General features: G+C 65.1%; 52 protein-coding genes and 1 tRNA gene (2 of these 53 cut by a window edge). 27 read left to right on the top strand and 26 right to left on the bottom strand.

Features of this window, described 5'->3' with window-relative positions:
• A protein-coding gene (pncA, locus tag NLR35_RS16440; RefSeq protein WP_257167576.1) for a bifunctional nicotinamidase/pyrazinamidase crosses the window boundary here: on the bottom strand, nucleotides 1–94 show its 5' portion. Its footprint begins 620 nt before the window's first position; 94 of the gene's 714 nt are visible here — the first part of the coding sequence; the start codon lies at nucleotides 92–94; the stop codon falls past the left edge of the window.
• 177 nt (nucleotides 95–271) lie between these two features.
• On the opposite strand from pncA, the gene NLR35_RS16435 reads away from it, so the two are divergent.
• Nucleotides 272–1,798, top strand: a complete 1,527-nt coding sequence (locus NLR35_RS16435) for a hypothetical protein (protein WP_257167575.1) — start codon at nucleotides 272–274, stop codon at nucleotides 1,796–1,798.
• Nucleotides 1,799–1,816: 18 nt separating this feature from the next.
• Here the strand turns inward: NLR35_RS16435 and NLR35_RS16430 are convergent, their stop codons facing one another.
• Complete coding sequence (locus NLR35_RS16430; protein WP_257167574.1) at nucleotides 1,817–2,752, bottom strand: hypothetical protein; 936 nt, start codon at nucleotides 2,750–2,752, stop codon at nucleotides 1,817–1,819.
• Nucleotides 2,753–3,263: 511 nt separating this feature from the next.
• Here NLR35_RS16430 and dnaK point away from each other — a divergent pair.
• The 9 genes from dnaK (at nucleotide 3,264) to NLR35_RS16385 (ending at nucleotide 12,508) form a co-directional block, all read left to right on the top strand.
• Nucleotides 3,264–5,159 (top strand): molecular chaperone DnaK, encoded by a 1,896-nt coding sequence (gene dnaK, locus NLR35_RS16425; protein WP_257167573.1) that lies wholly within the window; start codon nucleotides 3,264–3,266, stop codon nucleotides 5,157–5,159.
• A gap of 143 nt (nucleotides 5,160–5,302) precedes the next feature.
• The gene (gene dnaJ, locus NLR35_RS16420) at nucleotides 5,303–6,433 is read left to right on the top strand and encodes a molecular chaperone DnaJ (protein WP_257167572.1); all 1,131 of its coding nucleotides are present in this window, start codon (nucleotides 5,303–5,305) and stop codon (nucleotides 6,431–6,433) included.
• Nucleotides 6,434–6,664: 231 nt separating this feature from the next.
• The gene (locus NLR35_RS16415; protein WP_257167571.1) at nucleotides 6,665–7,267 is read left to right on the top strand and encodes a class I SAM-dependent methyltransferase; all 603 of its coding nucleotides are present in this window, start codon (nucleotides 6,665–6,667) and stop codon (nucleotides 7,265–7,267) included.
• A 45-nt stretch (nucleotides 7,268–7,312) separates the two neighbouring features.
• The gene (locus NLR35_RS16410) at nucleotides 7,313–7,894 is read left to right on the top strand and encodes an NADPH-dependent FMN reductase (protein WP_257167570.1); all 582 of its coding nucleotides are present in this window, start codon (nucleotides 7,313–7,315) and stop codon (nucleotides 7,892–7,894) included.
• 158 nt (nucleotides 7,895–8,052) lie between these two features.
• On the top strand, nucleotides 8,053–8,832 hold the full coding sequence (gene pyrF / locus NLR35_RS16405; RefSeq protein WP_257167569.1) for an orotidine-5'-phosphate decarboxylase: 780 nt from the start codon (nucleotides 8,053–8,055) through the stop codon (nucleotides 8,830–8,832).
• 3 nt (nucleotides 8,833–8,835) lie between these two features.
• Entirely contained in the window at nucleotides 8,836–9,138 is a 303-nt protein-coding gene (locus NLR35_RS16400) for a DUF1330 domain-containing protein (RefSeq protein WP_257167568.1), read from the top strand.
• Between the two features lie 80 nt (nucleotides 9,139–9,218).
• Complete coding sequence (dapB, locus tag NLR35_RS16395) at nucleotides 9,219–10,037, top strand: 4-hydroxy-tetrahydrodipicolinate reductase (protein ID WP_257167567.1); 819 nt, start codon at nucleotides 9,219–9,221, stop codon at nucleotides 10,035–10,037.
• Nucleotides 10,038–10,060: 23 nt separating this feature from the next.
• Nucleotides 10,061–10,684 (top strand): 2,3-bisphosphoglycerate-dependent phosphoglycerate mutase, encoded by a 624-nt coding sequence (locus NLR35_RS16390; RefSeq protein ID WP_257167566.1) that lies wholly within the window; start codon nucleotides 10,061–10,063, stop codon nucleotides 10,682–10,684.
• Nucleotides 10,685–11,965: 1,281 nt separating this feature from the next.
• Nucleotides 11,966–12,508, top strand: a complete 543-nt coding sequence (locus NLR35_RS16385) for a hypothetical protein (protein WP_257167565.1) — start codon at nucleotides 11,966–11,968, stop codon at nucleotides 12,506–12,508.
• A 499-nt stretch (nucleotides 12,509–13,007) separates the two neighbouring features.
• Here NLR35_RS16385 and NLR35_RS16380 read toward each other — a convergent pair whose 3' ends face one another.
• Nucleotides 13,008–13,907: a bifunctional helix-turn-helix domain-containing protein/methylated-DNA--[protein]-cysteine S-methyltransferase gene (locus NLR35_RS16380; protein WP_257167564.1), complete on the bottom strand. Its 900-nt coding sequence runs from the start codon at nucleotides 13,905–13,907 to the stop codon at nucleotides 13,008–13,010.
• A gap of 484 nt (nucleotides 13,908–14,391) precedes the next feature.
• Nucleotides 14,392–14,925: a DUF2244 domain-containing protein gene (locus NLR35_RS16375; protein WP_257167563.1), complete on the bottom strand. Its 534-nt coding sequence runs from the start codon at nucleotides 14,923–14,925 to the stop codon at nucleotides 14,392–14,394.
• A 22-nt stretch (nucleotides 14,926–14,947) separates the two neighbouring features.
• Between NLR35_RS16375 and nth the strand changes: the two genes are divergently transcribed.
• The 4 genes from nth to NLR35_RS16355 all read left to right on the top strand — a co-directional run bounded on the left by nth (nucleotide 14,948) and on the right by NLR35_RS16355 (nucleotide 19,167).
• Nucleotides 14,948–15,775, top strand: coding sequence for an endonuclease III (gene nth / locus NLR35_RS16370; protein ID WP_257167562.1), 828 nt, complete (start codon nucleotides 14,948–14,950; stop codon nucleotides 15,773–15,775).
• Nucleotides 15,776–15,983: 208 nt separating this feature from the next.
• Nucleotides 15,984–17,036, top strand: a complete 1,053-nt coding sequence (locus tag NLR35_RS16365) for a type III polyketide synthase (RefSeq protein WP_257167561.1) — start codon at nucleotides 15,984–15,986, stop codon at nucleotides 17,034–17,036.
• Nucleotides 17,033–17,554: an isoprenylcysteine carboxyl methyltransferase family protein gene (locus NLR35_RS16360; RefSeq protein ID WP_257167560.1), complete on the top strand. Its 522-nt coding sequence runs from the start codon at nucleotides 17,033–17,035 to the stop codon at nucleotides 17,552–17,554. Before NLR35_RS16365 ends, NLR35_RS16360 begins: the two co-directional genes overlap by 4 nt.
• On the top strand, nucleotides 17,551–19,167 hold the full coding sequence (locus tag NLR35_RS16355) for a DHA2 family efflux MFS transporter permease subunit (protein ID WP_257167559.1): 1,617 nt from the start codon (nucleotides 17,551–17,553) through the stop codon (nucleotides 19,165–19,167). Before NLR35_RS16360 ends, NLR35_RS16355 begins: the two co-directional genes overlap by 4 nt.
• Here the strand turns inward: NLR35_RS16355 and NLR35_RS16350 are convergent.
• Together NLR35_RS16350 and NLR35_RS16345 are read right to left on the bottom strand one after the other, a co-directional pair.
• Nucleotides 19,108–19,860 (bottom strand): sulfate transporter family protein, encoded by a 753-nt coding sequence (locus NLR35_RS16350; protein ID WP_257167558.1) that lies wholly within the window; start codon nucleotides 19,858–19,860, stop codon nucleotides 19,108–19,110. The two genes, NLR35_RS16355 and NLR35_RS16350, sit on opposite strands and share 60 nt — an antisense overlap.
• Before the next feature lie 204 nt (nucleotides 19,861–20,064).
• Entirely contained in the window at nucleotides 20,065–22,755 is a 2,691-nt protein-coding gene (locus tag NLR35_RS16345; RefSeq protein ID WP_257167557.1) for a heavy metal translocating P-type ATPase, read from the bottom strand.
• Nucleotides 22,756–22,805: 50 nt separating this feature from the next.
• Here NLR35_RS16345 and NLR35_RS16340 point away from each other — a divergent pair, with 50 nt between their 5' ends.
• Nucleotides 22,806–23,081 carry a metal-sensitive transcriptional regulator gene (locus tag NLR35_RS16340; protein ID WP_257167556.1) on the top strand — a complete coding sequence of 92 codons (276 nt, stop codon included), beginning with the start codon at nucleotides 22,806–22,808 and terminating at the stop codon, nucleotides 23,079–23,081.
• A gap of 251 nt (nucleotides 23,082–23,332) precedes the next feature.
• On the opposite strand, the gene NLR35_RS16335 is transcribed toward NLR35_RS16340, so the two are convergent.
• Nucleotides 23,333–24,322 (bottom strand): YiiX/YebB-like N1pC/P60 family cysteine hydrolase, encoded by a 990-nt coding sequence (locus tag NLR35_RS16335; RefSeq protein WP_257167555.1) that lies wholly within the window; start codon nucleotides 24,320–24,322, stop codon nucleotides 23,333–23,335.
• A gap of 194 nt (nucleotides 24,323–24,516) precedes the next feature.
• Between NLR35_RS16335 and NLR35_RS16330 the strand changes: the two genes are divergently transcribed.
• On the top strand, nucleotides 24,517–25,920 hold the full coding sequence (locus NLR35_RS16330; RefSeq protein ID WP_257167554.1) for an FAD-dependent oxidoreductase: 1,404 nt from the start codon (nucleotides 24,517–24,519) through the stop codon (nucleotides 25,918–25,920).
• A 421-nt stretch (nucleotides 25,921–26,341) separates the two neighbouring features.
• Here the strand turns inward: NLR35_RS16330 and NLR35_RS16325 are convergent, their stop codons facing one another.
• From NLR35_RS16325 to rpmI, 7 genes are all read right to left on the bottom strand, one after another.
• Complete coding sequence (locus tag NLR35_RS16325; protein WP_257167553.1) at nucleotides 26,342–27,286, bottom strand: MBL fold metallo-hydrolase; 945 nt, start codon at nucleotides 27,284–27,286, stop codon at nucleotides 26,342–26,344.
• Nucleotides 27,287–27,320: 34 nt separating this feature from the next.
• A complete protein-coding gene (locus tag NLR35_RS16320) occupies nucleotides 27,321–28,097 on the bottom strand; it encodes a sulfite exporter TauE/SafE family protein (protein WP_257167552.1) in 777 nt (258 codons plus the stop codon).
• Nucleotides 28,094–30,502, bottom strand: coding sequence for a phenylalanine--tRNA ligase subunit beta (pheT, locus tag NLR35_RS16315; RefSeq protein ID WP_257167551.1), 2,409 nt, complete (start codon nucleotides 30,500–30,502; stop codon nucleotides 28,094–28,096). The genes NLR35_RS16320 and pheT overlap by 4 nt, the downstream gene beginning before the upstream one ends.
• Nucleotides 30,499–30,915 carry an ASCH domain-containing protein gene (locus NLR35_RS16310; RefSeq protein ID WP_257167550.1) on the bottom strand — a complete coding sequence of 139 codons (417 nt, stop codon included), beginning with the start codon at nucleotides 30,913–30,915 and terminating at the stop codon, nucleotides 30,499–30,501. Before NLR35_RS16310 ends, pheT begins: the two co-directional genes overlap by 4 nt.
• Complete coding sequence (gene pheS / locus NLR35_RS16305; protein ID WP_257167549.1) at nucleotides 30,912–31,994, bottom strand: phenylalanine--tRNA ligase subunit alpha; 1,083 nt, start codon at nucleotides 31,992–31,994, stop codon at nucleotides 30,912–30,914. The genes NLR35_RS16310 and pheS overlap by 4 nt, the downstream gene beginning before the upstream one ends.
• 143 nt (nucleotides 31,995–32,137) lie before the next feature.
• Nucleotides 32,138–32,497 (bottom strand): 50S ribosomal protein L20, encoded by a 360-nt coding sequence (rplT, locus tag NLR35_RS16300; protein ID WP_006612326.1) that lies wholly within the window; start codon nucleotides 32,495–32,497, stop codon nucleotides 32,138–32,140.
• A gap of 72 nt (nucleotides 32,498–32,569) precedes the next feature.
• A complete protein-coding gene (gene rpmI / locus NLR35_RS16295) occupies nucleotides 32,570–32,770 on the bottom strand; it encodes a 50S ribosomal protein L35 (RefSeq protein ID WP_006612327.1) in 201 nt (66 codons plus the stop codon).
• A gap of 349 nt (nucleotides 32,771–33,119) precedes the next feature.
• On the opposite strand from rpmI, the gene NLR35_RS16290 reads away from it, so the two are divergent.
• Nucleotides 33,120–33,374 (top strand): hypothetical protein, encoded by a 255-nt coding sequence (locus NLR35_RS16290; protein ID WP_374940824.1) that lies wholly within the window; start codon nucleotides 33,120–33,122, stop codon nucleotides 33,372–33,374.
• Between the two features lie 160 nt (nucleotides 33,375–33,534).
• Here the strand turns inward: NLR35_RS16290 and infC are convergent, their stop codons facing one another.
• A complete protein-coding gene (infC, locus tag NLR35_RS16285) occupies nucleotides 33,535–34,074 on the bottom strand; it encodes a translation initiation factor IF-3 (protein ID WP_085962814.1) in 540 nt (179 codons plus the stop codon).
• Nucleotides 34,075–34,399: 325 nt separating this feature from the next.
• On the opposite strand from infC, the gene NLR35_RS16280 reads away from it, so the two are divergent.
• Nucleotides 34,400–35,185 (top strand): carboxylesterase, encoded by a 786-nt coding sequence (locus tag NLR35_RS16280; protein ID WP_257167547.1) that lies wholly within the window; start codon nucleotides 34,400–34,402, stop codon nucleotides 35,183–35,185.
• An 8-nt stretch (nucleotides 35,186–35,193) separates the two neighbouring features.
• On the opposite strand, the gene queG is transcribed toward NLR35_RS16280, so the two are convergent.
• Nucleotides 35,194–36,372: a tRNA epoxyqueuosine(34) reductase QueG gene (queG, locus tag NLR35_RS16275; RefSeq protein WP_257167764.1), complete on the bottom strand. Its 1,179-nt coding sequence runs from the start codon at nucleotides 36,370–36,372 to the stop codon at nucleotides 35,194–35,196.
• Nucleotides 36,321–37,013, bottom strand: coding sequence for a glutathione S-transferase family protein (locus NLR35_RS16270; RefSeq protein ID WP_257167546.1), 693 nt, complete (start codon nucleotides 37,011–37,013; stop codon nucleotides 36,321–36,323). Before NLR35_RS16270 ends, queG begins: the two co-directional genes overlap by 52 nt.
• Nucleotides 37,014–37,371: 358 nt before the next feature.
• On the opposite strand from NLR35_RS16270, the gene NLR35_RS16265 reads away from it, so the two are divergent.
• Complete coding sequence (locus NLR35_RS16265) at nucleotides 37,372–38,178, top strand: undecaprenyl-diphosphate phosphatase (protein ID WP_257167545.1); 807 nt, start codon at nucleotides 37,372–37,374, stop codon at nucleotides 38,176–38,178.
• A gap of 107 nt (nucleotides 38,179–38,285) precedes the next feature.
• On the opposite strand, the gene NLR35_RS16260 is transcribed toward NLR35_RS16265, so the two are convergent.
• Nucleotides 38,286–39,254 (bottom strand): complex I NDUFA9 subunit family protein, encoded by a 969-nt coding sequence (locus tag NLR35_RS16260; RefSeq protein ID WP_257167544.1) that lies wholly within the window; start codon nucleotides 39,252–39,254, stop codon nucleotides 38,286–38,288.
• A gap of 225 nt (nucleotides 39,255–39,479) precedes the next feature.
• On the opposite strand from NLR35_RS16260, the gene NLR35_RS16255 reads away from it, so the two are divergent.
• A tRNA-Leu gene (locus NLR35_RS16255) sits at nucleotides 39,480–39,566 on the top strand.
• Between the two features lie 86 nt (nucleotides 39,567–39,652).
• A complete protein-coding gene (locus NLR35_RS16250; RefSeq protein WP_257167543.1) occupies nucleotides 39,653–41,284 on the top strand; it encodes a site-specific integrase in 1,632 nt (543 codons plus the stop codon).
• On the opposite strand, the gene NLR35_RS16245 is transcribed toward NLR35_RS16250, so the two are convergent.
• The 3 genes from NLR35_RS16245 to NLR35_RS16235 form a co-directional block, all read right to left on the bottom strand.
• Nucleotides 41,234–41,902 carry a hypothetical protein gene (locus NLR35_RS16245; protein ID WP_257167542.1) on the bottom strand — a complete coding sequence of 223 codons (669 nt, stop codon included), beginning with the start codon at nucleotides 41,900–41,902 and terminating at the stop codon, nucleotides 41,234–41,236. The genes NLR35_RS16250 and NLR35_RS16245 overlap by 51 nt on opposite strands.
• Nucleotides 41,903–41,933: 31 nt before the next feature.
• Nucleotides 41,934–42,446 (bottom strand): DUF488 family protein, encoded by a 513-nt coding sequence (locus NLR35_RS16240; RefSeq protein ID WP_257167541.1) that lies wholly within the window; start codon nucleotides 42,444–42,446, stop codon nucleotides 41,934–41,936.
• Between the two features lie 125 nt (nucleotides 42,447–42,571).
• The gene (locus tag NLR35_RS16235; protein ID WP_257167540.1) at nucleotides 42,572–43,213 is read right to left on the bottom strand and encodes a recombinase family protein; all 642 of its coding nucleotides are present in this window, start codon (nucleotides 43,211–43,213) and stop codon (nucleotides 42,572–42,574) included.
• Nucleotides 43,214–43,411: 198 nt separating this feature from the next.
• Here NLR35_RS16235 and NLR35_RS16230 point away from each other — a divergent pair, with 198 nt between their 5' ends.
• Nucleotides 43,412–43,699 (top strand): hypothetical protein, encoded by a 288-nt coding sequence (locus NLR35_RS16230; RefSeq protein ID WP_257167539.1) that lies wholly within the window; start codon nucleotides 43,412–43,414, stop codon nucleotides 43,697–43,699.
• Between the two features lie 2,816 nt (nucleotides 43,700–46,515).
• On the opposite strand, the gene NLR35_RS16225 is transcribed toward NLR35_RS16230, so the two are convergent.
• The gene (locus NLR35_RS16225) at nucleotides 46,516–46,926 is read right to left on the bottom strand and encodes a hypothetical protein (RefSeq protein WP_257167538.1); all 411 of its coding nucleotides are present in this window, start codon (nucleotides 46,924–46,926) and stop codon (nucleotides 46,516–46,518) included.
• An 84-nt stretch (nucleotides 46,927–47,010) separates the two neighbouring features.
• A complete protein-coding gene (locus tag NLR35_RS16220; RefSeq protein ID WP_257167537.1) occupies nucleotides 47,011–47,895 on the bottom strand; it encodes an NAD(P)-dependent oxidoreductase in 885 nt (294 codons plus the stop codon).
• Between the two features lie 100 nt (nucleotides 47,896–47,995).
• Between NLR35_RS16220 and NLR35_RS16215 the strand changes: the two genes are divergently transcribed.
• Nucleotides 47,996–49,447, top strand: coding sequence for a hypothetical protein (locus NLR35_RS16215; protein WP_257167536.1), 1,452 nt, complete (start codon nucleotides 47,996–47,998; stop codon nucleotides 49,445–49,447).
• Nucleotides 49,448–49,848: 401 nt separating this feature from the next.
• Here NLR35_RS16215 and NLR35_RS16210 read toward each other — a convergent pair whose 3' ends face one another.
• The 3 genes from NLR35_RS16210 to NLR35_RS16200 form a co-directional block, all read right to left on the bottom strand.
• Complete coding sequence (locus NLR35_RS16210; RefSeq protein ID WP_257167535.1) at nucleotides 49,849–51,141, bottom strand: TRAP transporter large permease; 1,293 nt, start codon at nucleotides 51,139–51,141, stop codon at nucleotides 49,849–49,851.
• Entirely contained in the window at nucleotides 51,132–51,677 is a 546-nt protein-coding gene (locus NLR35_RS16205) for a TRAP transporter small permease (RefSeq protein WP_257167534.1), read from the bottom strand. The genes NLR35_RS16210 and NLR35_RS16205 overlap by 10 nt, the downstream gene beginning before the upstream one ends.
• Before the next feature lie 127 nt (nucleotides 51,678–51,804).
• The gene (locus NLR35_RS16200) at nucleotides 51,805–52,776 is read right to left on the bottom strand and encodes a TRAP transporter substrate-binding protein (RefSeq protein ID WP_257167533.1); all 972 of its coding nucleotides are present in this window, start codon (nucleotides 52,774–52,776) and stop codon (nucleotides 51,805–51,807) included.
• Nucleotides 52,777–53,475: 699 nt separating this feature from the next.
• On the opposite strand from NLR35_RS16200, the gene NLR35_RS16195 reads away from it, so the two are divergent.
• The 4 genes from NLR35_RS16195 to lptB all read left to right on the top strand — a co-directional run.
• Nucleotides 53,476–54,090 (top strand): ribonuclease D, encoded by a 615-nt coding sequence (locus tag NLR35_RS16195; protein ID WP_257167532.1) that lies wholly within the window; start codon nucleotides 53,476–53,478, stop codon nucleotides 54,088–54,090.
• Between the two features lie 170 nt (nucleotides 54,091–54,260).
• Entirely contained in the window at nucleotides 54,261–54,962 is a 702-nt protein-coding gene (lptC, locus tag NLR35_RS16190; RefSeq protein ID WP_257167531.1) for an LPS export ABC transporter periplasmic protein LptC, read from the top strand.
• Nucleotides 54,963–54,966: 4 nt separating this feature from the next.
• Complete coding sequence (locus NLR35_RS16185) at nucleotides 54,967–55,668, top strand: LptA/OstA family protein (RefSeq protein ID WP_257167530.1); 702 nt, start codon at nucleotides 54,967–54,969, stop codon at nucleotides 55,666–55,668.
• A 367-nt stretch (nucleotides 55,669–56,035) separates the two neighbouring features.
• Nucleotides 56,036–56,227, top strand: the 5' end (the start) of a protein-coding gene (gene lptB, locus NLR35_RS16180; protein WP_257167529.1) for an LPS export ABC transporter ATP-binding protein. The gene runs 846 nt beyond the window's last position; 192 of the gene's 1,038 nt are visible here — the first part of the coding sequence; it begins with the start codon at nucleotides 56,036–56,038; its stop codon lies off the right edge, out of view.

Raw genomic sequence — 56,227 nt, 5'->3', positions numbered from 1 at the left:
CGGGCTTGATCATGGCCGCCGCCCTGGCTCGGTCGGCCAACGCCGCTGCAAAGGCCGAGCTGCCGAGCAGCCGCAGGATGTGCCGTCGGTTCATGTCATTCCCCCCGAGTGTGACGGCCGCTTTCGACCGTCTCCATGGTCCTGACCGCGGCCGGCTCGTTCATGCCGGCCCCAAGCTCGATCACCGTAGACCAGAGATTGTCGTGGATGAAAGAAGCAATCCATTAAAGGTGCCCAAGTATGGTCCGTAAATCTACGGTGGGGTGGGACCATGACCATGAATGTCGACGCCGATGGCGGCTTGGTGCTGCCTGCGCTGCAGGCCGCGGACCGGCGAACGCGCCTGCCCGTTCTGACGCTCTTTCTCGTCCTGGTAGCAGCCGGCCTGCTGATGCGGCAGTTGGTGGCCGCCAATACCGACGTGAGCTGGCTCCTGATCGCGGCCGAGCGCTGGTTGGATGGCCAGAGGCTGTATTCCGAGATCCTGGAGACTAACCCGCCGATGGCGGTTCTGGTCTATGTCCCGGCAATCATATTCGCGCGCGCGACCGGCGTCCCCGCCGAGGTCATGCTCGATGCTCTGCTGTTCCTGGCCATCGCGCTGTCGCTTGCCCTCAGCTGCGTCATCCTGCGCGAATCCGCGGCGCTGGCGCCGCGCCAGAAATGGCCGCTGGCGTTGGTCACGCTCGCCGTTCTCGCCGTGTTGCCCTGTCAGTGTTTCGGCCAGCGCGAGCATATCGCGGTGATCGAACTCGTGCCGATGCTCGCGGTGCTGGCGCGGCGTATCAACCGCGAGACGGTACCGCTCTGGGCAGCCACCGCCGCCGGCGTCGGCCTTGGACTAGCGCTTTGTTTCAAGCCGCATTTTGCGTTGGCTATGCTGTGCGTGCTCGGCGTCGTGGCTGTGCATCTGCGATCGGCGCGGATACTGCTTGCGCCTGAAAATCTCGTCGGGGCGACGCTGGTCGCTCTCTACAGCCTCTGCACGGCACTGTTTTTTCCGGAATTTTTCACCGACATGTGGCCGCTGCTGCGGGACGTCTATTCGATCGGGATGTCGTTGCCGGTGTTGCTGGCAAAGCCGGCGGTCCTGCTGTATGCGCTCACTCTGGTCGCCACACTGCTGCTGAGGCGTAGCAGCCGCATGACGCCGACCTTGCTTCTGCTGCTGAGCGCGTCGGCCGCGTTCTTTCTCGCTTATCTGCTGCAGCGCAAGGGCTGGCCGTACCACTCGTATCCGGCGCTGGCTTTTGCCGCATTGGGATTTGCCTTCGCCGTCACGACAGTCCCGGCCGTCGACGAGCAGGGGCCTGAGCGATCGGGTCTTGCGACCGCGGCGGTTGCAGCCGCGCTGCTCGTCCCGGCGCTGGTCTGGTTCAATCACGCTTTGGACGCGCGGTTTCTGCAGCCGGCAATCGCCCGTCTCGGCATCGCCCATCCGAGCATCATGGTGGTGTCCGGCGATCCCGGCATTCCGCACCCGCTGACGCGCGCAGTCGGTGGCGTGTGGACCTCGCGCGAGCAGTGCCTGTTGGCGTCGAGCTATGAAGAGTTTGCCCGCGACAGTGGCGCGGACGCGCAGGTTCTGGCGCGGCTTGATCCTTATACGCGGCGCGAGCGCCGCTGGCTGGCCGACGACATCAGGCGCGCCCGACCGTCGATTGTTCTGGTCGACAACCTGACCGGCAATTGGAGCCAGTGGCTGCACGCCAGTCCCGAGCTGGATCGCCTGATGCAGGGCTATCGTCTCGCCGAGACGGTGCAGGACATCGAGATCTATGTCCGGTCGCCAGACTGAGGCGGCGCCCCGGGCCTGTCACCCCTTGGGCTGGATGCCGTCGCGGACGGCGCGGAAGCGCGGGAAGGCCGCGGACCACTGATCACGCGGCGCGCTGCCGATGATTCGCAGCGTGCTCGGCCCGCCGAAGCGCAGCCACTGCACCACCGTGACAGGCGTATTGTCCTTGCCGCTCGTGGCCTCGACACGGGTCTCATAGGCGGGCATCCCGTCGATCCGGATCGGCTCGGACATCGTGATACGGGCCTCGCGGACACCGGGGATGGTGGTGGCGGCCTGCTGGGCCACGCGCCCACGGTCGCCCGCTTCGGGGGCGACTCCGGCGATCAGCCCGATCACCACGAACGGCGCCGCCTCGAAGCCCTTCTCCTCGTCGCCGTCGGCGAGAATCAGCGCGCCCGGCCCCAGCATGCGCGTGGTCTTGAAGCCGGAGAAATCGGTGACCTTGAACGGCATCAACGCCAACTGCTCGTCGACCGGCACCTCCTTGCGGACCACGGCGGAGGCGAACATCTGCCGCACGGCGTCGTCGGTGTAGATCTTGCTCGCCGCTTCCGGGACCTGGACGGCCACATAGCCGGAGAAACCCGTACCGGGCAGGATCATCGAATAGCGTCGCACCGGCATCGTGCCGTCCCGGCCGTTCTCGACCGTGTAGTAGGCCGTCCCGGCTGATGTCTCGATGCTCTCCGGCTTGACGCTGCCGGTCCCCCCGGGATTGGCGGTAAACGCGTTCTTCACCTCGCCATAGGCACCCGCCGGCAGTTCGGTCAGCAGCACCTTGACGCTCTGGTCCTCGGTTTCAAACCCGGTGAAGGTCTTGGCCTTGGTGAGCCCCACCAGCGGCGCGAGTCCGATGCGGACGCCCGGCGGAAAGATGGCATCCGCGGCCAGCGCCGGTCGCAGCAGGGAGATCGACACGAGCGCAGCGGCGAGAAGTCGGGAGAACATCATGAAGAAACAGCCTCGTTCACTGACCAGTTCGACAACCCGGTTTGACGGCCGTCATCGTCCCCGCGGTGGCCGTCCACGGACGAGACGCCTTTTACCGGGTTTGTCGCGCCCGCAACAGGTCGATGGGTGCGACCAGAGGTTCCGCCTGCGGAGTCCGACTCGGTCACCATTATGGTTTCGCTAAGCATGATCCGCTGTCCCCGCGGCGTCCGAATGAGGGCGACTTTACGGCTCGATCGGGGGGCGCTGCTGGGCCGCCCGGGTTCGGAGCCCATGTCCTGCCCGCATCACGGGCAGCGATCCGCACCTGCTTTGCGGGCTTTCACGGAGCGGCGAAAAAACAGCAGTTTTTTCCGCGCGCCCAAGCCTCCTCCGGTCCTTGCGGGTGCCTCCCCCCCTCCTATATGACGCTCATCGTCGCAATATCGCGAGCATTTGATCTGAGGGGGTTTTGGATGGGGGCGCCGTCAGGGCCCCACCCAACCTGCCGCAAAAAGAAGGATATGAGACCATGGGAAAGGTCATCGGGATCGATCTCGGCACCACGAATTCGTGCGTGGCCGTCATGGACGGCAAATCGTCGAAAGTCATCGAGAACGCCGAGGGCATGCGCACCACGCCGTCGATCGTCGCCTTCAGTGACGATGGCGAGCGTCTGGTCGGCCAGCCGGCCAAGCGCCAGGCCGTCACGAACCCCGAGCGCACCTTCTTCGCAGTGAAGCGCCTGATCGGCCGCCGCTACGACGACCCGATGGTCGAGAAGGACAAGAAGCTCGTCCCCTACAAGATCGTCAAGGCCGGCAACGGCGACGCCTGGGTCGAGGCCGACGGCAAGACCTATTCGCCCTCGCAGGTCTCCGCCTTCATCCTGCAGAAGATGAAGGAGACCGCGGAAGCCCATCTCGGCCAGAAGGTCGACCAGGCCGTCATCACCGTCCCCGCTTACTTCAACGACGCCCAGCGCCAGGCCACCAAGGACGCCGGCAAGATCGCAGGCCTCGAGGTGCTGCGCATCATCAACGAGCCGACCGCGGCGGCGCTCGCCTATGGCCTCGACAAGACCAAGGCCGGCACGATCGCCGTGTACGACCTCGGCGGCGGCACCTTCGACGTCTCGATCCTGGAGATCGGCGACGGCGTGTTCGAGGTGAAGTCGACCAATGGCGACACCTTCCTCGGCGGTGAAGACTTCGACATGCGTCTGGTCAGCTACCTCGCCGACGAATTCCAGAAGGAGCAGGGCATCAACCTGCGCAACGACAAGCTCGCTCTGCAGCGCCTCAAGGAAGCTGCCGAGAAGGCCAAGATCGAGCTGTCGTCGACCACCCAGACCGAGATCAACCTGCCCTTCATCACCGCGGACCAGTCCGGTCCGAAGCATCTGACGATGAAGCTGACTCGCGCCAAGTTCGAGGCGCTGGTGGCCGATCTCGTCGAGAAGACCATCGAGCCGTGCCGCAAGGCGCTGAAGGATGCCGGCCTGACCGCCGGCGAGATCGGCGAAGTGGTGCTGGTCGGCGGCATGACCCGCATGCCGAAGATCCAGGAGATGGTGAAGCAGTTCTTCGGCAAGGAGCCGCACAAGGGCGTCAACCCCGACGAGGTGGTGGCGATCGGTGCGGCCATTCAGGCCGGCGTGCTGCAGGGCGACGTCAAGGACGTGCTGCTGCTCGACGTGACCCCGCTGTCCCTCGGCATCGAGACCTTGGGCGGCGTGTTCACCCGCATCATCGACCGCAATACCACGATCCCGACCAAGAAGAGCCAGGTGTTCTCGACCGCCGAGGACAATCAGAACGCGGTCACCATCCGGGTCTTCCAGGGTGAGCGCGAGATGGCGGCCGACAACAAGATGCTCGGTCAGTTCGACCTGATGGGCATTCCGCCGGCGCCGCGCGGCATGCCGCAGATCGAGGTGACGTTCGACATCGACGCCAACGGCATCGTGAACGTTTCGGCCAAGGACAAGGCCACGGCCAAGGAGCAGCAGATCCGCATCCAGGCCTCCGGTGGTCTGTCGGAAGCCGACATCGACAAGATGGTCAAGGACGCCGAGGCCAACGCCGCGGCCGACAAGAAGCGCCGTGAGGCGGTCGACGCCAAGAACCATGCCGACGCGCTGGTGCATTCCACCGAGAAGGCGCTGGCCGAGCATGGCTCGAAGGTCGCCGACACCGAGCGTCGCGCCATCGAGGACGCCGTCAGCGACCTGAAGGAAGCGCTGAAGGGCGACGATGCCGAGGCCATCAAGACCAAGACCAACACCTTGGCCCAGGCGTCGATGAAGCTCGGCGAGGCGATGTACAAGCAGCAGGCCGAGAGCGACGCCGCTCGCGACGCTGCCAAGGATGATGTCGTCGACGCGGAGTTCACCGAGGTCGACGACGACAAGAAGAAATCTGCTTAAGCGACGGTAGAGGCTGTTAGCCATGACCCCCATGCCAAAGAGCGCGGTCTGCGTCTCGTTGGGTGGGGGTCATTTTCATTGAACCGGCGCGCGGGATGCGCGCGAGCCGTTCAGGTCTGACGATGTTCGGGCGGGTTTGATTGATGTCCACCAAGCGCTGCTATTACGAGACCCTGGAAGTCGAGCGCGACGCCGACGAGGGCAAGCTGAAGACGGCGTTCCGTAAGCTCGCCATGAAATGGCACCCGGACAAGAATCCGGGCGACGCCTCCAGCGAAGTGAAGTTCAAGGAAATCAACGAGGCCTATGAGGTGCTGCGCGACGCCGACAAGCGCGCCGCCTATGACCGCTATGGCCATGCCGCGTTCGAGCAGGGCGCCGGCGGCGGTCCCCACGGCTTCGGCGCCGGCTTCGCCTCATCCTTCTCCGACATCTTCGAGGATCTGTTCGGCATGGCCGGGCAGCGCCGCGGCGGTACCGGCCGCGAGCGCGGCGCCGACCTGCGCTACAACATGGAGATCACGCTCGAGGAGGCCTTCCTCGGCAAGACCGCGCAGATCGAGATCCCGGTCTCGGTGACCTGCGAGTCCTGCTCCGGCACCGGCGCCAAGGCCGGCACCAAGCCGAAGACCTGCTCGATGTGCGGCGGCGCCGGCCGGGTCCGCCAGGCGCAGGGTTTCTTCACCCTGGAGCGGACCTGTCCCGGCTGTCACGGCCGCGGCCAGATGATCGAGGATCCCTGCCCATCGTGCTCCGGCTCGGGCCGGGTCACGCGCGACCGCACGCTGTCGGTCAACATCCCCCAGGGCGTCGAGGACGGCACCCGCATCCGTCTCGCCGGCGAGGGCGAGGCCGGCCTGCGCGGCGGCCCGCCGGGCGATCTCTACATCTTCCTGTCGCTGACAGCGCACGAGTTCTTCCAGCGCGACGGAGCCGACCTGCATTGCCGCGTGCCGATCTCGATGGTGACGGCGGCGCTCGGCGGCGAGTTCGAGGTGCCGACGATCGACAAGGGCAAGACCAAGGTGAAGATCCCCGCCGGCGCGCAATCCGGCCGCCGCTTCCGGATCGCGTCCAAGGGCATGCCGGTGCTGCGCTCGCGCCAGACCGGCGACATGTACGTCCAGATCGTGGTCGAGACGCCGCAGAACCTCACCAAGAAGCAGCAGGAGCTGCTGGCCGAATTCGAGAAGCTGTCGTCCGGAGCCACCCAGCCTGAGGCCGCCGGCTTCTTCACCAAGGTCAAGGACTTCTTCGGCAAGGCCGCAAGTTGAGCCGAATGTTCGTCTCGCCCGGCTCCCCGGCCGGGCGCTGCCTTGCCTGTGCGGATGCCGCGAATTTGCTGCTCTGCACATGCAAAAAATTATCAAATTCAACGATATGACCCCGGACCCGGCAGCCTTAATCGTGAGTTACGGTTCGGCTTGACCGCCCCGCCTGCGACCTATACGTCTTTGTGACTCTTTTCTGACATCGCCGTGAAAACGGTCCCGTCTGGTACCGAGATGCCCCTGCAAACGTCCGTGCGTGCGTCGAAAAAGCCTCTTCGTCTGGACGACGAGGTGCGCTTCCTCCGCTCATGGATCGAGAAGCCGCTGCATATGGGCGCGGTCATGCCGTCGGGCCGCCTGCTCGCCCGCACCATGGCGCAATATGTCGATCCTCATGGCACCGGCCCGGTGATCGAGCTCGGGCCGGGCACCGGCGCCATCACCAACGCGCTGGTCGAGCATGGTGTCGATCAGAAGCGGCTCGTCCTCGTCGAATACAATCCGAGCTTCTGCGCGCTGCTGCGCGACCGCTATCCCCACGCCAAGGTCGTCCAGGGCGATGCCTACCGGCTCCGTGACACGTTGTGGAACGTTCTGAACGCGCCGGCCTCCGCCGTCGTCTCCGGCCTGCCGCTGGTCACCAAGCCGATGCTGACACGGATGAAGCTGGTGCGCGATGCGTTCGCCGCGATGTCGCCGAACGCGCCGTTCGTGCAGTTCACCTATTCCGTCGTGCCGCCGATTCCGAAATCGCTGCCCGGCGTCAAGACCGAGGCCTCCGAGCGGATCTGGATGAACCTTCCGCCGGCGCGCGTCTGGGTGTATCGCAAGCCCTGACCGGCAGCCGCGGCTCGTCGCGGCGGGTCGTTTCCCGGCCGTACGATGTCCGCCCTCAAGATTCTGATCATCCCCGGCTCGACCCGGGCCGGCTCGCACAACGTCCGGCTCGCCGCCTCGGCTGCCCATCAGTTCGCCCAGGCCGGCGCCGATGTCACCCGGATCTCGCTCGCTGACTTCCCGCTGCCGCTCTACGAGGCCGATGTCGAGGCCGCCGCGGGCGTGCCGCGCGAGGCGCTCAATCTGAAGCGCATGCTGTCAGCGCATCACGGCGTGCTGCTGGTCACGCCCGAATACAACGCCTCGGTGCCGCCGCTGCTCAGCAACGCCATCGCCTGGCTGTCGCGCGTCGACGAGCCGCCGGAGGGCCGCGGCGCGGTGTTCCGCAACAGGCCGTTCGCGATCGCCGCCGCCTCCGAAAACCGCTTCGGCGGCGTCCGCGTGCTCGCAGCGCTGCGGCTGATGCTGACCGCGTGCAATGCCGGTGTAATCCCGAGTCAGCTCGCGCTCGGCTTCGCCGACAAGGCTTACAACGACATGGATCGGCTCAGGCTGCCGGCCGACGTCAACGCGCTCGACGCGCTGGTGCGGCAGCTGATCGACACAGCCCACAGTAATGGTGGTTAGGACAGCTTATAGATGACCCCCGCTACCCATGCCCCCATATCTTGGGGTATGCACAAAAATAGCTTGACCTCATGGAAAATCTGGATTCAAAGAAACCGACTCAAGAGCAAGTAGCCGTGATTTGCTCTTGTTCCCCCAAAATTCCAGCGGAGTGCGCAATGAACGCTCATCCGGATTCCGCAGCGTTCGCAAAGGCGGCCGTGCAAGGTATTCCGCTCCAAGACCGAGTTATTCTCGCTCTAGACGTCCCTACCGTTCAGGAAGCCGAACTCATTGTGAGTGAAGTCGGCTCTCATGTGTCGTTCTTCAAGATTGGACTGCAATTGCAGTATCACGAAGGTCGAGGCATCGACTTCGCAAGGAGACTGGCGGATCGAGGAAAGAAGGTCTTTCTCGATTCGAAGTTGTTCGACATCGGGAATACCGTAGAACGTACGGTTGAGAATATCGCTCAAATGGGAGTCGATTTCTTAACTGTCCATGGTGATCGCAAGGTGATCCAGTCGGCAGCGAAGGTTCAGCGTGAAAAGCTTAAGATCTTGGCTGTGACTGTACTGACGAGCTTAGACCAATCGGATCTGGAGGACATGGGTCTTCAGATCCCCATGGAAGATTTTGTTAGCTTGAGAGCAAAGATCGCAATCGAGTCAGGGGCCGATGGCGTCATAGCATCCGGTCTCGAAGCCTCTGTGATCAGAAAGCTATCACGCGATCTGTCCGCGCCGTCGTTTACGCTTGTCACGCCGGGGATTCGCCCCTCTGGTACTCCGTGGAACGATCAGCGTCGTGTTGCTACTCCTGAGGAAGCTATAACGAACGGCGCAGATTACTTGGTTGTAGGTCGGCCAGTTTTGAATGCGCCTTCCAAGATTAAGATGCTTGAATCCATATTTCGAGAGGTTGAGGCAGGTCTTTCCCGCCGAGCAGTGGGCCTTTAGCCGATGCCTAAAGGTTATTGGATCGCCCGCATCGACGTGCACAACATGGACGGCTACAAGGAATACGTAGCGCAGAACGGTGCCGTATTCCACCAGTACGGCGCCAGATTCCTGGTGCGCGGCGGCCAGTACGAAACACGCGAAGGCACCTCGCGCTCGCGCAACGTCGTGATCGAGTTCAAGGACTACGCCACCGCGCTCGCGTGCTACAATTCCGCCGAATATCAGCGCCTGGTCGCGATGCGTTCGCCGCATTCGGAAGGCGATTTGGTTATCATCGAGGGCTATGACGGCCCGCAGCCCTGAGCGGGGCTCGCCTCCCGGCGGCCTCGGTTGCCCCCGCTCTTAGCTCCGGCTATAGCCCTTGAAGGGGCGGAGGAGCTGACATGTCGAAGATGCGCTTGATCGTTGCCGGAGCCGGCGGCCGCATGGGCCGCGCGCTGGTGCGCGCGATCGCCGACAGCTACGGCGCTGACCTCGCGGGCGCGCTCGAAGCCCCGGGCTCGGAGCTGATCGGCAAGGATTCCGGCCTGCTCGCCGGGCTGCCCGCCAACAACATCAAGCTCTCGGCCGATCTCTGGGCGATGTCGGCCGACGCCGACGGCATTCTCGATTTCACCGTCCCGGCCGCGACCATCGCCAATGTCGCCATCGCCGCTGAGCGCGGCATCGTCCACGTCGTCGGCACCACCGGCCTGTCGGCGTCCGACGACGCCGTCATCAAGAGCGTCACCAAGCGCGCCATCGTCGTGCAGTCCGGCAATATGAGCCTCGGCGTCAACCTGCTGTCGGCGCTGGTCAAGCAGGTGGCGAAGTCGCTCGACGCCGGCTTCGACATCGAGATCCTTGAGATGCACCACAAGCACAAGGTCGACGCCCCCTCGGGCACCGCCTTGATGCTGGGACGTGCGGCGGCCGACGGCCGCGGCATCTCGCTGGAGGATCACTCCGCGCGCGGCCGCGACGGCATCACCGGCGCGCGCCGCTCAGGCGACATCGGCTTCGCCTCGCTGCGCGGCGGCACCGCGGCCGGCGATCACAGCGTCATCTTCGCCGGACCCTCGGAGCGGCTGGTGCTGTCGCACCAGGCCGAGGACCGCATGATCTTCGCCCATGGCGCGCTGAAGGCGGCGCTGTGGGCCCATGGCAAGCCGCCGGGCTACTACACGATGGACGACGTGCTCGGCCTCAAGGACCTGTTCTAATCAACCAAGTGGATCAGTAAGCAATGAGCGAACGTCTCCTGGTGCTGGTGCGCCACGGCCAGAGCGAGTGGAACCTGAAGAACCTGTTCACCGGCTGGAAGGATCCCGACCTGACCGAGCAGGGCGTCAGCGAAGCCAAGGACGCCGGCCGCAAGCTGAAGGCGCACGGCCTGACCTTCGACGTCGCCTTCACCTCCGAGCTGACGCGCGCCCAGCACACGCTGAAGCTGATCCTCGATGAGCTCGGCCAGCCCGGCCTGCCGACGTCCAAGAACCTCGCGCTCAACGAGCGCGACTATGGCGACCTCTCCGGCCTCAACAAGGACGACGCCCGCGCCAAATGGGGCGAGGACCAGGTCCACGTCTGGCGCCGCTCCTACGACGTCCCCCCGCCCGGCGGCGAAAGCCTCAAGGACACGCTGGCCCGCGCGCTGCCCTACTACGTGCAAGAGATTTTGCCCGCCGTCCTCAACGGCCAACGCACCCTAGTCGCCGCCCACGGCAACTCGCTCCGCGCCCTGATCATGGTGCTGGAGAAGCTGACCCCCGAAGGCATCCTGAAGCGCGAACTCGCCACCGGCGTGCCGATCATCTACCGCCTGAAGGCGGATTCGACCGTGGAGTCGAAGCTCGATCTGGCGGGCTAGCCATCGTCACGCGCGACCTGCCTCGGCAGGTCACGACGCACCTTGTGAGTTGAAGCCCACCATCGCCCGCAGCGCCGGTGCGCCCCCTCGCCCCGTTTCTTACGGGGAGAGGGCTGGGGTGAGGGGCAGCCCCACGGGAAGTGCCTCTTGAGCGACATCACAAAAAGCCATCGCGCTTAGGAGTTGACTCGTAATGCCCGGGCTTGTCCCGTTCGCGCTGCCACGGCCATCAACGCGCAGCAACGGCACGGGCCTCGCCCTTCGAGACGCCCACCTGCGGTGGGCTCCTCAGGGTGAGGGGTGAAAGCTGCCCCGGAGATCGACTCTTCCCCTGAGCACGCAGTTCATGGTCCGCGTGCAACTCCAAGTTCGCGCTCAACCCTCATGGTGAGGAGCGTCGCCCTTGCGACGCGTCTCGAACCATGAGGCCCCCGACGCTGCGCACGGGATCGGCGAGTGCCGACCATTCTCCCCGATTCACATCTCAAACAGCCTTGGACACAGCTCCGCGATCTCGCGGCGATCCGGCCCGAGTCCTGCATCGACAATGTCCCTCCAACACGTGAGAGGGCGCAGGGAATGCCGGATGCTGGCCGCACCCATGGCCCGCCTGCAGAAAAAAAGCAGGCGGCAGTCACCACAGGTTCAGCCGAAACAACCGGCATTCCCCGCGCGACGGTTTTCACGCTTATACGCAGTCTCCCTGGTGCGCCGGGCTTGTTGGCCACCATCCCCACGTGAAGCCAAGGCCTCGCCGTGAGTTGATACCAGCGTCGGGGTATCAGGACCCTGCGACTTCACGTCCGCAGCCCCACCGTTCGTCGGCGCGCCCGAAGACACGCTGCGGCAGACCGCGGCCATCGCTCCCCGCCTCGCGTGTCGTGACGATCGCGCGCAACGTCCCTCTCGTTGAGGCGGGATGAGGGATAAAATCATGAATTCCGAAAAAACGCAATACATTTTAATTTTTCGGAATCTGAGTGGTCTTGAGAGATTGTGGGCTTGCCCGACCCCGTTGTCGCCCTGGCTTAGGGACAATACAGGCTTCGACAGTGTTGGAAGACAGAGAGAGCTCAATACGAGGCAAGCTACATTGCCTGAAGTTTGTGAACGAAGGTAGCGCGACCAGAAGGAGGCGCCGGATTGGGACAATACCACTGACCGTATTTGCCCGTTATCGACCCTTATATCCCCATTTTTCCCATTTTGTCCCAGATTCGCCCTTGCAGCCTTCGGCGACCTTTGGTAGATGAGCTGTGCGCTATTGCGCTGGAGGCACCAATGGGCAACCAGTTGGCTATCGATGCACTTGAGAAGAAGCTGTCCGACCTGGAACGCAAGGCGAACAGCCTGATCGAGGTCATCAATGATCTAAGGGCGGAAGACGGCTTGCCGCCACGTCCTCCGTTCGGCGGCCGCGGCGGCCGCGCTACCAGCAGCGCTACCGGCTCTCAGATTAAGCCCGACACGTTTTACGGTAAGAAGCTGCAGACAGCAGTGCGCGAGTATCTGGAGATGCGAAAGCTGCAAGATCAGGGTCCCGCTACCCCACGCGAAATCTACGACGCGATTACACAGGGCGGATTCAAATTCGAGGCCAAAGACGCAAATACTGCCCTTGTTGGTCTACGAGCACTCTTGCGAAAGCGTACTGCTTTCTTTCACCGGCTGCCAAACAATAGCTATGGCCTAACGGTCTGGTATCCAGATCTGAAGAAGCCCAAGGCGACGGCTGCTGGGATCGCCGAGGAGGAGGAGGAAGAAGAGGAAGAGGAGGAGGAAATGGAAACGGCGACTGCCGACAAGACAGCCGCCGCTTCCTAAGAAAATGGGGATGGCATGGTGCGGGCGGTCGGTTGTCCACCTGGCGTACCCGAGGGATCGTGACCCTCCATCTCCACCGTTCCACCGTCAGAGGGCCAATCTTGGCGGAGCAACCCTCTGGCACTGAGATAACCAAACCCCGGCCGCGCCGGGTCAGGAGTACCCCATGTGGCAAGCCCACAGAAGAAACTCAGGGGCTTAACGCCCTACTCGTATCAAAAACCGCGAATCACGTCTAGCGCGGCGCTCCGGCGCCGCGTTGCTTTTGATCTCCGACGAAGGTCGCTCCCTCTAGAGCAGTTTATATGCGGCTAAGACGGTTCACCCGAGGCTTCAAAAGGGGCGAGCTCGCGAGATGCCTGGATCCACTCGGTGATTGCCAGTTAGTCCTACATAACATTTGATGAGCCAATTGAGCAAAATTCGTTGATGCCTAGGCTCGATGGCTGGGGCGCTGGCAACGGTAGATAAGTCAATTTGAGGCTGGCTCTTACCTGTCTTACGCGATCCCCACCTGCCCGGCTTCCCACCCGATCATCGCCTGCTTGCGCGTCAGTCCCCAATGATAGCCCGTCAGCGCCCCCGTCTTCCCCAGCGCGCGATGACACGGCACTACGAACGAGATCGGGTTCTTGCCCACGGCCGCGCCGACCGCGCGCGACGCCTTCGGTGACTCCAGTCTTGTCGCGATATCCGAGTAGCAGACGGCGCGGCCCATCGGGATCTTGAGCAGGGCTTCCCAGACGCGGACCTCGAAGTCGGTGCCGATCAGGACCACGCGCAGCGGCTGCTCGGGGCGCCAGTGGTTCTTGTCGAAGATGCGCTGCGCCAGCGCTGCGGTGCCGGGGACGTCCTCCACGTAAGCGGCGCGGGGCCAGCGGCTCTTCATGTCGGCGAGCGCGGACGCCTCTTCGCCGGGGTCGGCGAAGGCGAGGCCGGCGAGGCCGCGCGGGGTGGCCATGACCAGCGCCAGGCCGAACGGGCAGGGGTGGAAGCCGTAGCGGAGCGTGGTGCCGGCGCCGCCGGTCTTCCATTCGCCGGGCGACATCGCCTCGTGGGTGACGAACAGATCGTGCAGGCGGCCGGGGCCCGAGAGACCGGAGTCGAGCGCGGCGTCGAGCACGCTGGCCGAGCCCTTCAACAGGCCCTTGGCGTGGTCGAGCGTCAGCGCCTGCATGAACGCCTTCGGCGTCAGCCCGGCCCAGCGCCGGAACAGATGGTGCAGCTCGTCCGGGGTGAGGCTGGCGGCGTCGGCCATGTCCTCGATGGTCGGCTGCCGGCGCCAGTGCTCGGAGATGAACGCGATCGCGCGGCGCACGGCGTCGTAGTCGCGCAGGGCTGCGGATTGTTGCGGGCCCGGCTTGGCCAGGGCGGAATCGTGAATGGCGAGGGTCATCATGAGTCCGGATGTAGGGCGGCCGGGGAGGGCACTCCACCCGATTTCTGATTGGGGGGCTAGGGGTGGATTGAGCCCGGCTTGCGCGGCGGCGGCGGTGTAACCTCGCCCCGCCAAGGCGAAGCGAAGCTTCGCTAGGGCGGGGAGAGGTCGGATTGCATCGTCAGATGCAATCCGGGTGAGGGGATACAGGTGCTTCCCCGGACACTCCTGGCGCGCGGGCCCCCGCTGAGACCACCCGTGGGCGGCCCCTCACCCCGACCCTCTCCCCGTGAAGAACGGGGAGAGGGAGCGCAGCTGCGCGCGGGGCCAGCACTGCGGATAACATTCTGGTCGTCATTCCTGGGCAATCGGCAATGCGCCACGGCGCATTGGCGATTGAACCCGGAATCTCGAGGTTGTTGGAAAAGAACGCAAGGCAAGCTCGGGATTCCGGGTTCGAGGCCTACGGCCTTGCCCGGAATGACCGTGTGTGGGGAAGCAGGCGCTACAGCGGATTATACACCGGCCCGCGCTTCGCGGCCTGCAACCCGGCCGTCAGCGCCTTGGCGAAACTCGCCTTTTCCTCCGGGCCGAGGAAGCTCGCAATCGCCACGCGCTGGCCGCGGGCGACGAGGTACAGGCGCTCGATGCCGAACTCCTCGTGGGTTTCCTGGTCGAGGCGGACCCAGAGCGGGTTGAAGCGCCATTCCATGACGTGGCCCTTGTGGCTGACGCGGCGCAGCCGCAGCTCGGTCAGGGTGATCGTCACGTCCTCATAGGCGCGGGCGCGGCGGAAGTTGATGCGGAAGGCCCAGTAGATCGCCAGCGCGTCGAGGCCAAAGAAGCCGAACACCGGCCAGGCGCCCATGATCAGCGAGGCGATGCCGCCGATGAAGCTGATGGCGCAGACCACGACCATCAGCACCACGAAGCCGGTGCGGTTGAGCGAGCGATGCGGCGTCAGCCGGGCCGAGAACAGCTCGGGATCAGCGGCGCCGTTGCCGGTCTCCTGATACGCAAAAGCATTGCCTGGCATCATGGGGCCTCAGTATACCCGGATCATGGCCAAAATCACCCGCCCCCAACGCGCCAAGCCGGTGCCGGTTCGCAAGCCCGCCAAAAACGCCGCCAAGGCCGCGCCCAAAACGGCGGTGAAAAAGGCCGCCAAGACGAGCCCGGCGGCCAAGTCCCCGGCCGCCAAGGCAAAGGCAGGCTCCGTCAAGCCGGTCAAGAAAGCGTTGAAGGCTGTCAAACCCTGGACCCCCGCCGAGATCCGCGAGGCCTTCAGCCGCTTCGCGCAGGCTAATCCGGAGCCGAAGGGCGAGCTCGAGCACCTCAACCCCTACACCCTGCTCGTGGCCGTGGTGCTGTCCGCGCAGGCGACCGACGCCGGCGTCAACAAGGCGACGCGGCCGCTGTTCGCCATCGCCGACACGCCGCAGAAGATGCTCGCGCTCGGCGAGGACACCGTGCGCGACTACATCAAGACCGTCGGCCTCTACCGCACCAAGGCCAAGAACGTCATCGCGCTGTCGCAGAAGCTGATCGCCGAGTTCGGCGGCGAGGTGCCGCGCACCCGGGCGGAGCTGGAGTCGCTGCCGGGCGCGGGACGCAAGACCGCGAATGTCGTGCTCAACATGGCGTTCGGCGAGCACACGATGGCGGTCGACACCCACGTGTTCCGCGTCGGCAACCGCACCGGGCTGGCGCCCGGCAAGACGCCGCTGGAGGTCGAGCTCGGGCTGGAGAAGGTGATCCCGGCGGAGTTCATGCTGCACGCCCATCACTGGCTGATCCTGCACGGCCGCTACACGTGTCTGGCCCGCAAACCGCGCTGCGAACTGTGCCTGATCAAGGACCTCTGCCGCTGGCCGGAGAAGACGGCCTGATACGTAGAGCGCGACGTAAGGTTGCACCTCGAAAACGCGTTTGACAGTCACTTTAGCGTCACGCTGCGACGCCGTCTCACCATCGCCGGGCCACATCGCCGCCCGCATTGGTCATAAGATGAAACCCGTAATCCGGGCGATGTGAGTGGCGCGTGATGATTTCCGCGTTCTCGGACTTTGTGCGCCGGGACGGGGAAGGATCAGTTGCATGGACCACACCGCCGCACTCGTGTCGCTCGCGACCGCCGTGCCACCGCATCAGTTTCGCCAGAACGAGGTGATGGAGGCGGCGCGCGTGGTGCTGTCGCCGCGCTTCCCGCAGTTCGACACGATGGCGAGCCTGTTCGCCAACACCGGCATCCGTCAGCGCTACGGCGTCAAGCCGATCGAATGGTACATGGAGCGGCGCGGCTGGCCGGAGCGCACCGAGGCCTATCTCGAAGGCGCCGAGGCGCTGTTTGTCGAGGCGACGAACAAGGCGCTGGCACAGGCTGATCTCAGGGCCGACGAGATCGACACCATTGTCACCGTCAGCTCGACCGGCATCGCGACGCCGACCTTGGAGGCCCGCGTCGCCGGCCGCATCGGCTTCCGCTCCGACGTCTCGCGTGTGCCGGTGTTCGGGCTCGGCTGCGCCGGCGGCGTCTCGGGCCTGTCGATCGCCGCGCGTCTCGCGCAGGCGCGGCCGGGCACTAACGTGCTGTTCGTGACCTTCGAACTGTGCACGCTCGCGGTGCGTCATGACGAGCTGAGCAAGGCGAACATCGTAGCGCTCAGCCTGTTCGGCGACGGCGCAGCCGCCGCGATCCTGCGTGCGGGCGATGGCGGCCAGACGCTCGTCGAGGCGACCGGCGAGAAGCTGTGGCCGGATACGCTGGATATCATGGGCTGGAGCGTCGACCCGGAAGGCTTCGGCGTGATCTTCCAGCGTACCATTCCGGATTTCGTCACCGAGAACATGGGGCCGGCGGTCAACGAGATCCTCGGCAACATGAAGCTACAGGCCACTGATGTCGATCGCTTCGTCTGCCATCCCGGCGGCGCCAAGGTGATCACCGCGCTGGAGCGCGCGCTGTCGCTCGGACAGGGCACGCTCGACCATGAGCGCGAGGTCATCGCCGACTACGGCAACATGTCGGCTCCGACAGTGCTGTTCGTGCTGGAGCGCGCCCGCGCGAAAGGTTTGCCGCCGCGCTCGGTGCTGACGGCGCTCGGTCCCGGTTTCACCGCCAGCTGCGTTTCACTGAGGCACGCCGCATGACCTTCGCCGCCTTCGTCCTCGCCCTCGTCACCATGCAACGGCTCGGCGAGCTCGTGCTCGCCCGCCACAACACCCGCCGCCTGCGCGCGATGGGCGCGGTCGAGGTCGGCGCGGATCATTATCCGCTGATGATCTCGATGCACACGGCCTGGCTGGTGTCGCTGTGGCTGCTCGGCGTCGACCAGGAGGTCGATCCCTGGCTGCTCTCCGGCTTCGTGGCTCTGCAAGGCTTGCGCTGGTGGGTGCTGGCGACGCTCGGGCCGCGCTGGACCACGCGCATCATCATCCTGCCCGGCGCACCGCTGGTGACGGATGGACCGTATCGCTACATCTCGCATCCGAACTACCTGGTCGTCACCGCCGAGATCGCGCTGCTGCCGCTGGCGCTGCATCTGCCGCTGATCGCGCTGATCTTCTCCGGCCTCAACGCCGCCGTGCTGTTCATCCGCATCCGCGCCGAATCCGAGGCGCTGTCCGGCGTTGCTGGCGGTGGCGTGGGCGGCGGCCAGACCGCATGAGCGAGACGGCCGCGCCGGAGGATAAGCCTAGCCTGGCCACCTGGCTCGGCTTCGTCCTGATGTGCGTCGGCATGTTCATGGCCATCCTGGACATCCAGGTGGTGGCGACGTCGCTGCCGACCATCCAGGAGGCGCTCGGCATCACGCCGGATGCGATGAGCTGGATCCAGACCGCGTATCTGATCGCCGAGATCATCGCCATTCCGCTGACCGGCCTGCTGACGCGCGTGTTCACCCTGCGCTGGCTGTTCGTCGGCGCCGTCAGCGTGTTCACGCTGGCGTCGCTCGGCTGCGCGCTGAGCGGCAGCTTTCACATGCTGCTGGCGTTCCGCGTGCTGCAGGGCTTCTTCGGCGGCCTCCTCATTCCCGTCGTGTTCTCCGCGGTCTTCCTGCTGTTTCCCTCGCGGCTGCATGCGGTGGCGACGACCATCGGCGGCGTGGTCGCGGTGCTCGCGCCGACGATCGGCCCGGTGGTCGGCGGCTTCATCACCAACACCTGGTCGTGGCCATGGCTGTTCCTGATCAACATCGCGCCCGGCATCCTGGCTGCGACCGCGACGCCGGCGCTGTTGCCGAAGCAGGACATGGATCTCGCGGAGCTCGACAAGCTCGACGTGCTCGCGCTGCTGTTGCTCGCGGTGTCCCTGGCGAGCCTCGAGCTCGGGCTGAAGGAGGCGCCGAAGGGCGGCTGGCTGTCCTCGAACTGCATCGCGCTGCTGGTGCTCAGCGCCTCCTGTCTCACGCTGTTGGTCCAGCGCCTGCTGGCGTCGGCCGATCCGATCCTGCGTATCGGCAGCTTTCAGCGCCGCGCGTTCACGCTCGGCTGCGTGTCGAGCTTCTGCCTCGGCATCGGCCTGTTCGGCTCGGTGTATCTGATGCCGGTGTTCCTCGCTTTCGCGCGCGGCCACGACGCGTTCGAGATCGGCAAGATCATGCTGGTGACGGGCGTTGCGCAGCTGGTCGCCGCCCCGATTGTTACCGCGCTCGACGGCAAGATCGATGCGCGGCTGTTGACCGCGTTCGGCTTCGCGCTGTTCAGCGCGGGCCTTGCCGCCAGCGCGTTTCAGCCGCCGACCGCCGACTATCAGGAGATGTTCTGGCCGCAGGTGGTGCGCGGCATAGGCATCATGTTCTGCCTGCTTCCGCCGACGCGGATCGCGCTCGGCGACCTGCCGCCGGAAGAGGTGGCCGATGCCAGCGGGCTGTTCAACCTGATGCGCAATCTCGGTGGCGCCATCGGCATCGCGCTGATCGACACCATCATCTACGGCCGCGTCACCCTGCACGCGCAGGCGTTCCGCGACCGGCTGATGGCGGGCGACAGCGCCGCGGCCAAGGCGATCGGGCTGGCGCCGGAGCTGCTGCGCAACCGGCCGCGCAACATCTCGGAGGAGCAGGCGATCGCCTATGTCCGGCCGCTGGTGGAAAAGGCCTCGCTGGCGCTGTGCGTCAACGAAGCCTGGTCGCTGCTCGCCGGCATCGCGCTGCTCGGCTTCCTGCTGATTCCGTTCGCGCGCAACAAGTCGGCGAGCCTGTCGCCGCAACTGATGGCGCTAGAGGCTGCGCAGCCGGCGCTCCGGCGACGGCTCGATCAGCTGGGGTCGCGGTCCTGATAACCGCTTGTGCAGGTGGACCATGAAGGCCATGCCGAACAGCGGCGTCGCCAGGTTCACGATCGGGATCGTGACGAACGCCGCGATGATCAGCCCTGCGGTGAACACGGTCACCGCATTGTCGCGCCGCATCGCCTTGGCCTCCGCGGGGGAGCGGAAGCGCATCGCGGCGAGCTCGAAATATTCGCGGCCGAGCAGCCACGCCGTGGCGATGAAGAAGATCACGAAGCCGGCGCCGGCCAGGAACACGAAGGGCAGGGCGACCAGGTAAACGAGAATGGTGAGGCCGGCGGCCTTGAGGCCTTCCATCAGGGCGATGCCGAACGGCAGCGCGACGCCGGGGCGCTCGGCCGGATAATGCTCGCGCTCGACAAGGTCGGCGACGTCATCGACAAAGAGACTCGCGATCAGCGAGGTGATCGCCGGCATCAGCATGATGCCGCCGAACACGACGCCGAAGCCGGCCGCGATCGAGATGATCCAGGTCAGCACCTCCAGCGCGCCATGCGAGCCCGGCCCGAGCATCGCCTCGGCCCAGCCCTCGCCGGCGGTGGCGAGCCAGCTCAGCAGCCGCTGCAGCCCGATCGCCAGCACCGTGACCAGCACCAGCGCCAGCCCGATCGAGCGCCACAGGATCGAGCGCATCGGCGGCGACAGAATCTGCGAAAGCGCCTTGACGGCGGCGTCGATCATGGTGGTGGAACCTCTCTGCAAACCCTGCGTCAGCAGGTAAACATGCCCAGGGGCTTCGGCAAGCCCGTCCTCCCCACCGTACGCAGAAGCGCCCCAACTGCTTCCTCCGTCATTGCGAGCGCAAGCGAAGCAATCCAGGGTGGTGGGCGGGACTCTGGATTGCTTCGCTTCGCTCGCAATGACGAGGATAAACCGTCTGTTGCCTCACAAACTCGTCGCCCGCAGCCGCAGCGCGTTGCCGACCACGCTCACCGACGACAGCGACATCGCCGCTGCCGCGATGATCGGCGACAGCAGGATGCCGAACACCGGATACAGAATACCCGCCGCGATCGGGATGCCGGCCGCGTTGTAGATGAACGCGAAGAACAGGTTCTGGCGGATGTTGCTCATGACAGCCGCCGACAGTTTGCGCGCCCGCGCGATGCCGCCGAGATCGCCTTGCAGGAGCGTGACGCCGGCGCTTTCCATCGCGACATCGGTGCCGGTGCCCATCGCGATGCCGACATCGGCGGCCGCCAGCGCCGGCGCGTCGTTGACGCCGTCGCCGGCCATCGCCACCACCTTGCCGCTGGCGCGCAGACGCGCGACCACCGCGCTCTTCTGCTCCGGCAGCACCTCGGCCTCGACCTCGGTGATGCCGATCTTGCGCGCGACCGCGGTCGCCGTGGTGCGGTTGTCGCCGGTCAGCATGATCACCTTGATGCCGTCGGCCGCTAACGCCTTCAGCGCGTCCGGCGTCGATGCCTTGATCGGATCGGCGATCGCGAACAGCGCCGCGGGCTTGCCGTCGACCGCCATCGTGATGACAGTGGCACCGTCCTCGCGCAGCCGCTTGCTCTCGACGCCGAGCGTGTCGGTGATGATGCCGAGCGAGGCGAGATAGGTCGGGTTGCCGAGCGCGATGGCCTTGCCGTCGACCTCGCCGCGCGCGCCCTTGCCGGTCGGCGCGTCGAAGCCTTTCACATCGGCCAGCTTGATCTTGCGCTCGGCCGCGTGACGGACGATCGCCTCGGCCAGCGGATGCTCGCTGGCGCGTTCCACACTGGCGGCGAGCTGCAGCGCCTCGGCTTCGTCAACGCCATCAGCGGTGACGATCGACGTCACCTTCGGCTTGCCCTCGGTCAACGTGCCGGTCTTGTCGACCACCAGCGTATCGACCTTCTCCAGCCGCTCCAGCGCCTCGGCGCTCTTGATCAGCACGCCGGCCTGCGCGCCGCGGCCGACGCCGACCATGATCGACATCGGTGTCGCCAGTCCGAGCGCACAGGGGCAGGCGATGATCAGCACACTCACCGCGGCGACCAGACCAAACGCGAACCGTGGCTCGGGGCCGAAGGCGTACCACGCGACGAACGCGGTGATGGCGGCGGCGATCACGGTCGGCACGAACCAGCCCGCGACCTGATCGGCCAGCCGCTGGATCGGCGCCCGCGAGCGCTGCGCGTCGGCGACCATCTGCACGATCTGCGACAGCAGCGTCTCGCGCCCGACCTTGTCGGCGCGCATCACGAAGCTGCCGGTCTGGTTCAAGGTGCCGGCGATGACGCGCTCGCCTTCGTCCTTGGTGACCGGCATCGACTCGCCTGTCACCAGCGACTCGTCGAGCGAGGATCGGCCTTCGAGGATGACGCCGTCGACCGGCACCTTCTCGCCAGGCCGCACGCGCAAGCGATCGCCGACCGCGAGCTCGGCGATCTCGACCTCGTGGTCGTTGCCGTCGGCGTCGAGCCGCCGCGCCGTCTTCGGCGCCAGCTGCAACAGCGCCTTGATCGCGCCCGAGGTCGCCTCGCGCGCGCGCAGCTCGAGCACCTGGCCGAGCAAGACGAGAATAGTGATGACGGAGGCCGCCTCGAAATACACCGCGACAGAGCCGCCATGGCCGCGGAACGCCGGCGGAAACGCCTGCGGCATCAAGGTCGCGATCACGCTGTAGACATAGGCGACGCCCGTGCCCATCGCGATCAAGGTGAACATGTTGAGATTGCGGGTCTGGACCGACTGCCAGCCGCGCACGAAGAACGGCCAGCCCGCCCACAGCACCACGGGCGTCGCCAGCGCCAACTGAATCCAGTTCGACAGCACCGGATCGATCAACCCGTGACCGCCGACGAGATGGCCGCCCATCTCCAGCACCACCACGGGGGCCGCGAGCACCGCGCCGATCCAGAATCGCCTGGACATGTCGGCGAGCTCGGGGTTGGGCGCATCATCGAGGCTGATGACATCGGGCTCCAGCGCCATGCCGCAGATCGGGCAGGTGCCCGGGCCTTCCTGGCGGATCTCCGGATGCATCGGGCAGGTGTAGATTGTGCCGGCCGGCATCTCCGGCGGCGGCTCGCGCTTGTCGAGGTACTTCGCCGGATCGGCCGCGAACTTGGTGCGGCAGCCGGCCGAGCAGAAGTGAAAGGTGTGGCCCTGATGATCGAAGCGATGCTTCGACGTTGCGGGATCGACGCTCATGCCGCAGACGGGATCGATGACCTTGGCTGCGTCGTGATCATGCGCGTGGTAATCGTGGTCACCGCAGCAAGCGCCCGCATTTGTGGCGGCGGCTGCAGGCGCGAGATACTTCGCTGGATCACCCGCGAACTTGGTGCGGCATCCAGCCGAGCAGAAGTGGAAGGTCTGCCCGTCATGCTCGAAGCGATGTTTCGCCGTGGCCGGGTCGACCGACATGCCGCAGACGGGATCCTTCACCTTCGCTGCAGGGACGTGCTCGCGACCGCCACAGCAGGAGTCCGCTGGACTCGCCGGCGCTTCGGCATGATCGCTGCAACAGGCACCCGTCGACGCCTGCTTGTGTCCGGTTTCCGCCGCGCCAGCGCGCGATCCGCAGCCGCATCCGGCGGCGGTGTCCGCCGCGGCACCATGCCCGTGTCCGGTTTCCGACATGCCCAGCCTCGCCTCTTGAAACCTATACCCTGTAGGGGTATATAGAGCCCATGCGAGACGACATCAAGACTTCCTGTCAGAAACGTTTAAGCCGGATCGAAGGGCAGGTCAGGGGCCTGTCGAAGATGGTCGAGGACAATCGCTACTGCATCGACATCGTGACGCAGATTTCCGCAGTGCGGGCGGCGTTGCGCCGCGTCGAGGAGGAGATCCTGCGCGATCACGTCGCCCATTGCGTCGAGCACGCGATCGCGTCCGGCGACAAAGTCGATCAGCGGCAGAAGATCGCGGAGTTGATGGACGTGATCAGCCGGTCGGATCGCTAAGGGGTCTCAGTTGACTAGCCGAGTCGCGCGCGGCGATTTCGGTGCACCTCGCCCCGCTTGCGGGGAGAGGTCGGATTGCATCGCCAGATGCAATCCGGGTGAGGGGGTACAGGTCTCACCATCAGCACCGCCCGAGCGCCTGCCCCCCACCCCAACTCTCTCAGCGCGAGCGAAGCTCGTAGCGGCCCCGTAAGAACGGGGCGAGGGGTGCACCATCGGCGGCGTGAGGGCTCGACTCCAACTCGGATTGATCAGGAGCCAGCGCTCACCGCGACCTTGCGCCGTCTTGCAGACGCGTGTGGCGCCAGCTTCCGTACCGGCTCGGCGACAAGGAAGTGCTCGTTGACGACCAACCGCTCACCCACCACTTCCGCGCTCACTTCCTCAGCCGCAACCGGCCGCGCCGCTTCTTCGTCAGCCGTCTCAGGAACGAGCGGCGGCGCAATGACAGATCCTGGAAACACGGCGAATTCGCCCGCTACCTCCGCGAGCGGCTTCTGCTTGTCGGCCCAATGCAGCGTGGTGTAGTCGAAGCCGTTGACGATGGTCGGCTTGACGATCTCGAAATAGGGCGAGATGTCGAAGTCGCGCGGCATGTAGAGCGAGGAATCGCGGATATGCAGGATCTCGCGCTTGGCGCGCCGCGACGGCGCCCGCGTGATCTTCGGAAGGATGGGATAGCGCACGGCGTCGAACGCCTGCGCGATCAGCGCGGAGCAGATCATCTTGGTCGGATCGCCCGAGCCCAGCGCGATCATGCGCCGCCGCCAGCGTTGCGGGATCGGCAGCGGAACGAGGAAACGCATCAGGTCGACGATGTTCTTGGTGTCGTAGCCGAAGCCGATGCGGTTGATGGCGTAGCGGCAGACGGTGTGGCGGTCCTCGAAAGTCAGCCCGACCGGACGGCACACGCGCGTGTGATAGGCGAAGTATTTCGATAGCGGCGCCGAGATCACGCCATCGCCGACATAGGCTTCCACCAGCACATGCGGCTCGCCGTCGGGCTCGACCGCGCCGTCGATCGGACCGACATAGAGCGCGGCGTGCGACCAGGTCGACTGCGTCAGATATTTGATGATGCCGGAGATGCGGCTGTTGCCTTCGACCAGCAGCACGTCGCCCGGCTGGACATCCTTACGCAGGTAGTCCGGATCGCTCGGCGTAAACGGCTCATAGCCCGGTATCTCCTTCTGGAGATAGGCGGCAATCAGCTTGCCGATCTGGTCGAGCACGATACCCATGACGGTCCCCGGGCGACCTTGACCGGCCGCTTGCCTTTGTCCCTTCTTCCATGATGGTCGATTGCGGTTGCAATTTGGTTCATAGTCGAAGCGTTCTCTGCGGTATCGCGTTTACCATTCTCATTGCCGCGCTGCAGAAGATGCGGCAAATTCCGCGGCAATCGCAACTCACAAAAGCTTTCGGAAACCATGTCATGAGCTTCACGCGCCGCGGCTTCCTCTCCGCTTCCGCGGCGCTGGCCGCCACGCCCCTTGTCGCCCGCGTCACGCAAGCCGCGGTTCCGCGCGAGGCTGACATTGTCGTGATCGGAGCAGGCGCGGCCGGCATTGCCGCCGCGCGCCGGATCGTGGCCGCGAACCGCAAGGTCGTGCTGCTCGAAGCAGCCGCGCAGATCGGCGGCCGGTGCAGCACCGACCTCACGACCTTCGGCGTGCCGTTCGATCGCGGCGCACGTTGGTTGTTCAGTGCCGACAGCAATCCGATCGGCAGACTCGCCCGCGGCGTCGGGCTCGACGTTGCGGCCGCGCCCGTTGGCCAGAAGATACGTGTCGGCCGTCGCAACGCGCGACCGGGCGAGACCGAGCAGTTCCTCGCGGGTCTCGTGCGCGCCAACCGCGCTCTCGACGAGGCCGCCCGAGGCAAGCTTGATATGTCCTGCGCCGCAGCGCTGCCGAAGGATCTCGGCGACTGGAGCAACACCACGGCCTTCGTCCTCGGCGCCGGTGCGACCGGCAAGGATCTCGCCGATCTCTCTGTGATGGACAAGGCGCGCGCCCAGGATCGCAACGCGCCGCTCGCCTGTCGCCAAGGCCTGGGCACGCTGCTCGGCAAGCTCGGCGAGGGGCTGCCGGTCTCGCTGTCGACGCCGGCGAGCCGAATCGTCTGGAGCAACCGCGACGTCGCGGTGGAGACTCCCGCCGGGCGTATCGCAACACGCGCCGTCATTCTTACCGTTTCGACCAACCTCCTCACCTCCGGCGCGATCAAGTTCACACCGGAGTTGCCCAAACGGCAGCTCGACGCCGCGGCCAAGCTCAGCCTCGGCAGCACCGATCACATCGCGCTGATGCTTTCAGGCAATCCGCTCGGCCTGTCGCGGGACGAGGTCATCGTCGAGCAGAGCAATTCCAATCGCACCGGCCTGTTGCTAGCCAATATCGGCGGCTCGTCGCTGTGTACGATCGACGTCGCGGGCAGCTTCGGCCGCGAGCTGTCAGCACAAGGCGAGGCCGCAATGACGGCGTTCGGCAAGGAATGGATCGGCAAGCTGTTCGGCAGCGAAGCCGCAGCCGCCGTGAAATCATCATCAGCCACGCGCTGGAACCAGGTGCCCGGCGTGCTTGGCGCCATGTCCGCCGCGGCGCCGGGAAATCAAGGCTCACGGAAGATTCTCGGCGAACCCTTAGGTCCGCTGTTTCTGGCCGGCGAAGCGACGCACGAGACGCTATGGGGGACGGTCGACGGTGCCTGGGAGTCGGGCGAGCGTGCCGCAGAAGCCGCCCTGCGCCGCATCGGCGCGTTGAAGGATCCGGAGCCGGAGCCGACCGAGCGGCAACGCAGTCGTCGTCGCAAGGGGCGGTCGGCGCCGGAGGATTGATTGCTGATCGCCGCGCTAAGTCCGTGGGGCGGGCAAAGGCGAGCAGGCGCTCTGATCACATCCGAGATCGCAGTGGCGCAGTGCCCACCATCGAGCTGATGAGTTCGAGAATAGGTGTTGGGCACGCTGCCGCCTGCGGCGGCTGCTTGCTCCTCAACTACGTACGACTTCAGGTGAACCGCGACGCAGGTGCGCATGAATGCGCCCTCTCCCCTTGTGGGAGAGGGCATGCACGCCGGAGCAACAAGCTCGTTTGGGTGAGGGGTATCTATCCACGAGCACCGTTTGCGGAGAGAGGCCCCTCACCCAACCGCGTTTGCGGATCTGTCCTACATGCCCTCTTCCACGAGGGGAGAGGGCGCATTCATGCGCACCGTGCTCGTGGAAGCGATGAACTATGCGGTTCATGGTCACTATGTGACTACACCGGCAGCTTCAGCTCCATCAGGTCCTTCGCCACGACGATGCGGCCCGTGTAGTTCTTCTTCACGTCGCGGGTCCAATCCTCGTCGGTCACCTCGGGATCGTCGCCCGGGACGAAGTGGCTGAGCACCAGCACCTTCACGCCGGCCGCTGCCGCGATCCGCCCGACATCTTCCGTCGTAGTGTGACTCTCCAGCAGATGCTTCTTCAGCGTCGAGCCGTTCTTCGTCTTGAGGACGAGACGGTCGACCGCGGGCACGTACAGACATTCGTGCACCAGCACATCAGCGCCTTTCGCGAACCCCGCGAGCTTCGGATTGTAGGCGGTGTCGCTGGAGAACACGATCGTGCCGTCCGGCGTCTCGAATTTGTAGGCGAAATTGTCGGTGATCGGCGGATGCGGCGTCCGGAATGCGGTCACCGTCACGTCCGCCGTCTTCACGACGACGCCGTCCTGATCGATATCCCTGGCAACCAGCAGCGGCCGAGGATCGGGGCGGCCTTCATCGTCGATGCGGGTGTCGACGTCGAACTTGTTGGTCTCCCAGAAGCTGCGGGTCATCGCCTCGAGGCCCTTGGGGCCGAACGACTGGATCGGCGTCGACAGCCCCGCGGCCCAGGCGTTGTAGAACAGGTTGCCGTATTCCAGATTGTGATCGGAATGATGGTGGCTGATCAGGATGTATTTCACGGACGGGATCGGCACGCCGGCATTGACGAGCTGGCGGCTGACGCCCATGCCGCAATCGATCACGAACGGCGTGCCGTTGACCACGACGAGATTGGCCGGGTTCGACGCCCCGACACCAACGCGCGGGCCGCCCTTGGTGCCGAGAAAGACGATGCGTGTGCCGGTCTTGGCTCCTTGTGCGAACACTGACGGAGCGATCGCGGCTCCCGCTGTGCCCAGCGCGAGTGACAGCATTGTTCGGCGATCAATCATGGCATCCTCCGGGGTCGGTCTCGTTGCCGGGACGCTAGCCCCGGCCGAGCACGCCGTCGAGGGCTGGAAGGCCGAAGATCACGGCGATGGCTATCAACGCATAACAGATGGCGCGGAACACGCGCTCGCTGGCCCGGCCGAACAGTGCGGCGCCCAACGTGACGCCGAGCGCATAGATCGGGCCAATCAGCAGCGAGAGCTTGAGCGAGTCCCAGGTGATCAAGCTGCTGGCAGCATAGCTGACCATCGCGAAGAAATCCGAGGCGCCGAAGAACAGCACAATATTGGCTCGCGCAATCTTCGACGGGATCGGGCGTCCCAGCCAGTATCCGACGATCGGCGGGCCTCCCGTCTGAGCGAGGCCGCTGCAGAACCCGGAGACGGCACCGACCGCGATAGACAACGCGGTGTACTCCTTGCCTCGATAGCGCCAGCCGGAGATCAGCAGCGCGAGAAGCGCGATCACGAAGCCAGTGATGATCCAGCGCACGGTGACCGGATCGAGCCGGGTGAGGAACCAGGTGCCGAGCGGAACACCGACCAGCGCGCCGGCCACGATCACCGCGGTAGCCTTGCGGTCGGCCTCACGCCAGGCGGGCGCGACCATCGGGGCCATCGACACGAAGTCGATCACCAGCAGCAGCGGCGCGACCAACCGCGGTGTCGCGAAGCTGCTCGCGAGCGGCATGAAGATCAGCGCCGCGCCGAAGCCCGAGAAGCCGCGCGCGGTCGCTGCGATGAAGGCGACGATGGCCAGCGCCATCGTCGCGAACAAGGTGAGATCAGCAGGGATGAGCCCGGAGAGGCTCATCCGCGCAACGTGCCGCCGGTCTTCTTGGACACGTCGGCGGTGATCTTCGCTGCGACGGCGTCGATCTCCTCGTCGGTCATGGTCTTGTCGCGCGGCTGCAGGGTCACGGCGATCGCGACCGACTTCTTGCCGTCCTCGATGCCTTTGCCCTCGTAGATGTCGAAGACAGTGACGTCGGTGATCAGCTTCTTGTCGACGCCCTGCGCCGCCTTCACGATATCGCCGGCCTTGACCTTGCGATCGACGATGAAGGCGAAGTCGCGTGAGACCGGCTGGAACGCCGAGAGCTCCAGCACCGGCTTGGCGCGGGTCGGCTTCGCCTTGGCGGCAGGGATACGATCGAGGATGACCTCGAAGGCGACCAGCGGTCCGTCAGCCTTCAGCGCTTCCAGCGTGCGCGGATGCAGCTCGCCGAAATGGCCGAGCACGTTCTGCGGTCCCATCTGGATCGTGCCGGAGCGGCCCGGATGCATCCAGGCAGGTCCGCCGGCGACGATCTGCAACGACGCCATCGGTGCGCCGGCCGCGGCCAGCACGGCGAGCGCATCGGCCTTGGCGTCATAGGCATTGGCCGGCTGCGAGCCCGTCCAATGCCGGCCGAGGCCCTTCGACGAGGCGATGCCGCGACGGATGCCGCTGGCGGCGACGAACTGATCCTCCGGACGATCGCCCTTGAAGATCTGGCCGACCTCGAAGATGGCGACGTCGCCAAAGCCGCGATCCGCGTTCGCCTGCACGGTCGCGATCAGGCCGGGCAGCAGGCTCGGCCGCATGTCGGAGAGGTCCGACGCGATCGGGTTGGCCAGCGCGAGCTCGGCCTTGCCGCCGCCGAACAGCTCAGCGGCCGGCTTGGAGATGAACGACCACGTCACGGCCTCGACGATGCCGCGCGCCGCCAGCGCGCGCTTGGCGCGGCGGGTGCGCAGCTGCAGCGGCGTCAGCACCGGCTTGCGCGGCGCATCGCCACGCTCGAACGGCGTCATCGGCACCTTGTCGACGCCGACGATGCGGACGATTTCTTCGACGATGTCAGCCTTGCCGTGCACGTCGCTGCGCCACGAGGGCACGGCGACCTTCACGACGGGGACGTTGCCCGCGAGCGTGAAGCCGAGGTGGGTCAGGATGCGGCGCATCTCCGGGAAGGGCACCTCGATGCCGGCGAGACGCTTCACCTCGCTAACCGGGAAGTCGATGATGCGGTCGTCGCCGTAGGCGTTGCCGACGACGACTTTCTCTGACGGCGCGCCGCCGCAGAGCTCGAGCACGAGCTTGGTCGCCATCTCCAGGCCCGGCACCATGAAGGCCGGATCGACGCCACGCTCGAAACGGTAACGCGCGTCGGAATTGATGCCGAGCTTGCGGCCGGTCTGGGCGATGTTGATCTCGTTCCACAGCGCCGATTCGATCAGCACGTCGGTGGTATCCGCGTCGCAGCCGGAGGCCTCGCCGCCCATGATGCCGGCGAGCGATTCAACGCCAGCATCGTCTGAAATGACGCACATCGACTGGTCGAGCGTGTAGGTGCGGCCGTCGAGCGCCAGCAGGGTCTCGCCGTCGCGCGCGCGGCGGACGACCAGGTTGCCCTTTACTTTCTTGGCGTCGAACACGTGCAGCGGACGCGCGCGGTCGAAGGTCATGTAGTTGGTGATGTCGACCAGCGCGTTGATCGGGCGCAGGCCGATTGAGGTCAGGCGCTGCTGCAGCCATTTCGGCGATGGTCCGTTCTTGACGCCGCGCACCAGCCGCAGCGCGAAGCCTGGACACAGCTTGTCGTCTTCCACCGCAACCTTGACGGGGCAGGGGAATTCGCCCTTGATCGGCTTGATGCCGGGGTCCTTGAGCTTGCCCATGTCGGCCGCGGCGAGGTCGCGCGCGATGCCGTGCACGCCGGTGCAGTCCTGGCGGTTCGGCGTCAGGTTGATCTCGAACTGGGGATCGCCGAGCCCGGCCCACTCCGCATACGGCTTGCCGATCGGTGCATCCGCCGGCAGCTCCATGATGCCGTCGTGATCGTCCGAGATCTGCAGCTCGGCCGCAGAGCACAGCATGCCGCGGCTCTCGACGCCACGGATGGTGCCGACCGAGAGCGTGATGTTCTTGCCCGGGATGTAGGTGCCCGGCGGCGAGAACACCGAGACGAGACCCGCGCGCGCATTCGGCGCGCCGCACACGACCTGCACCGGCGCGCCACCGTCACCGGTATCGACCATGCAGACGCGCAGCCGGTCCGCGTTGGGATGCTGCTCGGCGGAGACGACACGTGCGATCTTGTACGGCGCGAGCAGCTTCGCCTTGTCCTCGAGATGCTCGACCTCGAGGCCGATCATCGTCAGCTTGTTGGCGATGCTCTCCACCGACTCATCGGTGTCGAGATGGTCCTTCAGCCAGGACAGTGTGAATTTCATGATGCAACCCTGCGATCGGCAAAGACCTCGACAAGACGGAAGCGCTCACACATCAACATCATGGTGTCGCTGAACTTGCCCAGTCGGGTGAAGTAGGTTCGGTGCGCTGCGCGCCAATAGTCCAGGCTCCGGTCGCCTTCACCCTCGTCGAAGGCGAAGGCCGCGTCGACCTCATCGAAGCGGCGATACGTGACCTCGGTGGTCTCGATCACGCAGCGCGCATTGCCCCGCCCGTCGAGAACGATCCAGCGCTCACTTGGCGTCGACGTGTTGGGCTCGTCCTCGGTGCTGCAGGTCGCCGTCTTGATACCGTTGACGACGAGGTCGAGCAATTTGTCGGCAAGCTCCGGGCCGTCGCCGAACGCGAACGACCGCAAGCCGCGATAAGCCTCAGGGACCGTCTCGAGGTTCACGTGCTCAGTCCCCCAGCCAGGGTCGGCACCTCCAGCGGCTTGAAGCCGTAATGCGACAGCCAGCGGACGTCGCCCTCGAACAGCTGGCGCAGATCGCTCATGCCGTATTTCAGCATCGCGATGCGGTCGATGCCCATGCCCCAGGCAAAGCCCTGGTATTCGTCGGGATCGATGCCGCAGGCGCGCAGCACGTTCGGATGCACCATGCCGCAGCCGAGAATCTCCAGCCAGTCCTCGCCCTCGCCGAAGCGGATCTCGCCCTTGTCGCGGCGGCACTGGATGTCGACCTCGAGCGACGGCTCGGTGAAGGGGAAGAAGGAAGGCCGGAACTTCATGTTGATGTGGTCGACCTCGAAGAACGCCTTGCAGAACTCGTGCAGGATCCATTTGAGGTGGCCGAGATGCGAGCCCTTGTCGATGACGAGGCCCTCGACCTGGTGGAATTGCGGCGTGTGCGTCGCGTCCGAATCGATGCGGTAGGTGCGGCCCGGGCAGATCACGCGGATCGGCGGCTTCTGGCTCAGCATCGTGCGCACCTGCACCGGCGAGGTGTGGGTCCGCAGTAGCATGCGCGAGCCGTCCGGCTTCGGATTGAAGAAGAACGTGTCGTGCATCTCGCGTGCGGGGTGGCCTTCCGGGAAGTTCAGCTTGGTGAAGTTGTAGTCGTCGGTCTCGACGTCGGGTCCCTCCGCGATCGAGAAGCCCATGTCGGCAAAGATCGTGGTGAGCTCGTCCATCACCTGGCTGAGCGGATGGATGCGCCCCGTATCGGCCGGCGTGTCCTGCAGCGGCAGGGTGACGTCGATGGTCTCTGCGGCGAGGCGGGCATCGAGCGCGGCCGCCTTGAGCACGTCGCGGCGCGCGGTCAGCGCCTGCGTGACCTTGTCCTTGGCGAGGTTGATCGCCGCGCCTTGCGTCTTGCGCTCGTCCGGCGACATCTTGCCGAGCGTGGCCAGCAGCGCCGAGATCGACCCCTTCTTGCCGAGGGCCGCGACGCGCACCGCTTCCAGCGCGGCTTCATCGCCGGCGGCGGCGATCTGATCGAGGATCGAGGTTTCGAGCGAGGCGAGGTCGGACACGGGCAAAATCTCCGCGGGGCAAAGGCGGCTGGGTTGTCGCCGCGACGGCGACAAGGGTCAAGCGAAAGCAGCGATGTGACCGGACAGCAAAAAGCGGCCGAGAGCGTCGGCCGCTTTTGAAGTCCTCACGATAGCGGAGGCGATCAGGCGGCGAGCGCCGCCTTGGCCTTCACAACGATCGCCTCGAACGCGGCGGGCTCGTTGATCGCGAGATCCGACAGCACCTTGCGGTCGACGGTGATGCCGGACTTGGACAGGCCGTCGATAAAGCGGCTGTAGGTCAGCTCGAACGGACGCACGGCGGCGTTCAGGCGCTGGATCCAGAGCGCGCGGAAGGTGCGCTTCTTGCGCTTGCGATCGCGGAACGCATACTGGCCGGCCTTCTCGACGGCGGCCTTGGCGGCGCGGATCGTGTTCTTGCGGCGGCCGTAGAAACCCTTGGCGGCCTTGTAGACCTTCTTGTGCTTGGCGTGAGCGGTCACACCGCGTTTGACGCGAGACATGACGGAAATCCTTGTTCAGAGGTGATGACGAGCCGCGTCGCGCGCGGCCGGGGTTCGGAAGCGAGAGGCCGGTCAGGCGTTCGGCAAGAAGTACTTCTTGACGTTGTCGCCGTCGGTCTTGAACAGCACGCGGGTGCCGCGCAGCTGCCGGATCTGCTTCTTGGTCCGCTTGATCATGCCGTGGCGCTTACCGCGCTGAGCGTGCATGACCTTGCCGGTCCCCGTCACCTTGAAGCGCTTTTTGGCGCCGGATTTGGTCTTCAGCTTGGGCATTTGGCTCTCCTTGATGCCAACGGCAAGCCGCCCGCGAAAGCGGCGCCATCCGGCGAAAATGCTCGTTAGAGCGTTGGTTGTGCTCAGGTTTCGGATCCAAACGAGGACCCACCCGCACAGGGACATCGCCACGGCAGCCCTTGATCAGCCGGGCGACGAAGGCCGCGCTTATGCCAGAGACGATCGAACTTGGCAACTTGGACTTGGCAACTTGGGCGTTGGCAACGTCGAACCATGGAATCAGCTATTCCGACCCATGATCAGCTTTCGTTAACCATGCCGAGGTCCGCTCATGGTCCGCATCATCCGTCCCGCTGCCGTCGCCGCTGCCCTTGCCGCGACTGCCGCCTTGTCTTCCACTCCGGCCCGCGCCGCCGGCTTCGACGGTCCCTGGACCGTCCTGATCATCACCGAGGCCGGCAGTTGCGACCAGGGCTACAGCTTCCCGGTTCAGATCAGCGGCGGGCGCGTGACCTCGGCCGGCTCCGCCAACATCACCGGCACCGTCGGCCGGGGTGGCGCCGTCACGGTGCGGGTCTCGCAGGGCGGTTCCTCGGCCAGCGGTAACGGGCGGTTGGGCGCGTCCTCGGGCTTCGGCCGCTAGAGCGGCAAAGGCTCGGCCGGCACCTGCAGCGGGCGGTGGCAGGCGACGCGGTCCTGACCAAGGCCTCTCAAGAGACAAGACCTCTCAAGAGACGAGGCCTCTCAAGAGAAAAGCCCGCCAACGCGTGGCGGGCCCGGTTTGAAGCGTGGTCCCTCGCCTCTCAGCGCGGGGCCAGAACCATGACGACCTGACGGCCCTCGAACTTGGCGTCCTGCTCGACCTTGGCGAACGCCGCCACGTCGGACTTCACCTTGTCGAGCAGCTTGGTGCCGATCTCCTGGTGCGCCATTTCGCGGCCGCGATAGCGCAGGGTGATCTTGACCTTGTCGCCCTCTTCGAAGAAGCGCTGCATCGCCCGCATCTTCACGTCGTAGTCGTGGTCATCGATCATCGGACGGAGCTTGATCTCCTTGATCTCGACGACCTTCTGCTTCTTGCGGGCCTCGGCGGCCTTCTTCTGCGCCGAATATTTGTACTTCCCGTAGTCCATGATCTTACAGACGGGAGGCGAATTGTTCGGCGAAATCTCGACCAGGTCCATGCCTGCTTCGATGGCCATCTTGATCGCAACGACGGTCTCGACCGTGCCGCGATTGGTGCCTTCGGCGTCGATCAGCTGGATCTGCGCATTGCGAATCTCATCATTGGTGCGCGGCCCGTCTTTGACGGCAGCGGGCGGGGCTCGATTGGGGCGGCGAATGGGTAGTTCTCCAAGGTTGTGGAAGAAGGCGGCTAGTTTGAAGGAAGATGCCTTTGCGGGCAAGGTCGCGCTGGCCCGGTGCGTCGAAATTCCGCCCGGCCGTCGCGGCACTTGCGTCGCACGCGCAGTCGGCGTGGCGGCGTATTCCCCCAAAAGGGACCAGATGACCAGGACGGGCGCTCACATGCGCGGGCCGGGCCTTGTGGTTCCGCCCGGGGACATAGAGTGCGCGCCTCGCTTTCGCAAGCAGCACGGCGTCCCGGCCGACCCGATTGACGGACGTGGCCGGCTCGCCCACACAACGTCCGCCTGGGGGTAACGATCCATGAACCAAGCTATCGAATCGACCGATCTCCCTGCCTTCATCACCGTCGGTACCGGCGACGCCGCGCGCCAGATCGCGGTGCGCGCGCGTCCGGGGACGCCGCCGGGGCTGTTCTGGCTCGGCGGCTTCAATTCCGACATGAAGGGCACCAAGGCGGTGGCACTTGAGGCCTGGGCCGCCGAGCGCGGCCGGGCCTGCGTCCGGTTCGACTATTCCGGACATGGCGAATCCGGCGGCCGCTTCGTCGACGGCACCATCAGCCGCTGGCTCGAGGAGAGCGTGGCCGTGTTCCGGCAATTCTGCCGCGGGCCGCAGGTGGTGATCGGCTCCTCCATGGGCGGCTGGATGGCGCTGCTGCTGGCGCGCGAGCTCTCCAAGCAGCCGGGCGAGGCGACGCTCGCCGGGATGGTGCTGATTGCGCCTGCGCCCGATTTCACCGAGGAGCTGATGTGGAAGGGCTTCTCGCCGGAGATCCGCCGGGAGATCGAGACGAATGGCGTCTGGATGCGGCCTTCGGAATATGGCGAGCCTTATCCGATCACGCGGGCGCTGATCGAGGACGGACGGAATCACCTGCTGCTCGGCAGCGCCGTCAATGTCGGCTGCCCCGTTCGCATCCTGCAGGGCGCGCAGGACCCCGACGTGCCCTGGCAGCACGCCTTCGCGCTGGCGCACCGGCTGCCGGCGGAGGACGTCGTGCTGACCATGATCCAGGACGGCGATCACCGGCTGTCGCGTCCTCAGGACATCGCGCGCATGCTGGCCGCCGTGGGGGAGATGGGCTGAGGCGGCGCTCAGAATCGGGCTTGCCACTCCGCGCGGACGTCGTCGTCGGTTTCGGCGGCGAGGGCCACCTCGGCATGCTGAGCGAAGGCACCCGCATCGAGCAGCCGCCCGAGCGCCCAGGCTGCGGCGCCGCGGACCAGCGGGTTCGGATCGGCCGCGAGCCGCTCGGCTGCCGGCGCCAGCGCGGCATCACTGGAGTTGCCAATCGCGATCAGCACGTTGCGCAGGAAGCGGTCTCGGCCGATACGCTTCACCGGCGACTTCGTGAACAGCGCGCGGAACGCGGCGTCGTCGAGCTCCGCCAGCTCGGCCAGCGATGGCGCGCGCAGCGCGTCACGGGCCGCCAGCTTCGCCTCGCGCCCTGCTTGCGCGAACTTGTTCCAGGGGCAGGCGGCCAGGCAATCGTCGCAGCCATAGATGCGGTTGCCCATGGCTTTGCGGAACTCGCGCGGGATCGGCCCCTTGTTCTCGATGGTCAGATACGAGATGCAGCGCCGCGCATCGAGACTGTACGGCGCCGGGAACGCCGCCGTCGGACAACTGTCGAGGCAGGCCCGGCAGGAGCCGCAATGATCCTGCTCAGCGCCATCCAAGGGTAGCGCAAGCGGGGTGTAGATCGCGCCGAGGAACAGCCAGGAGCCGAAGCCACGCGACACCAAATTGGTGTGCTTGCCCTGCCAGCCGAGCCCGGCCGCTTCAGCCAGCGGCTTTTCCATGACGGCCGCGGTGTCGACGAACACCTTCACGTCGCAGCCGGCCTGCGCGACCAGCCAGCGCGCCAAGGTCTTGAGGTTTTTCTTGATGACGTCGTGATAGTCGTCGCCGCGGGCATAGACTGAGATCGCCGCGCGGCTGCGCCGGGCGAGAACAGCGCGCGGGTCCTCGTCGGGCCCGTAATTGACGCCGAGCATGATGACGCTGCGGACCTCGCTCCACAACGTCGTCGGATCGGTCCGCCGCGACGGCTCGCGGGCGAGCCAGTCCATGTCGCCGTGCTGGCCCTCGGCAAGGAATCGCTCGAAGGCGGCGGCGCGCTCAGGGCTCACCACCGGCGCGGTGATGCCGGTGGCATCGAAGCCGAGCTTCAGCGCCTCGGCCGCCAGCGCCGCCTTCAGGGCGTCTGGCGCACGGGCGCTCAGAAGTCGAGATCCACGTAAGTGCGCGACGCCGGCACGCCGGCCAGCCAGTCGCTCAGCAGCGGCCGGAACGACGGCCGCGACTTCACCCGCGCGTACCACGCCTTCGCGGCGTCGTCCTCGATCCACGGCACGTCGCCGAGATAGTCGATCGCGGAGAGATGCGCGGCGGCGGCGAGGTCGGCATAGGTCAGGCGGTCGCCGGCGAGGAAATTGCGCCGCTGCGCCAGCCAGCCGATATAAGCGAGGTGATAGCGCACATTGGTCTTGGCGGCGCGAATCACGTCGGTCGACGGCGGACCGCCGCCATCCTCCTCGCTCATGAAGCGCTTGTAGATGCGCTCGGTGACGAGCAGGTTCGAGGCCTCCTCGAAGAACTTGGTGTTGAACCAGTCCATCAGCCGGCGCACCTCGATGCGCTCGGCAGGCGAGGCCGGCATCAGCCGGCGGTCACCCGCCTCGACCCCGCAGGTCTCGTCGAGAAATTCGGCGATCACGCCCACCCCCGGCACCGGCGGCATGTCCTCGACAGCCAGCACCGGCGTCGTGGCCGCCGGATTGAGCACGAGGAACGCCTCGCGACGCTCCCAGGCGCGTTCCTCCACCAGGCGCAGGTCGAGCCCGTATTCGCCGAGCACCAGCCGGACGAAGCGCGAATGCGGGCAGAAGGGATGGTGGTAGAGCGTGTACATGGAGCCTTTCGACGATCGCGCGGCGGCTTGGCACTTAACGAACAATCAACCACCGGCTCGCACCGATGGATCGTCCGGATACCGGCGCAGGGGAGCCTGGCGCGATTCGGACCATTAGCGCATGGTCGGCGAAAGTGTAAGCAGTAGGGCGACGGGTCGGCATGCGGGAAACGACGTTGGGGAACAATGATGGGCTCTCCGGGCCCGCAGCCCGGCATGGCGGCGCTGTGATTCGTAATGCATGGTCGCGCGCCGGTTCATTCATCCGATGTGGCCGTGGCGAGCGCTTTTTGCAATTGCGGCCGCGGGCCGAATAGGCGAGAAGGGCCGCGTTTTGCCGGCAATCCTGGATCCGATCATGATGTCAGATACGCTGCGGGCGGTGCTTCTCGGCATTGTCGAGGGCGTCACCGAATTCCTTCCGGTATCCTCGACCGGCCATCTCCTGCTCGCGGAGCGCTTCTTCGGGCTCGGCGACGAGGGCTTCTGGAAGAGCTTTGCGATCCTCATCCAGCTCGGCGCCATCCTCGCGATCGTCGCGCTGTACTTCTTCAAGCTGTATCGCGTCGCCATCGGCGCCCTCACCAATCCCGACGACCGCCGCTTCATCATCGGCGTGCTGATCGCCTTCCTGCCCGCCGTGATCGTCGGCCTCATCGCCGGCAAATACATCAAGGCGCTGCTGTTCGATCCCTGGGTGGTCTGCTTCTCGCTCATCGTCGGCGGCGCCATCCTGCTGTGGGTCGACCAGATCGATTTGAAGCCGCGGGAGCACGACGCCACGCGCTATCCGCTGATGATGTATCTGTGGATCGGCGTCGCGCAGTGCCTGGCCATGATCCCCGGCGTGTCGCGCTCCGGCTCGACCATCGTCGCGGCGATGCTGCTCGGCGGCGACAAGCGCTCGGCCGCGGAGTTCTCCTTCTTCCTGGCGATTCCGACCATGGTCGGCGCCTTCGTCTACGACTTCTACAAGAGCCGCGCCGAGATGACGTCCGATCACCTCGGCCTCATCGCGATCGGCTTCGTCGTGTCCTTCATCACCGCGATGATCGTGGTGAAGGTCTTCCTCGACTACGTCACCCGCCACGGCTTCGTGCTGTTCGCCTGGTGGCGCGTCATCGTCGGCACGCTCGGCCTGATCGCGCTGGCGCTGGGCAAGTAGTCGTTATCGCGTCGGGTGGGCCAAAGGCGCATAGCGCCGTGCCCACCGTTCTTGAGTGTCGTCGCGAGATGGTGGGCACGCTTCGCTTTGCCCACCCTACGGACCGCTCACGCATTCTTGCGCTGAAACTGACCGGCCGGACGGAAGCGCCAGAGATATTGCGGGCCGATCGCCTCCAGCGAATCCGGCGTGATGCCGAGGCCCTGCAGGGTCAGCCCCGCGGCCTTCGCGGCCTCCGACACCACGTTGTCATGACGCAGCAGCTCGACCTGGTCCGGCGTCAGCTTCAGCGGGCCCGGCGCGAATTGCAGGAAGGTCGCCTGCAGCTTCGCCAGCCCGAAGGGCAGCGGCAGCAGCGCGCGGTCGCGGTCGGTGATCTCCAGAATGATCTTGAGGATCTCGCGGAAGCTCAGCACCTCCGGCCCGCCGAGCTCGTAGGTCGCGCCCGCCTGCGCCTTGCCGTCGACCGCATCCGCCACGGCCGAGGCGACATCGCCGACATAGACCGGCTGCATCTTCGTCTCGCCGCCGCCGACCAACGGCAGGAACGGCGCGATGCGGGCGAGGCCCGCGAAGCGGTTGGTGAACTGGTCCTCGGGGCCGAACACCACGGAGGGCCGCATGATCACGGCCTCGGGCACCGCGGCCAGCGCAGCGGCTTCGCCCGCCGCCTTGGCGCGGGCGTAGCTCGAGGCCGATTCGGCATCCGCGCCGATCGCCGAGACATGCACCAGCCGGGCGCCGGCGGCGGCCGCGGCCTTTGCCACGGTGGCGGCGCCCTCGGCCTGAACGGCGTCGAAGGTCTGCGCGCCGCTCTCGGTCAGGATGCCGACGAGGTTGATGGCGACATGGCTGTCGCGCAGTGCTGCCGCCACCGAGTCGGGATAGCGCAGATTGGCCTGCACGGTGTGGATCTGGCCGACGCGGCCGAGCGGCTGCAGATGGCCCGCGAGCTCCGGCCGGCGCACCGCGACGCGGATGCGATAGTCGCGCTTGGCCAGCGCGCGGACCACGTTGCGGCCGACGAAGCCGGAGCCGCCGAACACGGTGACGAGGGTGTCCAGATTCGATGCCATTGGGATCATTCCTGGGATAGCCGGGCGGTCGATCCGCCCCGGACGAGAAGCCTGTCAGCGGCGATTCGCACCCCGCGGCCCGCCATCTTGCGCCGCTGTATAGCCCATCGCCCGCACCGCGGAAAAGGGAGCCGTGTTTTTGCGCATGGTTCGAGAAAAATTGTCATCTTGGGCCTTCTGCGGTTTGACAAGCCGCCGTTCGATCCGTACACACCGCCTCCACATGCCCAGGTGGCGGAATTGGTAGACGCGCTGGCTTCAGGTGCCAGTGGCTTAACGGCCGTGAAGGTTCGAGTCCTTTCCTGGGCACCATCGTTCATCGATGTTGTTGATTTCGCTGAAGCCCTATAATTTAAGGGTGATTGACCGTCTCAACTGGTACACAGAGACGGTACACAATGCTTCTGCGAATGCCCTCTCCCACTCGCCGCGACGGCTCCAAATTCCACTACATCCGGACGCGTGTCCCCGCTGACCTGATCGCCAAGGCGATCGGCATCACGCTGCGCGTTCCGATCGGCGACGAGGCTGTGACGGTGCGGGTCGGCCGCACGGCCACAGTGAAGATTTCGCTTCGCACCATGGATACGCGCGAAGCGAAGGCGCGACAGGCAAAGGCGCTGGCCTACCTCGACGAAGTTTGGAAGGCTCTGCGAGAGGGCCGGCGAACACTCAGTCACAAGCAGATCGTGGCCCTCGCGGGTGACTTCCGGCGGCGAGCAATCGCGCGGTTCGACGAAGAGCCGGGCCCCGTAGGCATTTGGACTCGGCTGCTTGAGTTGTCCGAAGCGTGGGACGAGGCCACGCGAATGCGTGAAGTTGCACCTTTCGTCGAAGAGCACCTTGCCCGGCACGCGCTGAGCGTCGACGAGCACACCTGGGCGGCACTTGCCGGCGAGATGTTTCGGGCTGGCAGGGAAGTTGCTGAGGTGCTGAAACTACGGGCTGAGGGCAATTACGCCCCGGATGAAGGGGCGAAGAGATTTCCGGAGTTCAAGCTCCCCGCCGTTCAGGAAGCCCCCAGTGAGTCCATCCGGGGGCTGTTCCGGGACTGGAAGCGCGAAGCAGTCACTGCCGGGAAGGCAGAGAAGACCTTTGCCGAATACGAGGCGGTGATCGAGCGGTTTGTGAGCTTCCTTGAGCACGACAACGCTGCGCGACTGGGGCCGAAGGATATCGTTGCTTACAAGACCATGCGCCTTGCAACGATCAATCCCCGTACAGGCAAGACCTTGTCGGACAAGACGGTGCGGGACGGCGATCTGTCGGCATTAAAAGCCGTATTCAAGTGGGCGGTCGCCAATCACCGCATTCCAAGCAATCCGGCTCAAGGCATCACGGTGATGCGCAGCAACCCCGAGCAGACGCGGCCGAAGGGATACACGGACGATGAGGCTATAGCAATTCTCGGCGCCGCTTTGGCGTACGAGTGCGCGGATGATGAGCTTGAGAAGACAGCCGCAGCGAAGCGTTGGGCACCGTGGCTCTGCGCTCTAGCGGGCGCTCGCGTCGGGGAGGTGCTGCAGCTTCGTCGTGAAGATGTCCGGCGGAGCGGGACGCATTGGACGATAACGATCACGCCGGAGGCTGGCCCGGTCAAGAATAAGAAGCGGCGCGATGTTCCGCTTCACCCGCAACTCGTTGAACTAGGCTTCGTCGCCTTCGCAGAGGCTTCAGGGGACGGCTATCTATTTCTCACGGCCGAGAACAGGAGCGAGGTTCGCGGTCGCTTGAACGGCGTGAAGAACCGCGTGTCAGAATTTGTCCGGTCAATCGTCAACGACGAGCGCATACGGCCGAACCATGCGTGGAGGCATCGCTTTGTAACCCTCTCCCGCAAGTACGACATCTCACAGGAACTGCGGCGCATGATCTTGGCGCAGGGCGGCAAGGGCGTGGACGAGGCGGTCTACGGAGAGCCGGAGGGACTATACCGGGAGATTTGCAAGCTTCCGCGCTACGACGTAGGGCTGGAGCAATTACCCGAAAAGGTCAGGCTGCGTCACTTCGTCGAGGCGGATCACGCCTAGCAGCTGCCATGTCTGTGGCCTCTTGGCCTGGTTTCCAAGCGCGAATGCCATGCCCTTGCGGGGATAGTCGTCGTCGTAAACGGCCCGCATGCGGTCCAGAGCACTAGCCTCACCGTATTCGGTCCGCCAGCGCCAAAACATAGCATGGGTTTCCCAGTCGCCGTTCTGGTAGTTGTGATGGCCATCATCGTCATCGAACTCAAATCGAAAATCGAACGGCGATGGCTCAAGTTCGGCCAGCTCCTGATCGAAGATAGATGTTTGTCGAGCGGCGAGTTTGAATGCTTCACGCTCCTCTACGAGGTCAGCCGCAGATTTCCGCTTCGCGATGAACTTCGTGTTTCGGGGCCGAATGAGGGTTAGTGATTTGCCGCGGGCCATCGCCTCCTTGGCTGAGCCGGTGATGAGTGGCGCAAGCAATCGCGTCCGCTCGTCTTTCGGCAACTCGCCGTCGATTGTGATGCTGTCTTCGTAGACGTGGCAGCTCTCGCCGCGCTTGTCGCGCGTCGGAGGCCGAAAAGAAAATTTCACCCAGTTCCAGCGGGAGAAGCTGCTATCGCCCCGCAGATGGCGAAAGCGTATCGGGAAGAGCCGTTTCCACTGCCCGTCGACGGTCACGCCAGCACAGCAGACAGTTTCCCCGTAGGTTCTACTGGGCTGCGGCAGCGCTTTGACCAGGACGACTGCTCTGGAGCTTCGCGGCGTTACGGACATAGCGATCAGGTTCGTCACCGAAGAGGTGGAACATAGTGACCTGAGTCGGTAGTGCCGTTGCAACAATCAACCTGTGGCATCCACTGGGATCGCGCTCAAAACACATCAAGCAGGTGGTCTGCTCGTCAACCAGCTTGGCCAGCTCTCTTAGGCTTTGCTGGGGCCCGCTCTGGGCGAGATGCTTGCCGTAAATCTCTCGGAACCGAGCCATCTGGCCCGCCCTTGCGGCGTCGCGCCCGGGTTTCGGATCGCCGAGCGATGCGAAGTGGATGTACCCAATGCCCTCTTGCTCAACGCGGTCCCGGAGTCGATTCTTCGAGAAGCCCTTCTTCCGGGAGATCGGCACGGCGCGGACATCGGCCAGCACCTGCACCTTGACGCTTTTCAATGTGGCTACGAAGCGGTCAATATCGGTGCCTTCATAGCCAATGGTGTACAGCGTCGCCATTCAAATCACCTGTGTCGCGTCGTCGTCGATCATGGTTTAGCAAAAGTAAACGCCCCATTACGTCACCCAGTGAGCAGACGCAAAAACACTGATGGGGGCGGGCCGATGCACCTAAGGCTGACGACCTAAGCGGCCCAGCTTGCCAAGGCGGCCTCCGCCGCGCTCCGGTCCGCCTTGATGCGGTAGACCGTCTGGCGTGTCAGACCGGTGGCGGTGGCGATCTCGCTTATGCCCCTGTCCAATTCGAGCATGTCGCAGACCGTCTGGAACTGCTGACGAGTGAAGCTTGGCTTGCGTCCAAGGTACTTCCGCTCCGGTGCATCTGGGCGCCTCGCAAACTCAATGCCGTTGCGCCTGGCTTCCTTTGTGGCTTCGGCCTGGGCTTCCGCCGTCGCTGCCATGAAGGCTATCAGCGCGTCCCTGACGGCCATCTGGATAGGGTCCTTGGTCGCCCCGTCGAACGTCATATTGTTGATGACGGTGCGGACGATGACGCCCCTGCGCATGAACTCGCGGATGGCGTCGCTGACGTCGTTGTAATTCCTGCCCAGCCGGTCCACCCAGCGCACCACGAGCGTGTCACCCGCCCGGAGGATGTCGAACAGGCGCTTGCCCTCGGGGCGCTCGGCAAGGCGGGTGCTCACGCCAGACACGCCATGGTCCGCGACCTCCAGATCGATCTTGAAGCCCGCGGCTTCGGCCTGGAGGCGTTGGTGTTCGAGCGTCTGATCTTTGGTGGAGACGCGGGAGTAGAGAACGGTGGCCACGGGCGGACCTCTGTACGTTGGGATTGTGTCCGTTGAATATGGCGTCCGTTGATGGATGTCAACCCTAGCGGACGTCCGCCCGGGCCGATCTCTCGCTGTCCGTATAGCTATACCCTAACGGACGGCGAGTCGGCCCGGTGCGTGGCGGACGCGTCGCCGTTATGGGAATTTAGCACCACTACGAATCAAGAGGTTGCCGTGTACGCCAAGCAGAAGCTTTACGAGGCCATCCGGTCGCTAACGGGGGTGGGGACCATTCAAGAGCGGCTAACCTTTGCCGCCTTGCCGCTCGTGATCCTTGAGAACCCGAATGATGAGGTCCCTGCGGAGCTACGTGCCGAACTAGCCGACGTGGTCCGTGCCTTGACCGCGAAGCCCCTGAGCGATGCCAGCGGCTACACGCCACGCGAAATCTCCGACGAGGACGCGGGCAGGCTATCGGATCGTATCGTGAGCCTGCTCGTCAGGATCATGGGAGGCTTATGACCGGCCGCAAAGCGACAGATCGCTAGTACGTTCTGCCTAGGCCGGCGGCGCCGTAGACGTTCCCGCCTGATCAGGGCGCCAGCATCTTGGTTAAGGCAGCAGCCGAGGTCGGCAGATCGCCCGGGCCCGCGACGGTGCGGGGCACATTCGAAAAGCACCACACCCGCACGAGGTACACGCAATCGCGGCCGGCCCGGTACGGGGGATGGCGGCCTCATTTTGCAGTAGATGTGCCCCTTCAGAGATTTCCGTCAAAATATCCGGTCGCTTTTGGGGGGGGGGACGTGCGGGTGTGGTGCGTACACGCGCATTGCATAGGTGAATGCATCGGCATGCGCCTTCCTGCGATCTTCGGGAATGCGATCAGACGAGATGCGGGCCAAAGCTACGGAATGTTGCGCCAAAGCGGCCGGGGCTGATGCCTTGATCGCGTTCTACTACCGCCATGCCGCCCAGTGTTGGAACGATATGGCAGACCAAATGGAGTGGCTGGAACACGAACCGGTGTATCGTCGGATACAGAACCGGAAGGACTAGGGTTCGTAAGGCCGCTCTGCGCCAACTGCCATAGTGCGCCGGGGCACCAGCCTTGGCGCTGCATTAGGTACGAGGTGATCTCCCAACCTACGAAGACCCTGTGCGGAGAGTCCCCGGTCATCCCCTAGGGATTGGCTCTTGATCGAGGATCATGACGTAGGCTCGTGTCAGAACCACTAGACCGATCCTTCACTGCCACCCTATCCGCACTTCAGTCTCACTATAGGTATAAACCCCGGAGCGCATATGCAGTAGTGCAACCTATTGGTCAGGGTTGTGCTGGGCTCGTTGTGCTCCTGCGAACCCGTTCGCAGTTCAATTGGCCGAAGACGCAGCATCGCCGCTCGCGGCCGCGTAGCAGTTATTGGCCGACTGGCCGCCCTGGGGGCTCCGTACAGGCGATAAATCGCAACGCGGCTCCGGCCAACAGGGGTGACCAAAAGGCCGCTCACGGACTCTCCCAGGCCGGCAGGGGCAGCGGTGGGTCTCGGCCCGAGTAAGCTAAGCTGCCCAGTCCTTGTGGTCGCATCGCCCGGCAGACCATGGCTATCAGCAGGGATCACCCACCATCGATTGAGGCCGAACCAGTCTCCCCACTTGCGCGGGAATTGACCGGTGACCATGTTGTCGGAGTTCCAGAAGGGGTGACCCATGACGACGATAGATCAGCTCCGGACCAATTCCGTGATCGAGTTTGCCGCATTCGATGATTGGAAAGGATATGCGTCCGCGATGGGCTTCCATTTGGTCGGGCCAGCCGAGCAGCCGGGTTTCTGCCGCATGCGGAGGGACCTGGGTGTGGTCCATCCTATCGCCTGCCCGCAGCACTTCACCTACCGCACGGTTTCATAGCTCAGACCGAGCGCCCACCGTTCAATCCGCTGCCCTGGAGCAGGGCCTGGCTGTCCGGTTGAGGACAACAGGGCCTTGGCCGCGCTACCGCAGATTTAATTTCTACCCGATGGGACAGCCAGTCCACCCGCCAGAGACGGCCCCTGGGGCCTACTTCTTCGCGGGGTAGATGTAGAAGCCATCGCGGTCGTAGCGCTCGAAGCCACGCTCACGTGCAGCTGCTGTTGACACGGTACACGGCGCTGGTACACACAGAGACACCGGCGGTCGAAATTCGTCTGCAAAATCAACGCGCAATCTCGATGGCAGCCCAATCCTTTCCTGGGCACCACGCTTCGCTCTTCGAGCTTCGCGTGGCGCCGCCGAGCTGAGGCTCGGGTTTTCATTTTCCTCGGACATGGCTGAATCTGTTGACGTCGGACGACACGCTTCGCGTTTCGCTGGCGTTCGCCGCAGATCTTCGGTTGGCACCCTTTAATCTTTGGGAGCCGGCCTGAAAGGCCAGGGTGGCCGCCAAACAACAGGTGTCGTCCCTGCGAACGCAGGGACCCATACCGCGAGATGTCTGAAACAGGCAGGCGGCCAGTCCCACGCAATACAACTGCACCCTGTGGTTATGGGTCCCTGCGTTCGCAGGGACGACGGCGGAGGTTGGCGTGCGCAGCGTTGCCTCCGCGACAGAATTGAATGCGTGCGCTCTCGTCCTCGCGACATGACGTGCCCGAGCTGTGCTGAAACTCACCGCCCTCTATCAACAGAGGGCGCAGGGAAGGCCGGGTGCCGGTCGCACCCATGGCCCGCCAGCGATAAGAAAATGCTGGCGGCAGGAACCACAGGTACGCGCCGGATCATCCGGCCTTCCCTGCGCAACGGTTTTAACGGCTGCTTCGCGTTCTCCCTGGTGCGCCGGCTTGCTGGCCACCATCCCCTGCGCGTCGCGTCAGCGACGTCGCAAGCTTGATATCAGCATCGGGATATCAGGACCGCGCGACTTGACCGTGCGTGCATCGATCGTTCGTCCGCGTGAACTACGTCACGCTGCGCCGACACACGCCCATCGCATCCCACTGCCAACGTCTCGTGACGGTCGCGACACGCCCCTCATGTGGCAGCAGGGACGCGCGGAAATGTGCAGCTGATTTGCCCGACGGTGCAAGGGGAAATGCTGCGACAGACTGGCACGACGGGCAATTTGCGCATGGAAGCCATGCGGACAACTCCACCGTCATTGCGAGCGAAGCGAAGCAATCCAGGGCTCCGGGCGCCGCCCTGGATTGCTTCGTCGCTTCGCTCCTCGCAATGACGGTGGAGGGCAGCTTGCTCACCTGCAGCCAACTGTGTCGTTCTCACGAACGCGGGATCCCATACTGTGTGATATCCTGATAATGCAAGCGGCACGTTCTGAGCCGCTTGCAGTGTCGCCGCTGCTACCTTCCATTTCTAAGAAAACGATCCATGCTTGGCGGCAACTCGCCTTGCCGATTGATGGCAAAGCACAGCATCGTCAGGTATTCCGCTGCCCGCTGATCTAACTCAGCCGAACGTGCGGCTAACTCCAAGGCCAAGGCTTGAGCCTCGACCCAGCTCAAAGTCTGACTGAGCCCAGACAGCTTGCTATACTGAATGCCTGGGCTGTCTGCCGGACGGTTTTCAGGGGATGCGTCGATCAGCAAGGGTTCATCGAAGCCGAGTCTCTCCATTCGATCTCCGTGATCGATCGAGCGAAGCGGCAAGAAAACGATCCACTCCGCGTTACGTTCGTCGCAGAACGACACGGCAAGAGACCCGCCATCGCGGATCATCTCGGCTCCGAGCAAGGTGTTCACATTTGTAAACATGCGCAATTCTAGCCACCGATGGCTCTGTCACAAGAAGTTCGCGCATTTCCGGAAGGGGCCAACCATGAAAGCCCGATGTCCTGCTCACTCCGTCCGTGACGCCGCGATCACGCGGGCCAGCACCGGCCAATACAGATCGCCATAGCCCGCCGCGATCGCCTCGCCGAGCCGTCGGTCGGCAAGCTCCGCGCCCGGCAGATCGATCTGGACCGACCTGGCGAGATCCAGCGCATAGCCGATGTCCTTGCGCGCATATTCGGTCGAGAAGGCGCGCTCGGGATATGTGTCGGGCAGCATCGCCTTCATGCCGTGGTTGCGCAACGCGAAGCTGTCGGCGGAGCCCTTAGCGAGCGTCTCGAACAGCAGCTGGGGATCGAGGCCGGCGCGCTTGGCGGTCTCCAGCGCCTCGCCGAGCGCGACCACGGTCTGCATCAGCACCATGTTGTTGAGGATCTTCACGACCTGGCCGGCGCCCACGCCGCCGCAATGGGTGATGTCGGTGGCGAACGTCCCGATCAGCGGCCGCAGCCGGTCGAACGTCGCCGCGTCGGCTCCGACCATCACGCTCAGCGTGCCGTCCTCGGCGGCCTGCCGGGTGCGGGCGATCGGCGCATCGGCGAAGGCGGCGCCCTTGGCCGCGAAACGCGCGGCCAACTCCCGGCTGGCCTGCACCGGCGAGGTGCCGAGGTCGACGATGGTGTGACGCGCCTCGACGTGGCGGAGCAGGCCGTTATCGCCGTCGCACACGGCCTGGACATGCTTGCCGCTCGGCAACGCCATGAAGATCACATCTGCCTCGCGCGCCAGCTCCGCGAGCGATGCGGCCCTGATGACGCCGACCGCGGCGAGCCGCTCCAGCTGCGCGTCCGCACGATCGAAGCCGTACACCGTCGCGCCGGACTTCCGTGCCAGATTGCGGCAGATCGGCTCGCCCATCACGCCCAAACCGATGAATCCGATCGCCACCATTGCAAGCTCCTTTCACTCGGCCGTGCCGGTGCAATCGACCAAGACGCCGCGCTGCGGCTGGGCCCGGTCCTGCTCCGGATAGTCGTCTGAATATTTGTCGGTGTCGATCGAGCCGGCCCTGGCAGTCGTGCCGGCGGCGTGCGTAGGGCTCAGGGGTAGAGGGGCGCGCTTGCGATCTGTGATTGCTGGCGGTAGCATTCTCCTGCTCGCTGCACCGGCTTCGTTCAGCACTGCAGCGGGCGACGTCATGCAAGATTTTGCCATCCGCCGCCTCTCGCACATTCCTGCCATTGCCTCGGCTCCGGCCGTCGATTCCGTTCCCTTTTCGTCGTCACGGACACGATCCATGTCGTTCATGATCTACACCAGCGCAAAGCACCTTGCGGCTGCGGACCGCCGCTCGTCTCTCCGCCTGGTGGCGCCCGTCCTGCTCGGCATTATCGCCGCACTGGGCCCGCAGCCCTCAGCCGCAGATGAGACGTTCAACTACGATGCCTCCAAGCCGATGCAGTTCTTCAACGCCGGCGATACCGGCAATTGCAACGGCTGCTCGTGGATCGCGGCCGAGGGCACCATCCAGCGCGATACGCCGGAAGTGTTTCGGCAGTTTCTCGCCAAGGGGAGGGATGGATATGACATCAGGTTCAACTCGCCCGGCGGCGACCTCACGGCTGCGATGCGGCTTGGCGAGATGATCCGCGAGGAGAACCTGCACAGCCGGGTCGGCAAGACCTCCGGGACGCTCGATGCGGACGGCAGATTCATCAACACCATCGAAGGCGGCTGGGATCCCGGTCATTGTGCATCGGCCTGCGTGCTGGCGTTCCTCGGCGGCGTCAGGCGGCATGCCGAAGGGGGCGAGCTCGGCTTAAGGCAGCTGCTCGACCCCGAGCCGAGCAAGGAGCCCAAGGCCAGGACCGCGAGCGAGCCCGTCCGGGCTGCCGACCAGGCGATGATGGGGAGCCTGATCGACTACGTCCTGCGCATGGATGCCAGTCCGAGACTGCTCGCTCTGGCCGCCTCGACGCGGGGGAAGGTCCGATGGCTGACGCGGCAGGAGGTCGTCGATCTCGGCATCGAGATCAGCTGGAAATACGCGAGTCCGATGACTGTCGAGCCGTTCGGCGGCGGCGGCGCCTATGTCGAAATCTTCAACCGGTCCCTGTTCGTGAACTTCCGCCTGCGCCTGTATTGCCGCGGCGACGCCTCGATCGTCCATCTCGCGATGATTCCGAACTGGAAATACGATAGCGGGACGTTCGAGCAGACGATGCGGGACATCATGACGGAGCGCCAGGTGTTCCTGGTCAGCGATCACGGCAGGCGCAGCTATCCGTTCAAGCTGGTCGCGCTGGACGCGAGCCCGCTCGGCCCGCAGACGACGGGGCAGATCGTCGGCGCGACGATGGCAGACCTGGAGGCGGCCAAGCGAATCGAGATCGACTATGATCGGATCGGCAAGGTCGACTCGGAGACCGCGATGGGGCTGGAATTCGATCTTGCCGGCGACCGCCGCAAGATCGGCATCGTCGCGCGGTCCTGCGTGAAGTGACCGTCGAGGCGCGGGCTCCGAGCCCCTGATGTACGCAATGGGCAGGCGGCACGTTCCGCGCGCCTCATGACAGCCGGTGGCCATGGGTCCCGGAGCCGCGCCCGCCGACGCGTTGCGTCGGCAGGCTTGTCCGGGACGACAGCGGAGGGGGGCTGGCAGGCCGTAGGGTGGGCAAAGGCGCGTCGCGAGATATCACGGCTTGCGCTGTTGATGGTGCGTCGTGCCCACCATCTTGATCTCGGCGCGAGGCGGTGGGCACGGCGCGCGCGAGACTGCGTAACCATCTCGCTGTCAGGCGCGCCTTTGCCCACCCTACGATGTCAGCAAATGTTGTCAGCAAACCATGGCAGGCGCGGTTTGCTGGCCGGGGCCGGCCAACAAAACCAGCGACCTCTCTCGATCTATCCCTTGTACCCCATCAGCAGCCGCGGCAGCCAGAGTGAGAACGCCGGGACGTAGGTCACGAACATCAGTGCTGCGATCAGCGCGGCGTAGAACGGCAGGATCGTGCGCATGACGGCGCCGACCGAGATGCCGCCGATGGCGCAGCCGACAAATTGCGTGGTGCCGACCGGCGGGGTGTTGAGGCCGAGCGCGCAGTTGATCAGCATCAGCATGCCGAACTGCACGGGGTCCATACCGGCCTTCATCGCGATCGGCAGGAAGATGGGGGTACAGATCAGGATCGTCGCCGCCATGTCCATGAAGGTGCCGAGCAGGAACAGGATGATGTTGATCAGCAGGAAGATCATCCAGGGCTGCGAAGAGACCTTGCTCATCAGGTCGCCGGCGAAATCGGCTACTTCGTAGAGTCCCATCAGGTACTGGAACATGGTGGAGACGCCGATCAGCAGCAGCACCACGCCGGTCGTCTTCACCGCCTTGGCCGCGGCGCGCAGGAAGTTGGGCAAGGTCATCGTGCGGTAGATGAAGAACGTCAGCACGATCGTGTAGGTGACGGCGACGGCCGCTGACTCCGTGGCCGTGAAGACACCGGAGAGGATGCCCGCCAGGATGATGCCGACGATCAGCAGGCCCGGCAGCGCCGCCGCGAACGAGCGGCCCACCTCGGCCCAGCCCGGAAACTTGCCGGCGGGATAGCCGCGCTTCACCGCGACGGCGTAGGCGGCGACCAGCATGCAGACCATCAGCACCAGCGCCGGCAACAGGCCCGCGGCGATCAGCGCGCCGATCGACACCTTGCCGCCGGCAGCCAGCGCATAGATGATCATGTTGTGGCTGGTCGGCATCAGCGCGCCCACCAGCGAGGCGTGGGTGGTGACGTTGACGGCGTAGTCGGTGTCGAATCCTTCCTTCTTCATCATCGGGATCATCACCGCGCCCATCGCCGAGACGTCGGCGACCGGCGAGCCGGAGACGCCGCCGAACAGCGTACAGGCGACGACGTTGGACATGCCGAGGCCGCCGCGGATGTGGCCGACCAGGTTCTTGGCGAGCTGCACGATCTTGTCGGCGACGCCGCCATGCAGCATCAGCTCACCGCTGAAGACGAAGAACGGGATGGCCAGGAACGAGAAGATGTTCATCCCCGACATCATCTGCTGGAAGATCACCGCGACCGGCAGGCCCTCATAGAGGATGGTGCAGATCGCGGAGAGGCCGATCGCGAAGGCGACGGGGACGCCGAGGATGAGAAAGCCGAAGAACGTGACGCCGAGAATGATCAGTTCCATGACGGGATGACCTCTTCACCGCGCAGGAGAGCAATGATGTGCTCGATTGAGAAGGAGACGATCAGCAGCCCGGAGACGACCAGCGGGACGTAGCGGACGAGCTCTGGCAGGCCGAGATTGGCGATCTTCACGGTGCCGACGGAGGCGCCGAGGATCCAGCCATTGTAGGCCATGGCGAGGCCGAACAGCGCGACGAGGACGTGGATCACAAGCTCGATCTTCTCGCGCGTCGAGTCCGGCAGCATCACCAGCAGGCTGTCCATGCCGATGTGTCCGGCGTCGCGGACGCCGACGGCGCCGCCGATCAAGGTGACATAGAGGATCAGGACCAGCGCCAGGTTCTCGGTCCAGGTCGGGCTGGAGTTCAGCACGTAGCGTCCGAACACCTGGTAGAACACGATGGTGACGATGACGAGCAGGCCGGCGACGGACAGATACATGCCCAGCCGCGCGATGACGGCGTTGATCCGCGTCAGCGGGCCGCGTGACGGGCGCCCCTCACCGTGCTCGTGGTCGCCGACATGTGGGTCTGTCATTCCCGTCCCTCCCCTGGCTTGCATCCGGCGTCGCCGATGGCGACGACGCCGGACCGTGTGATTGTTGTTCTTGGTCGGCGTGTTCGACGCCGTGATTTCCGGCGTCGTAACTTCTACTTCGTGTCTTTTACTTCGTGTCCTGGATGCGCTTGACGAGGCTCGAGAGCTTCTCGTCGCCGGCGAACTTCTGGTAGACCGGCTTCATCGCATCCACGAACTCCTGCTTGTTGGCGATCGTCACGACCTGGACGCCGGCGGCCTCGACGGTCTTGCGCGAGGTCTCCTCACGCTCGTCCCAGAGCTTGCGCATGACCGGCACCGAGTCCTTGGCCGCCTTGCGGATCATCGCCTGGTCTTCCTTGCTGAGCGTGTCCCAGACCTTCTTGGACATCACGAGGACTTCAGGCGCCAGCGAGTGCTCGGTGACGTTGTAGAACTTGGCGGCCTCGAAATGACGCGAGGATTCGTAGGACGGCCAGTTGTTCTCGGCGGCGTCGACGAGGCCGGTCTTGAGCGCGGTGTAGACCTCGCCATAGGGCATCGGGGTCGGGTTGGCGCCGAGGCTCTGGATCATGCCGACCCAGAGGTCGGACTGCTGCACGCGGATCTTCAGGCCCTTGAGGTCGGCGAGCGACTTGACCGGCGCCTTGACCGTGTAGATCGAGCGGGCGCCGCTGTCGTAATAAGCGAGGCCGATCAGTCCGGCCGGCTCCATGGCGGCCAGGATCTCGTCGCCGATCGGGCCGTCCAGGACGTTGCGCATGTGCTGGGTGTCGCGGAACACGAAGGGCAGACAGAGCGCGACGGTCTCGGGCACGAAATTGTTCAGCGGCGACGAGTTGATCCGCATCATGTCGAGCGCGCCGATCTTGAGCTGCTCGATCGTGTCCTTCTCGGAGCCGAGCGCGCCGTTCGGGAACACCTTGACGCCGAGCTTGCCGCCGCTGGCCGCCGCGAGCTGCTTGCCCATGAACTTGACCGCTTCGACGGTCGGATAGTCGGCGGGATGCACGTCGGCAGAGCGGAAATCGCGCGCCATCGCCAAGGGCGAGGTGACCGCCAGCACGGCGGCCGCAATGAGCGCTGAAAGTGTCTTCATCTGGGCTTCCTCCTTGATTGATTATGTCGTTGTAGGCAGATGCAGCAGGCCGCCTTGGGTCGCTCCACTCCAGATGCGAAGTCAAGCGCCAATATCACGCGTAGGGCCCGCGGCATTTTCTGTCCAAGCCAATTGCGGCATTGATCAATGCAAGAGTTGGATCGATCGATGATGCGGATCGCTGCGGCGCGAAGAGGCGGATGAGCTCGCGTGATTGGCGTGTGACGGGAGTAGGGGCTTCGTCCACCAATGGTGTGTGGTGCGAAGCTGTGGCTTCACCCATCGGTGTCGTCCATACCGCGTGATGTCTGAAACTGGCAGGCCGCCCGTTCTGCGCGCCTCACGACGTCCTGTGGTGATGAATCCCGGATCTACGCCCGCCCGCGCGTTGCGTCGGCGGACTTGTCCGGGATGACGGCGGAATTCGAGGCGCGAGCTGTCCGCCTCAATGCCCGCGCCGCTGTATGAGCCAACTTGGCGACGAGTGAACGTTCGGCGGGGTAATGTCGGGGCGGCGCCTGTCCTCCGGACTTGCGCCGGAGCCGCCGGGCTGGCATTCCCTCACCTCATTCCGGAGCCGAGCCGGCTGCGTTTGCCGGATGGTTACCTGCGCCGGGCTAAATCCGGGCTTCACCGCGTCCTGCGGCGCCGGGTCGGTCCGACCCGCCCGACCCTGATTCGACCGAGGTTTTGAACCCCATGACCGTCCGCCTGCACCGTGGCGACCTGCCCGATCTCTCCCGCTACACCAATTCGGTTGCGATCGACACCGAGACGATGGGACTCAATCCGCACCGCGACCGGCTGTGCGTGGTGCAGCTGTCGCCTGGCGATGGCTCGGCCGACGTGGTGCAGATCCCCAAGGGACACACCGATGCGCCGAACCTGAAGGCGCTGCTTGGCAATCCCGATGTCACCAAGATCTTCCACTTCGCGCGCTTCGACGTCGCGACGCTGTTCAATACCTTCGGTGTGATGCCGCAGCCGGTCTACTGCACCAAGATCGCCTCGCGGCTGGCGCGGACCTATACCGACCGCCACGGCCTCAAGGATCTCGTGCGCGAACTGCTCAATGTCGATCTCTCCAAGCAGCAGCAGTCGAGCGACTGGGGAGCCGATACCTTGAGCGAGCCGCAGCTCGCTTACGCCGCCTCCGACGTGCTGCATCTGCATGCGCTGCGCGAGAAGCTCGACGTGATGCTGGCCCGCGAAGGGCGGCTGGCGCTGGCGCAAGCTTGTTTCGCGTTCCTGCCGCACCGGGCCACCCTCGATCTGGGCGGATTCGAGGCCGAGGACATCTTTGCGCATTCGTGAGCCGGGCCGAATCGACGGCGCGTTCAGGATCATTAATCTCTCTTAATGATTGCCGGCGTCCTGCGTCGCGATTTCGCGCCAGTTCCAGGCTGCAATGGCTGACGCGCCCATGGTAGGATGCGCGATGTCCGCGAGCTGTTTCGGCGCTCGCCTTCGGTGTCGGAGCCCTGGTGAACTCGGTCCAGAACCCGGTCTATGATCCCACCTTGCAGGCGCGCTTTGCCGTCGCGGCGCGCCACAGCCGCTTTGTGCGCGCGCTGCGGATCGCCGTGCCGACCGCCGTGGGCTTGGCGATGGCGGTCGTTCTCTACGTCGCCTTCTTCAATGATTTCCGTGTCACGGTCGAGACCAACAATCTTTCCGGCAATCTCGTCATCTCCGGCCGCAAGATCACCATGGAGACACCGCATCTGACCGGCTTCACGCCGGACCAGCGGCCGTATGATCTCGTCGCCCACAGCGCGGTGCAGGACCTCACAGATCCCGATCACGTCGAACTCAACATCCTCCGCGCCAAGGTGCTGATGGAGGACCAGTCGACCGTGACCTTGCGGGCGAACACCGGCGTGTTCGACACCAAGCAGCAGCAGCTCGAATTGAAGAAGGACATCCTGCTGACGACCTCGACCGGCTACGAGGCGCGCCTGAGCCGCGCCTCGGTCGACATGGCCAAGGGGACGGTGAGCTCGGACGAGCGGGTCGACGTCAAGCTGACCAACGGCACGCTCTCCGCCGACCGGCTGCGCATCACCGACAATGGCGAGGTGATCCGCTTCGAGGGCAATGTCGTGATGAACCTCGATACCATGAATGCCGCCCCGGCCACGACCGCGAGCGCCGATGCCGGCCGTGCGGCCCGCAACACGAAGTGATCAAATGACCCCGTGCCGTTTCAAGTCCGCCCTCATCCCTGCTGCCGGATTCGCCGTCCTGGCGCTGCTCGCGTCGCCCGTTCCGTCGCAGGCGCAGAGCGCGATAACCGGCCAGCAGAATGCGCTTCAGGGCTTCTCGCAGAACCGCGACCAGCCGATTCAGATCGAGGCTGCGTCGCTGGAGATGCGCGACAAGAAGAAGGAGGCGACCTTCTCCGGCAACGTCAAGGTCGTGCAGGGCGATACCACCATGACCTCGAAGTCGCTGGTGGTGTTCTATGACGGCGGCGCCCAGCCGGGCGGCGCCAAGCCGGCCAAGGCCGCGCCGGCCGCTACGCCGGGCCCGGAGGGCAGCTCGGCGATCCGCCGCATGGAGGCCCGCGGCGACGTCAAGGTGACCCAGAAGGATCAGGTCGTGACCGGCGAGACCGCGGTCTACGACACCAAGACCAACATGATCACGATGCAGGGCGGCGTGGTCATGACCCAGTGCAAGAACGTGATGCGGGGCGACCGCCTCACCGTCGACATGACCACCGGTGTGTCGCGGGTCGAATCCGACGGTGGGCGCGGCGTGCAGGTGCTGCTGCCGAACGCAGGATCAGGATCGGGATCAGGCGCCGGTGGCGGCTGCGGATCGTCGCCCGGGCCATCCGGCTCGCCGGTCGCGATTGGTGCGCCGGTGCCGCTCGGCAAACCAAAGTGAACTCAACTATTTAGCAAATCGCTTCCGGCTCCAGTTGAACCGCGCCGCACCTGCCTCTATCTAGCGACACGGGCTGTTCGCATTGCGGGACCACAGCCGCCAGGCCGCCTCGGGCGTGCTGAGCGTGGTTGTGGGAGCGCGGTGCCGGGCGCCGATTGCGATTTTGCGACCGCTCGTGTCCGTCGGATGCGACCCGTGACCTCGCCGTCAGACGACAAACTCCGGAGCGCGGGTAATCCGCGCTTTGGCCGGTCCTGCGCTTCCTATTGATCCGCAGGGCAGGTGAGATGCGTTCGCTCGCGGTGGGCGGGCGAGCCAGCGCTGCGGTCGGTGACGGGCAGCTTCGAAGGGCGTAAGCGAAGCGAGGATGGTGGATCTACTCGGCATGTTTCGTGGGCGTCCCGCCAAGCGTGGCCAGCGAGGCTCCGCGCGCCGTCGCGACGATATCACCTCGATGGACGATCCCTTCATCAATCCGGCGCAGGTCGACGATCCCCTGGCCGTGCTCGCCGATTCCGTTCGCAATGACGCCGTGCGCAACGAGCAGCAGCCGTCGATG

It is taken from the genome of Bradyrhizobium sp. SRS-191, from assembly GCF_024586915.1.
Taxonomy (GTDB): Bacteria; Pseudomonadota; Alphaproteobacteria; order Rhizobiales; family Xanthobacteraceae; genus Bradyrhizobium.
Note: the sequence above shows the minus strand (reverse complement) of the source record. Positions and strands in the feature narration are given on the sequence as shown.

What these genes read in the sequence shown, in the direction of transcription:
- NLR35_RS16225 (WP_257167538.1), bottom strand. Translation starts at nt 46,926, where the DNA reads ATGTTTACAAATGTGAACACCTTGCTCGGAGCCGAGATGATCCGCGAT.
- NLR35_RS16265 (WP_257167545.1), top strand. Translation starts at nt 37,372, where the DNA reads ATGATGTCAGATACGCTGCGGGCGGTGCTTCTCGGCATTGTCGAGGGC.
- dapB (WP_257167567.1), top strand. Translation starts at nt 9,219, where the DNA reads ATGTCGAAGATGCGCTTGATCGTTGCCGGAGCCGGCGGCCGCATGGGC.
- NLR35_RS16195 (WP_257167532.1), top strand. Translation starts at nt 53,476, where the DNA reads ATGACCGTCCGCCTGCACCGTGGCGACCTGCCCGATCTCTCCCGCTAC.
- NLR35_RS16270 (WP_257167546.1), bottom strand. Translation starts at nt 37,013, where the DNA reads ATGTACACGCTCTACCACCATCCCTTCTGCCCGCATTCGCGCTTCGTC.
- NLR35_RS16345 (WP_257167557.1), bottom strand. Translation starts at nt 22,755, where the DNA reads ATGTCGGAAACCGGACACGGGCATGGTGCCGCGGCGGACACCGCCGCC.
- NLR35_RS16415 (WP_257167571.1), top strand. Translation starts at nt 6,665, where the DNA reads ATGCCCCTGCAAACGTCCGTGCGTGCGTCGAAAAAGCCTCTTCGTCTG.
- NLR35_RS16210 (WP_257167535.1), bottom strand. Translation starts at nt 51,141, where the DNA reads ATGGAACTGATCATTCTCGGCGTCACGTTCTTCGGCTTTCTCATCCTC.
- NLR35_RS16335 (WP_257167555.1), bottom strand. Translation starts at nt 24,322, where the DNA reads ATGGGTATCGTGCTCGACCAGATCGGCAAGCTGATTGCCGCCTATCTC.
- NLR35_RS16330 (WP_257167554.1), top strand. Translation starts at nt 24,517, where the DNA reads ATGAGCTTCACGCGCCGCGGCTTCCTCTCCGCTTCCGCGGCGCTGGCC.
- NLR35_RS16260 (WP_257167544.1), bottom strand. Translation starts at nt 39,254, where the DNA reads ATGGCATCGAATCTGGACACCCTCGTCACCGTGTTCGGCGGCTCCGGC.
- dnaJ (WP_257167572.1), top strand. Translation starts at nt 5,303, where the DNA reads ATGTCCACCAAGCGCTGCTATTACGAGACCCTGGAAGTCGAGCGCGAC.
- NLR35_RS16205 (WP_257167534.1), bottom strand. Translation starts at nt 51,677, where the DNA reads ATGACAGACCCACATGTCGGCGACCACGAGCACGGTGAGGGGCGCCCG.
- NLR35_RS16410 (WP_257167570.1), top strand. Translation starts at nt 7,313, where the DNA reads ATGTCCGCCCTCAAGATTCTGATCATCCCCGGCTCGACCCGGGCCGGC.
- dnaK (WP_257167573.1), top strand. Translation starts at nt 3,264, where the DNA reads ATGGGAAAGGTCATCGGGATCGATCTCGGCACCACGAATTCGTGCGTG.
- NLR35_RS16240 (WP_257167541.1), bottom strand. Translation starts at nt 42,446, where the DNA reads ATGGCGACGCTGTACACCATTGGCTATGAAGGCACCGATATTGACCGC.
- NLR35_RS16430 (WP_257167574.1), bottom strand. Translation starts at nt 2,752, where the DNA reads ATGATGTTCTCCCGACTTCTCGCCGCTGCGCTCGTGTCGATCTCCCTG.
- rplT (WP_006612326.1), bottom strand. Translation starts at nt 32,497, where the DNA reads ATGTCTCGCGTCAAACGCGGTGTGACCGCTCACGCCAAGCACAAGAAG.
- pheT (WP_257167551.1), bottom strand. Translation starts at nt 30,502, where the DNA reads ATGAAATTCACACTGTCCTGGCTGAAGGACCATCTCGACACCGATGAG.
- NLR35_RS16220 (WP_257167537.1), bottom strand. Translation starts at nt 47,895, where the DNA reads ATGGTGGCGATCGGATTCATCGGTTTGGGCGTGATGGGCGAGCCGATC.
- NLR35_RS16280 (WP_257167547.1), top strand. Translation starts at nt 34,400, where the DNA reads ATGAACCAAGCTATCGAATCGACCGATCTCCCTGCCTTCATCACCGTC.
- nth (WP_257167562.1), top strand. Translation starts at nt 14,948, where the DNA reads ATGGCCAAAATCACCCGCCCCCAACGCGCCAAGCCGGTGCCGGTTCGC.
- NLR35_RS16350 (WP_257167558.1), bottom strand. Translation starts at nt 19,860, where the DNA reads ATGATCGACGCCGCCGTCAAGGCGCTTTCGCAGATTCTGTCGCCGCCG.
- NLR35_RS16390 (WP_257167566.1), top strand. Translation starts at nt 10,061, where the DNA reads ATGAGCGAACGTCTCCTGGTGCTGGTGCGCCACGGCCAGAGCGAGTGG.
- NLR35_RS16320 (WP_257167552.1), bottom strand. Translation starts at nt 28,097, where the DNA reads ATGAGCCTCTCCGGGCTCATCCCTGCTGATCTCACCTTGTTCGCGACG.
- NLR35_RS16400 (WP_257167568.1), top strand. Translation starts at nt 8,836, where the DNA reads ATGCCTAAAGGTTATTGGATCGCCCGCATCGACGTGCACAACATGGAC.
- NLR35_RS16325 (WP_257167553.1), bottom strand. Translation starts at nt 27,286, where the DNA reads ATGATTGATCGCCGAACAATGCTGTCACTCGCGCTGGGCACAGCGGGA.
- NLR35_RS16365 (WP_257167561.1), top strand. Translation starts at nt 15,984, where the DNA reads ATGGACCACACCGCCGCACTCGTGTCGCTCGCGACCGCCGTGCCACCG.
- NLR35_RS16375 (WP_257167563.1), bottom strand. Translation starts at nt 14,925, where the DNA reads ATGATGCCAGGCAATGCTTTTGCGTATCAGGAGACCGGCAACGGCGCC.
- pyrF (WP_257167569.1), top strand. Translation starts at nt 8,053, where the DNA reads ATGAACGCTCATCCGGATTCCGCAGCGTTCGCAAAGGCGGCCGTGCAA.
- NLR35_RS16385 (WP_257167565.1), top strand. Translation starts at nt 11,966, where the DNA reads ATGGGCAACCAGTTGGCTATCGATGCACTTGAGAAGAAGCTGTCCGAC.
- NLR35_RS16340 (WP_257167556.1), top strand. Translation starts at nt 22,806, where the DNA reads ATGCGAGACGACATCAAGACTTCCTGTCAGAAACGTTTAAGCCGGATC.
- NLR35_RS16355 (WP_257167559.1), top strand. Translation starts at nt 17,551, where the DNA reads ATGAGCGAGACGGCCGCGCCGGAGGATAAGCCTAGCCTGGCCACCTGG.
- NLR35_RS16380 (WP_257167564.1), bottom strand. Translation starts at nt 13,907, where the DNA reads ATGATGACCCTCGCCATTCACGATTCCGCCCTGGCCAAGCCGGGCCCG.
- NLR35_RS16200 (WP_257167533.1), bottom strand. Translation starts at nt 52,776, where the DNA reads ATGAAGACACTTTCAGCGCTCATTGCGGCCGCCGTGCTGGCGGTCACC.
- NLR35_RS16250 (WP_257167543.1), top strand. Translation starts at nt 39,653, where the DNA reads ATGCTTCTGCGAATGCCCTCTCCCACTCGCCGCGACGGCTCCAAATTC.
- NLR35_RS16360 (WP_257167560.1), top strand. Translation starts at nt 17,033, where the DNA reads ATGACCTTCGCCGCCTTCGTCCTCGCCCTCGTCACCATGCAACGGCTC.
- rpmI (WP_006612327.1), bottom strand. Translation starts at nt 32,770, where the DNA reads ATGCCCAAGCTGAAGACCAAATCCGGCGCCAAAAAGCGCTTCAAGGTG.
- NLR35_RS16435 (WP_257167575.1), top strand. Translation starts at nt 272, where the DNA reads ATGACCATGAATGTCGACGCCGATGGCGGCTTGGTGCTGCCTGCGCTG.
- NLR35_RS16185 (WP_257167530.1), top strand. Translation starts at nt 54,967, where the DNA reads ATGACCCCGTGCCGTTTCAAGTCCGCCCTCATCCCTGCTGCCGGATTC.